The organism is Bacillus sp. FJAT-47783 (assembly GCF_022808615.1).
Classification (GTDB): domain Bacteria; phylum Bacillota; class Bacilli; order Bacillales; family Aeribacillaceae; genus Bacillus_BZ.
The window spans coordinates 1-57,671 of the sequence record NZ_JAKZKS010000018.1 but is presented as its reverse complement, the minus strand read 5'-3'; the positions used below and the strand labels follow the sequence as shown (position 1 = coordinate 57,671).

55 protein-coding genes and 2 riboswitches (1 of these 57 running past the window's edge) are annotated in these 57,671 nt (G+C 37.4%); of the genes, 45 read left to right on the top strand and 10 right to left on the bottom strand.

Annotation, left to right across the window (positions count from 1 at the left end; translation table 11 throughout):
• The 3 genes in view from MLD65_RS12850 to MLD65_RS12840 are tightly spaced (at most 6 nt apart) and all read left to right on the top strand, a layout consistent with a single transcriptional unit that may run on beyond the window.
• Positions 1-661: the 3' portion of a hypothetical protein gene (locus MLD65_RS12850; protein WP_243292270.1), read on the top strand. Its footprint begins 86 nt before the window's first position; the window shows 661 of its 747 coding nt (coding positions 87-747); its start codon lies beyond the left edge, outside the window; the stop codon is at positions 659-661.
• On the top strand, positions 661-822 hold the full coding sequence (locus MLD65_RS12845; protein WP_243292269.1) for a hypothetical protein: 162 nt from the start codon (positions 661-663) through the stop codon (positions 820-822). Before MLD65_RS12850 ends, MLD65_RS12845 begins: the two co-directional genes overlap by 1 nt.
• Positions 823-828: 6 nt before the next feature.
• The gene (locus MLD65_RS12840) at positions 829-1,365 is read left to right on the top strand and encodes a hypothetical protein (protein ID WP_243292268.1); all 537 of its coding nucleotides are present in this window, start codon (positions 829-831) and stop codon (positions 1,363-1,365) included.
• Positions 1,366-1,394: 29 nt separating this feature from the next.
• Here MLD65_RS12840 and MLD65_RS12835 read toward each other — a convergent pair whose 3' ends face one another.
• Positions 1,395-1,700 (bottom strand): DUF3892 domain-containing protein, encoded by a 306-nt coding sequence (locus MLD65_RS12835; protein ID WP_243292267.1) that lies wholly within the window; start codon positions 1,698-1,700, stop codon positions 1,395-1,397.
• 130 nt (positions 1,701-1,830) lie between these two features.
• Here MLD65_RS12835 and MLD65_RS12830 point away from each other — a divergent pair, with 130 nt between their 5' ends.
• Positions 1,831-1,989 (top strand): DUF1540 domain-containing protein, encoded by a 159-nt coding sequence (locus tag MLD65_RS12830; RefSeq protein ID WP_243292266.1) that lies wholly within the window; start codon positions 1,831-1,833, stop codon positions 1,987-1,989.
• A 250-nt stretch (positions 1,990-2,239) separates the two neighbouring features.
• Here the strand turns inward: MLD65_RS12830 and MLD65_RS12825 are convergent, their stop codons facing one another.
• Positions 2,240-3,106, bottom strand: a complete 867-nt coding sequence (locus MLD65_RS12825; protein ID WP_243292285.1) for a YitT family protein — start codon at positions 3,104-3,106, stop codon at positions 2,240-2,242.
• A 296-nt stretch (positions 3,107-3,402) separates the two neighbouring features.
• Here MLD65_RS12825 and MLD65_RS12820 point away from each other — a divergent pair, with 296 nt between their 5' ends.
• From MLD65_RS12820 to MLD65_RS12780, 9 genes are all read left to right on the top strand, one after another.
• Entirely contained in the window at positions 3,403-4,434 is a 1,032-nt protein-coding gene (locus MLD65_RS12820) for a transposase (protein WP_243292265.1), read from the top strand.
• Entirely contained in the window at positions 4,400-5,614 is a 1,215-nt protein-coding gene (locus MLD65_RS12815) for a WD40 repeat domain-containing protein (RefSeq protein ID WP_243292264.1), read from the top strand. The genes MLD65_RS12820 and MLD65_RS12815 overlap by 35 nt, the downstream gene beginning before the upstream one ends.
• 47 nt (positions 5,615-5,661) lie before the next feature.
• On the top strand, positions 5,662-6,420 hold the full coding sequence (locus MLD65_RS12810) for a class I SAM-dependent methyltransferase (protein WP_243292263.1): 759 nt from the start codon (positions 5,662-5,664) through the stop codon (positions 6,418-6,420).
• A 58-nt stretch (positions 6,421-6,478) separates the two neighbouring features.
• A complete protein-coding gene (locus tag MLD65_RS12805; RefSeq protein WP_243292262.1) occupies positions 6,479-7,738 on the top strand; it encodes an MFS transporter in 1,260 nt (419 codons plus the stop codon).
• Positions 7,739-7,762: 24 nt separating this feature from the next.
• Positions 7,763-8,305 (top strand): NADPH-dependent FMN reductase, encoded by a 543-nt coding sequence (locus tag MLD65_RS12800; protein ID WP_243292261.1) that lies wholly within the window; start codon positions 7,763-7,765, stop codon positions 8,303-8,305.
• 135 nt (positions 8,306-8,440) lie between these two features.
• Complete coding sequence (locus MLD65_RS12795) at positions 8,441-8,842, top strand: sporulation delaying protein family toxin (protein WP_243292260.1); 402 nt, start codon at positions 8,441-8,443, stop codon at positions 8,840-8,842.
• 826 nt (positions 8,843-9,668) lie between these two features.
• Complete coding sequence (locus tag MLD65_RS12790) at positions 9,669-10,103, top strand: ASCH domain-containing protein (RefSeq protein WP_243292259.1); 435 nt, start codon at positions 9,669-9,671, stop codon at positions 10,101-10,103.
• A complete protein-coding gene (locus MLD65_RS12785) occupies positions 10,100-11,008 on the top strand; it encodes an AEC family transporter (RefSeq protein WP_243292258.1) in 909 nt (302 codons plus the stop codon). Before MLD65_RS12790 ends, MLD65_RS12785 begins: the two co-directional genes overlap by 4 nt.
• A gap of 103 nt (positions 11,009-11,111) precedes the next feature.
• Positions 11,112-12,200 (top strand): nitric oxide synthase oxygenase, encoded by a 1,089-nt coding sequence (locus MLD65_RS12780; protein WP_243292257.1) that lies wholly within the window; start codon positions 11,112-11,114, stop codon positions 12,198-12,200.
• Positions 12,201-12,373: 173 nt separating this feature from the next.
• On the opposite strand, the gene MLD65_RS12775 is transcribed toward MLD65_RS12780, so the two are convergent.
• Together MLD65_RS12775 and MLD65_RS12770 are read right to left on the bottom strand one after the other, a co-directional pair.
• Positions 12,374-13,765 carry an N-acetylmuramoyl-L-alanine amidase gene (locus MLD65_RS12775; protein ID WP_243292256.1) on the bottom strand — a complete coding sequence of 464 codons (1,392 nt, stop codon included), beginning with the start codon at positions 13,763-13,765 and terminating at the stop codon, positions 12,374-12,376.
• Between the two features lie 100 nt (positions 13,766-13,865).
• Complete coding sequence (locus MLD65_RS12770; protein WP_243292255.1) at positions 13,866-14,855, bottom strand: S8 family peptidase; 990 nt, start codon at positions 14,853-14,855, stop codon at positions 13,866-13,868.
• Between the two features lie 183 nt (positions 14,856-15,038).
• Between MLD65_RS12770 and fdhD the strand changes: the two genes are divergently transcribed.
• From fdhD to MLD65_RS12705, 13 genes are all read left to right on the top strand, one after another.
• Positions 15,039-15,875 carry a formate dehydrogenase accessory sulfurtransferase FdhD gene (gene fdhD, locus MLD65_RS12765; protein ID WP_243292254.1) on the top strand — a complete coding sequence of 279 codons (837 nt, stop codon included), beginning with the start codon at positions 15,039-15,041 and terminating at the stop codon, positions 15,873-15,875.
• Positions 15,841-18,792 (top strand): formate dehydrogenase subunit alpha, encoded by a 2,952-nt coding sequence (gene fdhF / locus MLD65_RS12760; protein ID WP_243292253.1) that lies wholly within the window; start codon positions 15,841-15,843, stop codon positions 18,790-18,792. Before fdhD ends, fdhF begins: the two co-directional genes overlap by 35 nt.
• The gene (locus tag MLD65_RS12755) at positions 18,785-19,261 is read left to right on the top strand and encodes a helical membrane plugin domain-containing protein (protein WP_243292252.1); all 477 of its coding nucleotides are present in this window, start codon (positions 18,785-18,787) and stop codon (positions 19,259-19,261) included. Before fdhF ends, MLD65_RS12755 begins: the two co-directional genes overlap by 8 nt.
• 193 nt (positions 19,262-19,454) lie before the next feature.
• Positions 19,455-19,643: riboswitch (cobalamin riboswitch) on the top strand.
• Between the two features lie 210 nt (positions 19,644-19,853).
• A complete protein-coding gene (locus MLD65_RS12750) occupies positions 19,854-20,813 on the top strand; it encodes an ABC transporter substrate-binding protein (RefSeq protein ID WP_243292251.1) in 960 nt (319 codons plus the stop codon).
• Positions 20,776-21,837: a FecCD family ABC transporter permease gene (locus tag MLD65_RS12745; RefSeq protein ID WP_243292250.1), complete on the top strand. Its 1,062-nt coding sequence runs from the start codon at positions 20,776-20,778 to the stop codon at positions 21,835-21,837. The genes MLD65_RS12750 and MLD65_RS12745 overlap by 38 nt, the downstream gene beginning before the upstream one ends.
• 1 nt (position 21,838) lies before the next feature.
• The gene (locus tag MLD65_RS12740) at positions 21,839-23,308 is read left to right on the top strand and encodes an adenosylcobinamide amidohydrolase (protein ID WP_243292249.1); all 1,470 of its coding nucleotides are present in this window, start codon (positions 21,839-21,841) and stop codon (positions 23,306-23,308) included.
• Entirely contained in the window at positions 23,301-24,278 is a 978-nt protein-coding gene (gene cbiB, locus MLD65_RS12735; protein WP_243292248.1) for an adenosylcobinamide-phosphate synthase CbiB, read from the top strand. Before MLD65_RS12740 ends, cbiB begins: the two co-directional genes overlap by 8 nt.
• Positions 24,235-25,320: a threonine-phosphate decarboxylase CobD gene (cobD, locus tag MLD65_RS12730; RefSeq protein WP_243292247.1), complete on the top strand. Its 1,086-nt coding sequence runs from the start codon at positions 24,235-24,237 to the stop codon at positions 25,318-25,320. Before cbiB ends, cobD begins: the two co-directional genes overlap by 44 nt.
• On the top strand, positions 25,314-25,883 hold the full coding sequence (locus tag MLD65_RS12725) for a bifunctional adenosylcobinamide kinase/adenosylcobinamide-phosphate guanylyltransferase (protein WP_243292246.1): 570 nt from the start codon (positions 25,314-25,316) through the stop codon (positions 25,881-25,883). Before cobD ends, MLD65_RS12725 begins: the two co-directional genes overlap by 7 nt.
• On the top strand, positions 25,880-27,394 hold the full coding sequence (locus MLD65_RS12720; protein WP_243292245.1) for a cobyric acid synthase: 1,515 nt from the start codon (positions 25,880-25,882) through the stop codon (positions 27,392-27,394). Before MLD65_RS12725 ends, MLD65_RS12720 begins: the two co-directional genes overlap by 4 nt.
• Positions 27,384-28,181, top strand: coding sequence for an adenosylcobinamide-GDP ribazoletransferase (gene cobS, locus MLD65_RS12715; protein WP_243292244.1), 798 nt, complete (start codon positions 27,384-27,386; stop codon positions 28,179-28,181). The genes MLD65_RS12720 and cobS overlap by 11 nt, the downstream gene beginning before the upstream one ends.
• Positions 28,139-28,762 (top strand): histidine phosphatase family protein, encoded by a 624-nt coding sequence (locus MLD65_RS12710; RefSeq protein WP_243292243.1) that lies wholly within the window; start codon positions 28,139-28,141, stop codon positions 28,760-28,762. The genes cobS and MLD65_RS12710 overlap by 43 nt, the downstream gene beginning before the upstream one ends.
• Positions 28,714-29,145 carry a bifunctional adenosylcobinamide kinase/adenosylcobinamide-phosphate guanylyltransferase gene (locus MLD65_RS12705; protein ID WP_243292242.1) on the top strand — a complete coding sequence of 144 codons (432 nt, stop codon included), beginning with the start codon at positions 28,714-28,716 and terminating at the stop codon, positions 29,143-29,145. Before MLD65_RS12710 ends, MLD65_RS12705 begins: the two co-directional genes overlap by 49 nt.
• A gap of 254 nt (positions 29,146-29,399) precedes the next feature.
• Here the strand turns inward: MLD65_RS12705 and MLD65_RS12700 are convergent, their stop codons facing one another.
• The 3 genes from MLD65_RS12700 to MLD65_RS12690 form a co-directional block, all read right to left on the bottom strand.
• On the bottom strand, positions 29,400-30,137 hold the full coding sequence (locus tag MLD65_RS12700; RefSeq protein ID WP_243292241.1) for a hypothetical protein: 738 nt from the start codon (positions 30,135-30,137) through the stop codon (positions 29,400-29,402).
• 142 nt (positions 30,138-30,279) lie between these two features.
• Complete coding sequence (locus MLD65_RS12695) at positions 30,280-30,609, bottom strand: ArsR/SmtB family transcription factor (RefSeq protein ID WP_243292240.1); 330 nt, start codon at positions 30,607-30,609, stop codon at positions 30,280-30,282.
• Positions 30,610-30,644: 35 nt separating this feature from the next.
• Complete coding sequence (locus MLD65_RS12690) at positions 30,645-31,424, bottom strand: SDR family NAD(P)-dependent oxidoreductase (RefSeq protein WP_243292239.1); 780 nt, start codon at positions 31,422-31,424, stop codon at positions 30,645-30,647.
• Positions 31,425-31,639: 215 nt separating this feature from the next.
• Positions 31,640-31,741, top strand: a riboswitch (purine riboswitch).
• A 136-nt stretch (positions 31,742-31,877) separates the two neighbouring features.
• Here MLD65_RS12690 and MLD65_RS12685 point away from each other — a divergent pair.
• From MLD65_RS12685 to bioD, 3 genes are all read left to right on the top strand, one after another.
• The gene (locus MLD65_RS12685; protein ID WP_243292238.1) at positions 31,878-32,477 is read left to right on the top strand and encodes a xanthine phosphoribosyltransferase; all 600 of its coding nucleotides are present in this window, start codon (positions 31,878-31,880) and stop codon (positions 32,475-32,477) included.
• Positions 32,474-33,781, top strand: coding sequence for a nucleobase:cation symporter-2 family protein (locus tag MLD65_RS12680; protein WP_243292237.1), 1,308 nt, complete (start codon positions 32,474-32,476; stop codon positions 33,779-33,781). The genes MLD65_RS12685 and MLD65_RS12680 overlap by 4 nt, the downstream gene beginning before the upstream one ends.
• Positions 33,782-33,993: 212 nt before the next feature.
• Complete coding sequence (gene bioD / locus MLD65_RS12675) at positions 33,994-34,677, top strand: dethiobiotin synthase (protein ID WP_243292236.1); 684 nt, start codon at positions 33,994-33,996, stop codon at positions 34,675-34,677.
• Positions 34,678-34,729: 52 nt separating this feature from the next.
• Here bioD and MLD65_RS12670 read toward each other — a convergent pair whose 3' ends face one another.
• Positions 34,730-35,296: a beta-class carbonic anhydrase gene (locus MLD65_RS12670; protein WP_243292235.1), complete on the bottom strand. Its 567-nt coding sequence runs from the start codon at positions 35,294-35,296 to the stop codon at positions 34,730-34,732.
• A gap of 209 nt (positions 35,297-35,505) precedes the next feature.
• On the opposite strand from MLD65_RS12670, the gene MLD65_RS12665 reads away from it, so the two are divergent.
• Positions 35,506-36,678 carry a chromate transporter gene (locus MLD65_RS12665; RefSeq protein ID WP_243292234.1) on the top strand — a complete coding sequence of 391 codons (1,173 nt, stop codon included), beginning with the start codon at positions 35,506-35,508 and terminating at the stop codon, positions 36,676-36,678.
• Here the strand turns inward: MLD65_RS12665 and MLD65_RS12660 are convergent.
• Positions 36,656-36,988, bottom strand: a complete 333-nt coding sequence (locus MLD65_RS12660) for a hypothetical protein (protein ID WP_243292233.1) — start codon at positions 36,986-36,988, stop codon at positions 36,656-36,658. The two genes, MLD65_RS12665 and MLD65_RS12660, sit on opposite strands and share 23 nt — an antisense overlap.
• A gap of 238 nt (positions 36,989-37,226) precedes the next feature.
• Here MLD65_RS12660 and MLD65_RS12655 point away from each other — a divergent pair, with 238 nt between their 5' ends.
• From MLD65_RS12655 to MLD65_RS12630, 6 genes are all read left to right on the top strand, one after another.
• The gene (locus MLD65_RS12655; RefSeq protein ID WP_243292232.1) at positions 37,227-37,409 is read left to right on the top strand and encodes a stress protein; all 183 of its coding nucleotides are present in this window, start codon (positions 37,227-37,229) and stop codon (positions 37,407-37,409) included.
• A 44-nt stretch (positions 37,410-37,453) separates the two neighbouring features.
• Complete coding sequence (gene mobA / locus MLD65_RS12650; RefSeq protein WP_243292231.1) at positions 37,454-38,056, top strand: molybdenum cofactor guanylyltransferase; 603 nt, start codon at positions 37,454-37,456, stop codon at positions 38,054-38,056.
• Positions 38,057-38,342: 286 nt separating this feature from the next.
• Positions 38,343-38,804 (top strand): MarR family winged helix-turn-helix transcriptional regulator, encoded by a 462-nt coding sequence (locus MLD65_RS12645; RefSeq protein ID WP_243292230.1) that lies wholly within the window; start codon positions 38,343-38,345, stop codon positions 38,802-38,804.
• A gap of 308 nt (positions 38,805-39,112) precedes the next feature.
• Positions 39,113-42,379, top strand: a complete 3,267-nt coding sequence (locus tag MLD65_RS12640; protein ID WP_243292229.1) for an efflux RND transporter permease subunit — start codon at positions 39,113-39,115, stop codon at positions 42,377-42,379.
• Positions 42,380-42,442: 63 nt separating this feature from the next.
• Positions 42,443-43,321 (top strand): TetR/AcrR family transcriptional regulator, encoded by an 879-nt coding sequence (locus MLD65_RS12635; RefSeq protein WP_243292228.1) that lies wholly within the window; start codon positions 42,443-42,445, stop codon positions 43,319-43,321.
• Between the two features lie 138 nt (positions 43,322-43,459).
• The gene (locus MLD65_RS12630) at positions 43,460-44,029 is read left to right on the top strand and encodes a hypothetical protein (protein ID WP_243292227.1); all 570 of its coding nucleotides are present in this window, start codon (positions 43,460-43,462) and stop codon (positions 44,027-44,029) included.
• A gap of 202 nt (positions 44,030-44,231) precedes the next feature.
• Here the strand turns inward: MLD65_RS12630 and MLD65_RS12625 are convergent, their stop codons facing one another.
• Entirely contained in the window at positions 44,232-45,149 is a 918-nt protein-coding gene (locus tag MLD65_RS12625) for a LysR family transcriptional regulator (protein WP_243292226.1), read from the bottom strand.
• A 306-nt stretch (positions 45,150-45,455) separates the two neighbouring features.
• Between MLD65_RS12625 and MLD65_RS12620 the strand changes: the two genes are divergently transcribed.
• The 9 genes from MLD65_RS12620 to MLD65_RS12580 all read left to right on the top strand — a co-directional run bounded on the left by MLD65_RS12620 (position 45,456) and on the right by MLD65_RS12580 (position 57,502).
• A complete protein-coding gene (locus tag MLD65_RS12620; RefSeq protein WP_243292225.1) occupies positions 45,456-47,252 on the top strand; it encodes a S9 family peptidase in 1,797 nt (598 codons plus the stop codon).
• Positions 47,253-47,282: 30 nt separating this feature from the next.
• Complete coding sequence (locus MLD65_RS12615; RefSeq protein ID WP_243292224.1) at positions 47,283-48,269, top strand: ABC transporter ATP-binding protein; 987 nt, start codon at positions 47,283-47,285, stop codon at positions 48,267-48,269.
• On the top strand, positions 48,266-49,294 hold the full coding sequence (locus tag MLD65_RS12610) for an ABC transporter ATP-binding protein (RefSeq protein WP_243292223.1): 1,029 nt from the start codon (positions 48,266-48,268) through the stop codon (positions 49,292-49,294). Before MLD65_RS12615 ends, MLD65_RS12610 begins: the two co-directional genes overlap by 4 nt.
• Before the next feature lie 144 nt (positions 49,295-49,438).
• Positions 49,439-50,404 carry an ABC transporter permease gene (locus MLD65_RS12605; protein WP_243292222.1) on the top strand — a complete coding sequence of 322 codons (966 nt, stop codon included), beginning with the start codon at positions 49,439-49,441 and terminating at the stop codon, positions 50,402-50,404.
• Between the two features lie 18 nt (positions 50,405-50,422).
• Positions 50,423-51,307, top strand: a complete 885-nt coding sequence (gene opp4C, locus MLD65_RS12600; protein WP_243292284.1) for an oligopeptide ABC transporter permease — start codon at positions 50,423-50,425, stop codon at positions 51,305-51,307.
• A 110-nt stretch (positions 51,308-51,417) separates the two neighbouring features.
• A complete protein-coding gene (locus tag MLD65_RS12595) occupies positions 51,418-53,058 on the top strand; it encodes a peptide-binding protein (protein WP_243292221.1) in 1,641 nt (546 codons plus the stop codon).
• Positions 53,059-53,165: 107 nt separating this feature from the next.
• Positions 53,166-54,569, top strand: coding sequence for a serine hydrolase domain-containing protein (locus MLD65_RS12590; RefSeq protein WP_243292220.1), 1,404 nt, complete (start codon positions 53,166-53,168; stop codon positions 54,567-54,569).
• Positions 54,570-54,715: 146 nt separating this feature from the next.
• Positions 54,716-56,194: a M81 family metallopeptidase gene (locus MLD65_RS12585; protein ID WP_243292219.1), complete on the top strand. Its 1,479-nt coding sequence runs from the start codon at positions 54,716-54,718 to the stop codon at positions 56,192-56,194.
• A gap of 108 nt (positions 56,195-56,302) precedes the next feature.
• The gene (locus tag MLD65_RS12580) at positions 56,303-57,502 is read left to right on the top strand and encodes a M20 metallopeptidase family protein (protein WP_243292218.1); all 1,200 of its coding nucleotides are present in this window, start codon (positions 56,303-56,305) and stop codon (positions 57,500-57,502) included.
• The last annotated feature ends 169 nt before the right edge of the window (positions 57,503-57,671 follow it).

The following is a 57,671-nucleotide window of genomic DNA, read 5'->3' as shown; positions in this document are numbered from 1 at the left end:
TTTAATATTTATTCAAATTATTGCAATCGTCTTTTCTCTTTTAGGATCCCAAATGATGGGGGCAGGGAATATGTTTACTAACATAAACGTTTATTATTACTCTGCAAATTTGAGTATCATTTTTACGATTATTTGGGGCATCATCACATCGTATACGATCACAACGAAGCCGTATGCAAACCCTGATTTTTTATTTGTCACAAACCGGTTTGCAAGCAATTTGTCGAATGTCTTCTTTTTAGTAACGGCGAGTATTGTAGGCGGAGTTACGGCAATGCTTTCAGGTTTTTTATTAAAAGTCATCATTTTTTTAACAAAGGGTACGGACAATTTATTGATACAACCGAGTACTCATACAACACTGACGGAATTTGCTATGGGAGTATTCGCAACCATCTTGTACGTATTACTTGCTTCTTCTGTCGGCTATTTCGCTGGGATGCTTAAAGAAATATCGAAACTATTATTCATGTTGATTGTAACAACACTCATTGGCGGTTTGCTTATTGGACTTAATATAGGTGGGGGGATAGCCATATTGTTTCAATCTTTGTTTATGGAGTCATCATTTCCTTTATTCGTTACGAAAATGATTATTGTCATTATTACGATTTTTATAGCCACCTTTTTACTTACAAATAAAATGGAGGTGAAGTCTTAATGTCGAATGTTGCCATCATTCCGATTATTCTCATTATTCTCGTTGGAGCTTGGGTATTTATCTCGAAAAAAGGTGGAATGATAAAAATTTGGAAGCGTATGAATACGTATTGGTTATTAGCAGGCTACATCGGATTGTTAATCATTTCTCTCGGTCTTTAATTATGGATGCCAATAAGTGGAGAATTACATACGTTAAGTCAAGAGGAACGATCACAGGAAATAAATATACGAGATCATTTCCGTGATGTGATGATCAATCAAAAAAGAATGGATTTACACAAACGATATTTAAAGGAAAAGATAGACGTTCCGTACAATGAAGATAAACTGTCTATCGTTGTTCAAAATGTGGATGGAACTATTCCTATTTTCGTGGAAAGAAAAGAGTCAGATGAACGAACGATTTCTGCCTATGTATATGAAACGAAAACGCTTATTGACAATATTGATATTTCCAAGCAAATGAAACCGATTCATGTGTCCCTTTTGGAAGACGAGTTAACGATACAATTTCCGAATCAATCAACATATAATTTTGCTCAATTTAGAAATGAATTTACGATTACTCAATTTACAAACAACCTATATTTTCATCGTGATATCGAATTTGCAGCGCAATTGGTTTATTTGCAAATACCAAGAGATATTGAAATTTTGAGTGATGATAATATGACGGAATTAATTTTCGTAAATGAACGATAGGATAAGGCTTTCGGACAAATCCGAAAGCCTTAAAATTCCGGTAATTCATCTAAATTATTTTCTTTTATCCCATCCGGTTCACTGCGCAAAATGTCCCGTCCGTATTTATGGAAAACATCGACATGGGCAAGGGAACCATTTTTCGCTTCTTCAAGTGCTGTCACATAATCTAATTCTCGGCCGCGGTTCGTTTTAAAGGCGATGAGATCACCATCATCATTTTTTCTTACGGCAACAATATGTTCTTGTGAGGAGTCTTTAGTTTGTTCGGAAAGTTTTCCTTGCGTTTGTTCAACATATTCGTTGTACACATCTTCAAAACGATTGCTTGTCATAGCCATCCCTCCATTTCACTACTATTGTACCCTTTAACAATTAAAAGTATTGAGCATCCATCAAAATCATTGATTCGTATCATTTTCAGAAGGAGTGGAAACAATAAACGCATAAGGGAGGTGAAATATCATGGCACAGGATGTCTTATGTGAAGTGAATAACTGTAAGTATTGGGGTCAAGGGAATAAGTGTAATGCGGATTCGATTTATGTCGTCAGTCATTCAGGAAAACAAGCGACAGATAGCAAGGAAACGGACTGCAAAACATTTGATCCAGAAGGGCTGTAGAAATTAAATTAGCATGCATGATTGTATGGGGCAATCTTGCATGCTTATTATTTGGTAATGAGAATCATTTTTATTCATCCTTGGCAAAGTTCTTGCCAATTATTTTCTGCATACGCTTTTTTTCCAAACAAAATGACTTTTGCTATCACCTTAATGGCAATCCAAAATTTTTTCATCTTCGTCATCTCCTTACTGTTAAGGTATGAAAGATGAGAAAAAAGGTGATAGCATGTACATGTTTCATTTGCAGTTATTGCTCTGAAAATCCTTCTCCTAATACTTCCGTTGAGTCCATGACGACAACAAATGCTTTCGGATCAATCTTTTTGACAATATTTTTTAGTTTTGCAAATTCCGATTGGTCGACAACACACATAATCATGGGCCGAATGGAATTTGTATAACCACCTTGTGCGGATAATTTCGTCACACCTCGATCAATTTGGTGGAAAATGGCGTCCTGTACTTCCTTTTCCTTATCGGTAATAATGAGGGATGTTTTCGTCCGATTAAATCCTGATTGGATTAAATCAATAGCTTTACTCGTCATATACACACCAATTAAAGCATAGAGCCCTTGTTGAACGTCAAAGACGACGATTGCTACTAAAACGATGCATCCATCTATTAGGCTTAAGCTTTTTCCAAGGGAAATGTTTGTATATTTATGAATGATTTTAGCTGCTAAAGCCGTTCCGCCAGTCGAACCGTTACCCATATAAACGATACCAATTCCGATTCCGACACCAATTCCACCAAATATAGCACCGAGTAATGAATCATTTGTAGCTGGCGGAAAGTCGCTTGTCATATAGACGATAAAAGGAAGAAATAAAGATCCGATAATAGAATTAATAATTTCCTTTCTTCCTAATAACACATAACCCGCTAGTAATAATGGAATATTAATCCCCCAAATAACATAGGCAGGCTCTAAATGAAAAAGGGCATCTGTAATCGTACTAATTCCGCTAACACCGCCAGAAGCGATGTAATTCGGTAGTAAAAATAAATTGTAGCAGATCGCCACAATCGCAGAACCTACTAATATATATAACAACTCTAGAAGTTTCATAGAACTGTAGGTATGTCTTTGTTTAAGTGCGGCTACACGCATCATTTCTTCTTCCTTTCAACGTGTGTTATTTGTTATGTACCGGAAAAAATTTTATCCTTAATTTTGTTTTTTGTAAATAACAACAAAGCACAGCTTTAACGTACTGATAGACTGATCGAACAACGAAAACGATTACAAACGTACAAGTAATAGTTCATGATACCTGTCATAATTAATTATAGAGCGTGTTCAAAAAGTGCCTAATTCGCTTAAAAAACAAAAATGCACCTTCGCGAAAAAATGGTAAAATGGAAGTGCCAAACAACCCAAAATACCAATTTGCGAGGTGCATTTTCATGGAATTACAATTAGAACTAATCCCATACCATTACTATAACACACTCGGCTTTGATGTGGAACTCATTGATTACATCGACAATGTGTATGATGGAGTTGTAGTAAACAAAATAACCCCCCTTTATAAGAATGGTGGGCGTCCACCCGTGGATCCAAGGACATATTTTCGGATGCATTATCTGTACTTTACACGTCCCGAAATCACGTCCTTTCGAGAGCTATGCAGACAACTCATGGAACCGAAAAATCAGGCTTGGCGTAACTTCATTGGGACTCCTAACATAGAAGATGTACCTGCTCACAGTAGTTTAAGTCACTTTCGTAAGATCGTTACGCCAGAATTATTTTATGAGATCTTATTTGATCTTATAGGCCAAGCATTAAAGTTGGACAACTTTTTACAATCAAACCTTGCAGGTATTGATTCTCGACCTGTCTACGCTCATGTAAATGGATACAAAAAGAAACGTTGTTCCTGCGAGAATAAAGATACTTGTGCATGTGAAAAGACGTACTTGGATCCTGATGCGAAAGTGGGGGTACAACGAAACAAAGCCAATCAAAACAAGTTCTTTATTGGCTATCGAAAACATTCGATCGTCTGTCCTACACCTTCAGGGCCTGTCGTTCTGTTGTCGATCATTCTTCCACCCGATACCGCCGACATCGATGTGCTGCTCCCATTGATTGAAAAGCTCAATCAAATAGGTGATCTGAAAGTGGAATATCTTGTTGCTGATCTAGGCTATTTTAGTGCCGAAGATCAGACTACATCCTTGGTTGAACACGATGTGGCTGTCGTCACAGACTTTAAAAAGAATACCCTCATCCCCGAATCATGTTCCCCAGAGGGGAAGCCGGAATGTAAAGCTGGACATGAGTTAGTCTGGGATGGATTTGACAAGGAAACTTATACGTCCTGGTTTAACGGGGATGAAAATAAATGTATGTCCTGTCCCTTTCAAGGAACGTGTGATCAACAATTTGGTTTTTCCTTTGAAGAAAACGATAAAAGTCTGGGATGCATTTAGTGGACGGTTGATAAAAGAAAAGAAAGCTCATGATGGTTCGATTAAAAGAATGGATGTATCCTTTTCAAGGAATTTAATTGCTACAGGGTCCTATGATCGTTCCATTAGTATTTGGGATTTAGATACGTTAGAACTGGTTAATGTATTCAAAGGGTTCCATAAATGGGAAAATGGAATTTCCTTTTCTCCTGAAGGGGATAAGATAATATCTGGATCATTTGATGGCCATTTTAGAATATTTGATGTTATCTCAAAAACCGAAATAGTAACGCCGGAAGCCAAAACTCATGGTATTAATAATATCGATGTCTTGTACAGCGGAAAAATTGCTACCGGCTCGGATGATAATTTAGTTAGGATATGGGACATGAAAACTGGGGAACAAATAGAAGAGTACCAGGGACATGACAGCTTAGTGCAGTCTGTAAAATGGGCACCTAACGGAGAATATCTTGCTTCCACTTCTTATGATGAAACGATTATATTATGGGATGTCAAAAATAAGAAGGCTAAAAACAAATATTTAGGTCACGAGGGAATTGTAAACACAGTTTCTTGGTGTTTTGATAGTAGTAAATTTGCTACAGGAGGATATGATAAAAAGTTACGTATATGGGGATTGGAAGACGGGTTATTATTCGAATCCCAACCACATGCTGGAGCAATTAAAGCAGTCGACTGGCATAAATCAACAAACCTAATAGCAGTTGGTTCAAATGATGGTATGGTCCATGTTTGGAACCCAGAAACAAACTTATTAATAAAATCTATTAAAGCCCATGATCAATTAATTAATCAGATATCATGGTCTCCAGATGGAAAATTTATTGTATCGGTATCTAGAGATAAGAGTGTAAGAATAAGCGATATTGAGAAAGAAAGCTGCTCTGTTTTAGTAAGTGATGCCCATCGAAAATCAATTAAATCTGTAGCATGGAGTACTGATGGTTCTATGATTGCTACCGGCTCCTATGATAATGAATCTAAAATTTGGTCCGTTAAGACTGGGGAGCTTATTACGACAATTAAAGAGCATCATGGTGGTGTAAGCAGCTTGTCATTTATCCCTGGATGCCAAAAATTTGTTACAGCATCTTGGGACGGAACAGCTAGAATTTGGGAATTAGAGGGGGATTTAATTAGCATTCTAGATAATAATAAGGAAAAAGTGTCTCTGTAAACAGTAAAATTATTAGTTTTAAACATGCTTAATATGGAGGTATAGAATTGAATTATTATAATGGTGCTCAATTCTATGACGATAATGAAATTTTTAATCGTTATTGGGAAAGAAGAAAAAATGAAGATCATGCAAATAACGTTATAGAAACTCCAATCATCCAACATTTAGTTGGAAATGTAGAAGGCCTAGAAATTTTAGAACTTGGATGTGGAGATGGGAGTTATGGCTTAGAACATTTAATGAATAATTGTAAACACTATATTGGTGTCGATGGTTCAAGAAACATGTATGAATTGGCCACTAAAAATTTAAAGGATTTTAAGAATAGTGAAATTATATTATCCAGGCTGGAAGAATGCGACTTTCAAGAGCAACATTTCGACTTGGTAATTAGCAGGTTAACTTTGCACTATGTAGAAAATTTGAAAGATTTGATAGCAAATATAAATACTTCATTAAAGGATCAAGGAAGACTTATTATCTCTGTTGAGCATCCAATAATGACCAGCAATAAAGAAGTAGTACCAATACCAAGCGCCCAGAATGAAATTAATGTAAAAAACTATTTCCATACCGGAGAGCGCCGTGTTAACTGGTTAGGTGGTAATGTTATTAAATATCATAGAACTATAGAACAATATTATGAAATACTAAGAAAATGCGGCTTTGAAATAGAGAGTATAAAGGAAGCTACACCTGAGAAAATTAATTTTTCTTCAGTTTCTAATTATGAGCAAAAGAGAAGTTTTCCTTTGTTTTTAATATTAGCTGCTACAAAAAGAAAAACTTTAGAAAAAAGATAGTTCCTAAAAAAGTGTGATGACTATTATTGCAAAATAGACAATATATCAGGGGATTAATATGAAATCTATCTTTCGAGAGTCAAAGAATAAAATCATTCCAATTTTATTATCTGATCTATTTACTTCAGTTGGTAGTGGTATAACAATGATTGCTATACCATGGTATCTAGTTAATCAACCTGGGGGAGAAAAAGTCTTTGGTTTATTAACAATTATATCAACAACTGCATTGTTTCTTTTATCCCCGTATTTTGGAGCGGTTATCGATAAGTTTTCACAAAAGCGATTATTAATGTTAACAGAGGGGTTCGGAGCTATTATCACCTTGCTCTTGGGGATTTTATGCTTTTTAACCAATTACGATCAAATCGCCATGGTAACTTTGTCTGTAATTGGTACAATGATTACTACTTTTTATTATCAAGTGAGATTCGCTCTAAACCAAAGTTTATTTAAAAAAGAACAATATAATAGTTTAAACAGTACATTAGAAATTCAAACTCAAGGAGCTTCTCTTTTGGTAGGAGCATTGGCAACGGTAGCAGTAGAGACTATAGATATATCCTATATATTAATCTTAAATAGTGTGGCATATCTAGTTAGTTTAACAGCATTAACTATATTACCCAATATTCATCGTAAAAAAGCCGTTGCTGATGTCAAGAATTCGAGATGGAAAGATATACAGGAAGGGTTCAATTACGTCAAATATGAGAAAAAGTTAATGCTATTCTTGTTATGTGCTTTTATGCCATTTATTGCTGTGATGGTTGGTAACTATTTGTTCCCCGTATTTATAGCTCAATATTTAAAAGCTAATGCTAGTACTATGGGGCTCCTTAACTTATTTTATTCCTCAGGCGCTATCATCGGGAGTATCATTGTTACATATGTTGTGAGGAAAATTGGTTCTTTAAATACTACAGTTATAACAATGCTAACATACACCTTAGCGTTAGTTTGTACAGTAATATTTAATTCTGTATTCTTGTTTCTAGTCTTTATGTTATTTTGCGGGGCTGGAAACTCTGGAACAAGAATAAGTAGGAACACTCTAATGATGGAAATTATTCCTCAAGATATTATTGGTAGAGTAAATGGTTTTTTGCAAGCAGCAGGCTTACTAATGAGGGTGACTCTTGTATTTATCTTTACATTAATAAACAGCATGGTAAATGTAAGGGTATCACTATTGGTTTTAAGTGTTATTCTTGTCCTATCATTTATTATTGTATTCACAACGAGAAAAGGTATAACAAACCACTCATTAACAATAACTGAAAAAGGCATTGATAACTCAAATGTAATCCAAAAATAATACAAAAATTTAGGAGGAAACAAGATGAACTTACTAATTATAAATGGAAACCCTAGGAAATCTGGTAGAACTACAAAAGTGGCAAAGTATATCAGCAAGAATCATGATTTGAACTTATTAGATTTAAGCGAATTAATTCTACCTATCTTTAATGGTGAGGAAGAAGTTCGTACTAGAAAAGAAGTACAAACAGTTCTTAATGCAATTGAAGAAGCTGATGCCATTATACTTTCTACCCCAGAATATCATGGATCTATGAGTGGAGCTTTAAAGAATGCCTTAGATTTTATTGATAAGAGTTACATTATTAATAAACCTGTCGCTCTAATTTCTGTATGTGGAGGGGGAAAAGGTGGCGTTAATGCGTTGAACAGTTTAAGATTTGTAGCACGCGCGCTTTATGCAAATGTATTATCAAAGCAACTAGTAATAAATCCGGATGATATTACAGAACAAGGTGAGCTATTAGAATCAGCTAGAATAGACGTGGATCAATTAGTAAATGAACTCAGACTTTATACTTCCTTATCTAAACAGCTATTCTTAGAAGAATCCATTGAGGTGTAATACTGTACTTAAAAAATCAGATGACTCATCTGATTTTTTTTAAAAACTAATTACTCGCAAGTTTTTTATTACAAATGTATCTTAGAGGAGGTTGGTTATATCTCATAAGCCCCGGAATGAACTTGGACAAAAGATATGTTAAAAGCAGTTAATAATAAAGAGGCCAAAGATTTTGTAGATAAAGTCACAACTCAAATTTCAGTTGAGGATTCAACATACTACGACCGCCTAAAAGAAGCTATTGATAGTAATAACCCTGTAGCTATTGATGAAACCTTCTCCGAAGGTGCCGTTTTATTAGAAAATGCTATGGAGAGCCTTGGAGTTAACGTTGAAAACGACCCAATAACTGGTCAATGGGTAGCTGCAGCAGTAGTAATTGTTGTAGTAGCTGCTGGTATGTATGTTTATGCAGGTCATACTGCTGTTCAGGCAGTTACTGTGTATAATAAAGTCGGATATTGGGGATCTTCAAAATCGGAAGTAAGTGATCTTGAAAAAGAGATTTTCATCGACAATGTAACCGAGAGACTATAAGGAAAAGGAAAAAATGTCCGTGAACAAAATGTTTTCTTTTAAAACAATTAACGCAATACTGATAGTATTGCGTTAATTGTTTTTTTAAGATAAATAATTTAATAGAAGTACTACTCACATTTCGGAAATTTTGGCGGTATGCTGTTAATTTTTTTGTTTTCATTTTGTGAAATATAACCAATCAATTTGCGGGTGGTATCAGCTACGCTGGTACTACCACCCCTTAACGTTGTAAATCCGCATTTTCCTGAATGAACGTCCTGAACAGTACTCCATGTTGTAAAAATGGTATTCGTTGCGCCCCCTTATTCAATAACAATAATAGCTGAGAGTTTCCTTAGCGTAGGAAATACCGGCTTTCTTTATGTCGAATTTTGCTTAGCGTATGTTTTCCGCGTTTTGTTGGTAGTACCCCACGAATGATCAAACACGTTCGGGATACAGTTTTGCCCAAGAATCATGTTAAAAAAATAAAGGAGCTTCAAAACATCCAAGTTGAACAAGTATCATTACCTTTAGTTGGATAATTTAGGTGATTGAACAAACAATTTTTAAAAAAGTTGTTGATTTCCTAGGGATTCGTCTGCCCTTTTTTAGAGTAAAAATAGATAAAAATTATTTAAGAAATCTCATTCCAAGTTATTTTACTTTAATTCCCACATTTGGAAGTTAGGATAGCTAATGTGCAACTTGAGATTAAGTTAAGAGGGTACTTTTTGAACATACTCTTATAGTAATAAAATAATAATTAATCAAAAATTCCGAACCTTCTTTATTTCCTCATCTTCTTTGGGTACAATATGGTATAGAAAAGGAGAGAGGTAGGATGGAGAATAGAAGAAAAGAAGTAACCTATAAAAGTATTTTTGGCTGGGAAGGTGATAACGGCTTAGGTGAACAATTAATTCAGCAAATTCTTCGTGGTGAAAAGACAGCTACTTGTGCACCGAAGGAGTCGTATTCAGATGAGGAGTTACAAGAAACGTATGAATCCGTTGGCTATATTGTACCCGTATATGATAAGCATGGAAATGAGCGGTGTTACATTAAAATGATTGACGTATTTGAAACGACGTTTGGAAACCCAGATTTACGTCTTGTTCAAGGTGAAGGCAATGGGACAAATGTAGAAGAATTTCAACGTGAGCATAAAGAAGCGTGGAAAGAAGATGTTCAAAACGGCCTGCAATTAAATGACTCGACGATTTTAATCGTTGAATTATTTGAATATGTACAACCGTCATCTGCCACAAACAAATGAACGTATTTCATTTATTTGTAGAAGTCGTAGTCCCGGTCTTTTTTATTTTTTTCATCGGTTTTATTATTCAAAGGTGGAAACGACTAGATTTAAAAGCGGTTTCGACCGTTTCTATTTATGTGTTAAGTCCAGCATTAGTGTTTTCAACCTTTTATCGAGCTCATTTTAATATTGAATATGTGCAAATGGTTGTATTTTCAATGTTGTTTTTAGTTACGTTTATTTTTTTATCAAAAATATATTGTTTATGGAGAGGCCACACTCGTACCATGGAAAGCGGGTTAATCCTTGCGACCGCTTTTATGAACGCAGGAAACTATGGTGCGCCTATTATATTATTCGCGTTTGGGGAAGAGGGCTTTTATTATGCGGTTTCCTTTATGGTCATTCAATCTGTTGTCATGAATGTGTTCGGTGTTTATTATGCCTTTAGAGGACAAGCTGGTGCAAGACAAGCGTTTCAAAAAGTGTTGCAAATGCCTGCTACGTATGCTGTCATAACGGCTATCTTATGTCAGTTTCTCCCGTGGGAGCTCCCAAACAATGTGATGATGCCGGTTGATTTAATAGCAGATGCGGCGATACCTGTTGCGATGCTCTTGTTAGGGATGCAATTAGCGGAATTAAAGCTTGGAAAAGTAGATAAGCTAGATGTCACGTTTGCTTCTATGAGCAGACTTTTTCTGTCACCGATTATTGCCTATGTCTTTCTTTCATTCTTAAAAACAAACGAATTGCTAGAAGCGGTGTTAATAATTTTAGTATCCATGCCTACAGCGGTAACGACAACGATGTATGCCGTGCAATTTAACGCAAAGCCGATACTTGTATCGAGCATTACCTTTGTCACGACATTGATGAGTATTGGAAGTATTACGATATTACTAGCTCTTTTAAGCGGATAACATGATTGTCACAACACAGTCAAAATTGACGAAAAACAATCGTGACCTTCTCATGATATAATTTGGACAGCATATGTTTTCGAAATTGAAGGAGCTGGACATCTTGGTTGAACAAGAAGAACTGTATCAAAAAGCTGAACAATTTATTCGAGCGTGTTACACAGAATTACATAAAACTGAGGAAATTGAAGAGCGGCTTTGTCAAATAAAAAATGAAATCAACAATACGAATGAATATGTTCATACATTTGAAGAACTAGAGCATGGGGCTAAAATGGCATGGCGAAACAGCAACCGTTGTATTGGTCGGTTATTTTGGTCTTCATTACATGTTTTTGACGAAAGACAATTAAAGCGAGAAGAAGATATATTTAAAGCTTTATGTCGTCATATAGAATTTGCGACAAACGATGGGAAAATTCGACCAACTATTACAATATTTCAGCCGAAAAAGCAAGGGCGAGAGTGTGTAAGGATTTGGAACCATCAGTTGTTGCGCTATGCTGGGTATGAAACGGAACATGGAATAATCGGAGACCCCGCTTCCACTCCGCTGACAAAAATACTGGAGAAGATGGGGTGGAAAGGAAAAGGGACACCTTTTGATATTCTTCCTCTAGTCATTCAAGTGAATGGAAATACACCGAGGTGGTTTCCGATTCCGAATGACATTGTATTAGAAGTTGACATCACTCATCCGGACATTCCGCGTTTTGAAGAGCTTCAGCTAAAATGGTATGCCGTTCCGATTATTTCGGATATGAAGCTTGAAATCGGTGGGATTGAATATATAGCAGCACCGTTTAATGGCTGGTATATGGAAACGGAAATTGGAGCGCGAAATTTTTCCGATGAACAGCGGTATCACATGCTTCCGAAAGTTGCAGAGTTACTTGGTCTTGATATGAGTAAACATGCAACTCTTTGGAAAGATAAAGCGTTAATTGAACTAAACATTGCGGTGCTTCATTCCTTTAAACAAAAAGGTGTAAGCATTGTCGATCACCACACTGCTGCTACGCAATTTAAACATTTTGAAGAACAAGAAGTAAAATGTGGAAGAGACGTAACGGGTGACTGGATTTGGTTAATACCGCCTGTATCACCAGCAACAACGCATATTTTTCATAAGCCATATAAAAACAAAGTCATATCGCCGAATTATTATTATCAAGAGTGTCCTTATGAATAAAAAACAGCCGATAGAAGGCTGTTTTTTTTATAGGTTGAATCTACGAAACCTCAATTGATGAAAATTAGACCCAATAAATGAAAGAAATCCCCAATAAGAAGGGGATTTGGCTCAAATGATGAAAGAAAACCCCAAATGGTGAAAATAAAGCCCAATATACGCTAGCAAAGTTATTACGGCGCTTCATCTTTTTGTAAAGCAGCTTTTTCATCTTCAAGTTTTTTGGCTGAAAAATCTAGGATTTTTTTATAAATATTCAAAATGGATTGTCCGTAATGGTCTCCAGGGACTGCCCACCTCCCATTCAATTCCTTCCATGTTTTTGCACTTCCTCTTTTTACGAGTTGAAAGCGCGGGTCTACGAGTGGGTAGTCGTCTGGAAGCGGATTGGTTGAGGCATAGGCATATAAATGTTGCAAATGGGCTAATACACCTTCTTTTTCGGTTTGAAAGCTGGCTCCTCTTTCATCCCCTCCTGTTGCACCAATTCCAGCAAAATTGTGTTGCTTTCGATGAACAACACCGGTAAAGCGGAAGTAGTCGGTTTCGTGAATGGCTTGGGCGAAAGCGATGTCTCCTCGAATTTGGTAAGTGTTTGATAAACGTACATATAAGTCGCCAATTTGTGGTGCCGAAGGGTTGACAGTTTGAACATAGGCATCTAATAAAGCACCGCTAACATATGATTTTCCTTGAATGGGCGTGTCTTTCTGTGTAGATGAACGATTCGGGATCTGTGGGTTCGTCTTTGCTTCAGACGGTGACACGATAAAGGCATCGAAAATTCCAACCGCTTTTAAACTTTCTGTGTGTTTTTCTGCATTCTCCCTCTTTTTAAAAGCTCCCGCTTGAACACGATAAAATGTATCTCCATTCATCATCGTTGGAGAGATAAACGAATCAATATTGTTTGCTTTTAGCCATTGAAGTCGCTTTTCGGCATTTTCCCGAACCTTAAAAGATCCTGCAATCACTTTGTATAACGCATCTGGATTTGGTTCAATAGGGTGTGCCTTTTTTGGCAATTGCAATGCTTTTGCTAACCCTTCCGCTAAAGCGTTTGAATAGTCTTTTATGAACGCATCATTTGTTAATAATTTTAAATCCGCCTCGTTATCGATGAATAATGTTTCAACTAAAATTGCTTCCATTTTCGTTTCGCGTAATACATGAAAGTTTGCCCGCTTTTTTCCACGGTCTCGTACATTGTACCTTTGTCCAATGACACTCATTATGTGATCGTGAATAATGGCTTGGTAACGGATGGTTGGCTGTGATACCGGACCGTTATAAATATAGCTTTCAAATCCAGATCCGCCTCCTGCATTAACGTGTATGGAACAAAAATAATCAACATTCTTTTCGTTTGCTAAATTTGTTCGATCTGCAAGGCTTACTGTTTGATCAGATGTTCGAGTTAGGAAAAGTTCAACATCATAATGAGCTACTAAATAATTTCCAACGTTTAATGCAATATTTAAATTAAAATCTTTTTCTTTATATCCATTCGACCCAGCTCCTGGATCACTTCCGCCATGTCCTGGGTCAATCATGACTTTCTTCATTAAGGGCACCACACCACCTTTCTTTTCTCATAATACTAGTCTATTCACTTATCATGTTTAGTTGTGAGATTTGTAGAAATAGGTGGCATTTTTCATTGTCTTATAGTTTTAAAAACCACGGTGTTGTTTGTTGACTTCTCACATATCGTGACAATATGTTTGGTGTTGTTAAATATAATAATCCGTTTCCTTCTAATGTTTTTGCATTACCAAGTGGGACTGTTCGTTTAATGAGCTGTGCATATAGCTCTGGCTCTGATAATGTGCGTTCAAATTGTTCTTTTGTTTCTTGCTTCAGTAAAGCTAAAGCGCCCGATACGTGGGGGGTTGCCATAGATGTTCCGCTTAAGGAAGCATATTTTCCATCTGGAATAGTAGAGCGAATTTTTTCGCCAGGTGCGACTAAGTCGACTTCATTATTGGAATTTGTAAAAAGGGATGCTTCTCTTCTTGCGGAGACGGCTCCGACAGATATGACTTCATTATAAGCACCAGGGTATGTGAATTCATTTGTTTGCTCATTTCCATCGCCTTCATTCCCGGCAGCACAGACGACAAGGATATTTTCGTTAACGGCTTTCTTAATGGCATCGTGAAGTCCTGGGTGATGAGAAGGACCACCTAATGACATTGAAATAATATCAACTTTTTGCTTAATGGCATAATGAATGGCATTGATGATCCACTCGTAACGACCGGTTGCTGATTTTGAATTGTTTGGATCTGTTCCGAGTACTTTTAAAATAAGAAGCTTAGCTTCCGGTGCAACGCCGATTACACCACGATTATTTTCTTTTGCAGCAATCGTTCCAGCAACATGTGTCCCATGTCCATTATAATCGGTCACCCGTTTAGGGTCTCTGTTATCATCTGTTGTGAAGTTTCGACCCCCGATAATTTGTCCTTTTAAATCGGGATGATGGATGTCGCAACCTGTATCAAGAACGGCAATGACAACTCTTTTACCTTTCACTCCTTCATTCCATAACGATGGTGCTTGTACCATTTGAATTCCTTCCGGGACTTCGGTAATGGTATCTAATGTTTCTTCCGTTGTGTACGGGACAAGCTTCACTTTACGTTCAACCATTGAATCACTCCTCAAAAAAGAATAATATTTCTTCTTATACATATGAGCTTCTAATCGACTAGATTCATGATGAATCGATTGTATATATGACGATTCAGAATAATAAGAGGTTTCAAAGATTGAAAAGGATTTTAAAGATTCGTAACGAAACAATAAGGGAAGAAGATGAAAAGGGAGATCAAAATGACAACAAATAGACATCTCATCGGACATTGGGAAATTGTGAAATATACGAATGCACATATTGAAGTAGAACGAGATGAAATTGCGCTCGAGTATCCATTGACCGTTTTTGTGAATGGCGAGGAATTCGCGACGCTCATTTGTTCACCTGCAGATATTAAAGAGCTTGTCATCGGATTTTTAGCATCGGAAGGAATGATACGTTCGATAATGGACGTACAATCGTTTCATCTTGATCGTGAACGAGGATTTAGTTACGTGAATTTACATACATCAATTCAAAATAAAAAAGAATTTGTATCAAAACGTATGATCGGTTCTTGTTGCGGGAAGAGCCGTCAATTTTATTTTTATCAAGACGCGAAAACGGCGAAAACGATTTTAAAAAGTGCATCCATTACACCAGAACAATGCTTTTATTTAATGACGGAATTAAACAAGTATTCCACTTTATTTAAACGAACGGGTGGTCTTCATAATGCGGCACTTTGTACGACAGAAGGTGTTATGCAAACGTTTTGCGATATCGGAAGACATAATGTGTTAGATAAAATATATGGCTATTGTTTATTGCATGATATTTCTATACACGATAAAGTGATTGCCTTTAGTGGCCGCATGTCGTCAGAGGTGATATTAAAAGTAGCAAAAATCGGCTGTGGCATCTTGTTGTCGAAATCGGCCCCAACCGATTTAGCGTTAAAGTTAGCCAATGATCTACGGGTGACGACGGTTGGATTTATCCGAAATGAAAAAATGAACATATACACACATTCAGAGCGAATTTTAATTGACAAAGGGGATGGAGAAAGTGGAGAAAGTATCAATTGTCATTAATGGAAAGACGTATAGAGTTCCTGAGGGTCAATATGTGCTTCAAGCCATAAAGTCGATAGACGAATACGTTCCACATGTTTGTTATCACGAAAGCTTAGGGCCGATTTCTACTTGTGATACATGTATCGTAGATATTGATGGAGAGCTCGTCCGTTCGTGTCACACAACTGTAAAAGATGGAATGACTGTTCGAACAACCGCATCCCATGTGCAAAAAGCACAAAAACGGGCGATGGATCAGCTATTAAAAAATCATGAGCTGTATTGTACGGTTTGTGATAAAAACAATGGTGATTGCACGCTTCATAACACGGTGAAAGAAATGGGAATCGAACACCAAGAAATCCCGTTTTCACCGAAGCCGTATGAAGTGGATTTTTCAGGATCTTTCTATCGGTATGATCCAAACCAATGTATTTTATGTGGACGTTGTGTAGAAGTGTGTCAAGATGTACAAGTAAACGAGACACTTACGATTGATTGGAGCCGAAAAGAGCCGCGTGTTATTTGGGACGAAGATGTACCGATTGATCACTCTTCATGTGTAAACTGTGGTCAATGTGTGACGGTTTGTCCGTGTAATGCCTTAATGGAAAAATCGATGCTCGGACAAGCGGGCTTTTTAACAAATGTTGAACCGGGTACGTTACGTTCGATGATTGATTTAACGAAACAAGTAGAAACAGGTTACGGTTCGTTAATGACGATTTCTGATACTGAAGCTGCATTAAGAAAAGAACGAATTAAGAAAACGAAAACCGTCTGTACATATTGCGGCGTTGGATGTTCCTTTAACGTCTGGACAAAAGGACGGTCGATTTTAAAGATTGAACCAACTAAAGAAGCGCCGGCAAACGGTATTTCTACTTGTGTGAAAGGGAAATTTGGCTGGGATTATGTGAATAGTGAAAAGCGATTAACGAAACCGCTTATTCGTAAAGGAGACCATTTTGAAGAAGTCGATTGGGACGTAGCCATTTCGTATGTCGCGAAACGTTTTCGAGAAATCAAAGAAAAGGATGGATCTGATGCATTAGCATTTATTGCCTCCTCGAAGGCAACGAATGAAGAATCATATTTATTACAAAAGTTTGCAAGACAAGTAATTGGGACAAACAATATTGACAACTGTTCAAGATATTGTCAATCACCGGCAACAGTCGGGCTATTTCGAACGGTTGGATATGGCGGGGATGCAGGCTCCCTTTCAGACATTGCTCAAGCTGAACTTGTGATCATTGTCGGCGCTAACACAGGTGAATCCCACCCTGTACTTGCTTCGAAAATAAAGCGATCTCAAAAATTATACGGTCAAAAACTATTCGTTTTTGATTTGCGGAAACATGAAATGGCAGAAAGGGCGGATCTTTTCGTACGACCGAAACCGGGAACCGACCTTGTCTGGTTATCCGCTGTCACAAAATATATCATCGATCAAAACTGGCATGATCAATCGTTTATTAATGAGAATGTTAACGGCTTTGACCAATATGTCCAAAGCTTAGCACCGTTTACATTACCATATGCCGAAGAAGTGACTGGCATCTCTGTTGCGACATTGAAAGAAATTGCGGAAACAATCCATCAAGTGAAAACAATGGCGATATGCTGGGCAATGGGCGTAACACAGCATCAGCGTGGGAGCGATACGAGCACAGCGATATCGAACTTGCTTCTTATAACTGGGAATTATCGAAAGCCTGGTGCCGGTGCTTACCCACTCCGTGGACATAATAACGTCCAAGGGTGCAGTGATTTTGGAAGCTTGCCCAATATGTTTCCAGGTTATGAACGTGTAACAGATGAAAAGGTGCGAGTGCGTTATGAAAAGAAATGGGGTGTGAAGCTTCCTGCAATACCAGGGAAGGATAATCATCAAATGGTGAAAGCTATTCATGATGGTACGATAAAATCCCTTTATGTTACCGGGGAAGATATGGGAATTGTCGATGCGAATATAAACCATGTCGGTGAGGCGCTCGAAAAACTAGAATTTTTCGTCGTCCAAGATTTATTTTTAACAAAAACAGCTCAATTTGCCGATGTTGTATTCCCGGCAAGTCCGAGCTTAGAAAAGGACGGAACCTTTACAAATACAGAGCGACGTATTCAACGATTATACAAAGCGTTAGAGCCGTTAGGTGAGGCAAAACCTGATTGGGAGATTTACTCCTTGCTAGCTCGTGCTCTCGGTTTTTCTTGGGACTATAAACATCCGAAAGAAATTATGGACGAAGCCGCCTCATTAGCACCGATGTTTGAAGGTGTATCGTATGACTTACTTGAAGGGTTTAATAGTTTACAATGGCCTGTTAGAGCTGATGGAAAGGACACACCTTTACTTTATACGGACGGATTCCCATTTGAAGATCAAAAAGCAAGGCTTTATCCACTTCAATATGAATCTCTTTATAATGTTGATGAGGAGTATGATCTTCATGTGAATAACGGGCGTCTTCTTGAACATTTTCACGAAGGGAATATGACGTATCAAACTTCAGGTATTGTAAGAAAAACGCCACAAGCGTTTATTGAGGTGTCTAAAGAATTAGCCGCAGAACGTGGAATTGAAGAAGGAGCACTCGTAGAGCTCGTCTCTAAGCACGGTTCGGTGAAAGGACAAGTCCATATCACAGACCGTGTCCAAAAAAATGAACTGTTTATTCCGCTTAATGACAATGGCGAACTAGCCATTAACCGCTTGACCGGAAATGAAACAGATCGAGATACAAACACTCCGGCATACAAACAAGTAGCTGTCAAAATGATTCGTTTAAAGGATCGCGGTGAATCACCGATCAAATCGAATAACCATCGAATGGGAAATCGAAACCCGCAAATCGGTGTGTGCGTCGAGGAAAAGTGGAAACGAACAGACTACTCCTATCCAGGAAGCAAGGTGAAACAAAATGGCTAAACCGATTACGACGATCAAAAAGCAAGAACTAACGCAAGAAGAAATGAAACAACAGAGTCTACATGAAATAGAAGCTGCCATCTCAGACAATAAAGACGCCATCTTACAAAGTATTGAACTAATGAGCCACATGCATAAAACAGGTGCTCTAGAAATGATGAACGCCCTATTTGCAAGAAAAGACGAAGTATTAAAAAACATCGTCTCAGAAGCAAACCGAGAGCCGAATGCAAACATTTTAAAAAACGCCTCTCAGTTACTCATGCTTTTAGGGACGATCGATATTGAAAACCTTCAAAAAATGTCGTCAAAAATGAATGACGGATTAAGAGAAGCAGCAAGCTCAATCGATTCGAACGAAAAAACGTCACTGTTTCAACTACTTTCAGCCTTAAAAGACCCGGAAATCAACCGAGCGATTACGATGCTGCTTCATTTTTTGAAAGGGTTGGGGAGAATTGAAGAATAATCGTACAAAAAACCTCTTGCCATTTTAGGTAAGAGGTTTTTTAGGGAAGTGAAAAATCAGCTCCTAACTCCTTCCACTAAAGTGTTAAAAGTAGCGTGACTAATTATTCGTATAGATTGATGATCGATAAACTTTTCCAATCTCAACTACCCGATTGCAACCATTTATAGTATAATGTAGTCAATGTGACAAGTTTATACACGGTTAAACAGGTGCTGACAAGCAAAGTGTCAGTTAAAAGGGAAGTTGGTGAAAGTCCAACGCGGTCCCGCCACTGTATATGCGAGTGACTCGAAAATTGACCACTGTAATCTTTATTACGGGAAGGGTTTGAGGAACGATGAGCATAAGCCAGGAAACCTGCCTGTTTCAAAACACCGAAAACCCTACGAGGATAGGGAGGTGGAGAAGTCGGGCCCTTCGTATGCTTTTACAGCAAAAAAGGTGAATGTACGGTTTCAACATCTCCTCATTTTAAAGGAGATGTTTTTTATTTTGGCTAAACTTCGTAAAAATGATGGATATAACATAGAATAACGATCATTTTACGGAAAAAGCCTTCATTTTAATACATAATAGGGGGAACAAACAGATGAAAAAGCTACACGTATTATTCTTCGCTATGCTTCTTTCTCTTCTCGTTTTAGCTGGTTGTAACGCTTCAAACGGCAATGAAACGAAAGAAGAAGCGAATCAAACCGAGCAAACAGAAGGTGCGTTTCCAGTCACCGTAACAGATGCCTCTGGCAATGATGTGACCATTGAAAAAGAGCCTGAAAAAATCGTTTCATTAATTCCAAGTAACACCGAAATCGCTTTTGCCCTTGGTCTCGGAGAAAAAATGGTTGGTGTTTCAGACAATGATAACTACCCAGAAGAAGTAGCCGACATTGAAAAAATCGGTGGCATGGATTTTAATGTAGAAAAAATTATTTCATTAAAGCCAGATATAGTGTTAGCCCATGAATCAGGTGCTCATAATTCTGAAGAAGGATTAGACCAACTGCGAAATGCCGGGATTACCGTTTTCGTTGTGAAAAGTGCGACATCATTTGAACAAGTATACGAAACAATGAATACAATTGGAAAGATTACCGGTACATCTGATAAAGCGAATACAGTTGTGAAAGAAATGAAAGCACAAGTAGAAGAAATTTCAGCAAAAGCGGCTGATATTCCTGAAGAAGACCGAAAAAATGTATACATCGAAATAGATTCTACGCCGTTTGCAGCTGGTAAAAATAATTTTATGGATGAAATGTTAGGAATTATTCAAGCCAATAACGTGATTACAGAAGAAGGATGGCCGCAAGTGTCAGCGGAAGCAGTTATAAAAGCAAATCCTGATGTGATCATTACGACTTATGGAAGTTATACACCTGATGTCGTTGATCAAGTGTTAAAACGAGATGGATGGCAAAGTGTTACAGCAATTAAAGAAAAGCGTGTTCACGATGTAAACCCTGATTTAGTAAACCGCCCAGGTCCGAGATTAGTTGAAGGAGTAGAAGAGCTTGCAAAAGTTATCTATCCGGAAGTCTTCAAAAAATAATAAATTAATTGCCTATATCATCGTCATTATGTTTTTGGTTGTTTCGACGCTCCTTGCGATTTCGATTGGAACGATTCGGATTCCAGTTACAACGATTCTTGATGTTTTTTCACATGCCCTTTTGCAAACAGAGTTACGTCAAACAACGGATCCGATGATGCAAAATATTATCCTTGATATTCGGTTACCGAGAGTCATTTTGGCGGGTCTTGTCGGAGCTTCTTTAGCTCTGGCTGGAGCCGCCTTTCAAGGATTACTGCAAAATCCACTTGCAGATCCATATACGTTAGGGATTTCATCAGGGGCTTCAGTTGGAGCTGTATTTGTCCTCTTTTTCGGGATCCAGATTCCGATTATCGGGAGTATGACATTACCTGTTGTCAGCATATTAGCCGGCTTTTTAACCATTGTCGCCGTCATTATTTTTTCTCGGTTTGTCGAAAAAACGATGAAGATGGAAACGATTATTTTAACAGGTATTATTATGAGTTCGTTTCTCGGTGCTTTTCTTTCCTTAATGATTGCATTAGCCGGAGAAGAATTACGTCAGGTGATTCATTGGTTATTAGGCAGTGTATCGATGAGAGGATGGGATTACGTTCTAATCATGATTCCATTTTTTATTATCGGTGTGCTTCTGTTAATGTTCCAAGGCACTGAACTAAACGCGATGTCCTTTGGGGAAGAAAAGGCACAATATTTAGGTGTCGACGTAAGAAAAAAGAAATTCTTTATTTTAACATCTGCTTCTATATTAACAGGTGCGGCCGTTGCCGTTTCGGGTACAATCGGATTTGTCGGTTTAGTTGTTCCTCATTTAAACCGCTTATTATGGGGGCCAGACCACCGTCATTTATTGCCTTTATCACTCCTATTCGGTGCCGGCTTTTTAATTTTAACAGATCTTGTGGCCAGAACGATAATGTCACCGACGGAGCTGCCAATTGGCGTTATTACGGCCATTATTGGTGCACCAATGTTTGCCTTTATTTTAATAAGACAACGGATAGAAAGAAGAGGATAACATGCTTAACGTTAGGAATGTATCCGGAGGGTATCAACATCATCAAGTGGTGAAAGATGTTTCCTTTACTGTTCAAAAGGGTGAATTTTTTGGTATTTTAGGCCCGAATGGAAGTGGGAAAACAACCTTGTTAAAAATGATTAGCGGTATTTTACCTTCCTTAGGCGGAACGATTGAAATAGATGGAAAACCGCTTACCTCCTATTCAGCGAAACGTCTTGCACAAAAAGTAGCCGTCTTACCGCAGTTGTTTAGTAATGCGTTTGACTATACGGTGAAAGAAACAGTGTCACTCGGCCGCTACCCCTTTCAAAAAGGGTTATTTAAGCAATGGTCAAAAGAAGATGAAGAGATTGTACAAGAAGTGATGAATGTAACAGATATCGCTCATTATGCCGAAAAATCAATGAGTGATATTAGCGGTGGGGAAAGGCAGCGTGTCTTTTTAGCTCAAGCGCTTGCCCAACAGCCGAGCATTTTATTATTAGATGAACCGACAAATCATTTAGATATCTCTCATCAAAAAAATTTACTCGACCGTTTAAAAGGTTGGTCGAAACAAAATGGTTTAACGGTTATTTCTATTTTCCATGATTTAAATTTAGCAAGCCTTTATTGTGATCACCTTTTACTACTAAGAAATGGAGAGGTTATCGCGTTAGATGAGCCAAACCATGTGTTAGAAGAGCATATAATTCAATTAGTGTATGAAGCGGAATGTAAAAAGCGACCACATCCAGAATTGCCGAGACCGCAACTCATGCTATCACCTAGCCAGGAAGATGAAAAACAATGGACGATTCGAAAGTCAAATATTATAAAAACGAGTGAAATGATTACACTTTCATCGCCTATTCCGTTAAAAACGTTGTCTTCAGCCGTTATTGGAGCAGGACTTGGCTGGTATTCTCATTTTGTTAACCGTCACGTTTCAAAAGATTATATGTGTGATGATGTAAAAGCAGAAATGGCGGACTTCTTAAGACGACATAATTTTCATCCGAAAGAAACGGTTGGTATGATGACAGCAGCGAAATTAGAGGATGTGGCAATTGACGAATGGCAAGAGGAGGAGCTCTCCATCATCGTTTGTGTTACAGCGGGTGTGAGGAATGCCGTTGATGTGTCGCAATGCCACAAGCATTTGTTCGAACCGTACGCAGGGACGATTAATACATGGGTTTTTCTAAATGGCTCTTTAACAGATGAAGCATTTATTCAAGCAATAATGACGGCAACAGAGGCGAAAACAAAGGCGATGATAGATGAACAAATCATCGATAAAGAAACGAATACTATTGCGACAGGAACGTCAACGGATAGTATTTTAGTGGCGGCCACACAACAAGGGGAGCCGATACCGTACGCAGGGACGATTACGAAAGTTGGGAAACTCATTGGACGTGGTGTATATGAATGTACAATCAACGCATTAAAGAAGTATAAAAAGCGATGTGAATACAATGGTTAATCATCTTATCTGTATTGGTTTAGCGTACATACTTGATAAAGTGATCGGTGATCCGAAAAGCATCCCTCATCCTGTCCGATTTTTCGGGGCGTTTATTTCGTACTTTGACAAGAAGTGGAATAAAGGGTCTAGCAAAAAGTGGAAAGGGATTTGGATGATTCTAATTGTAACGATATTTTTTACACTCATTGCGGGCGGTTTCGTTTTCGTTTCTTATCGTCTTCACGTTCTCTTTGGTCTATTCATTGAAACGGTCATCATCACCTTTATGATTGCTGAAAAAAGCTTGAAAGAAGCAGCTGTGGAAGTGTACGAGCCGTTAGCACGAAACGACATGGCTCAAGCGCGTATCAAACTTTCATGGATCGTTGGCCGAGATACCGATACGCTAGGTGAGGAGGAAATCGTTCGTGGAACGGTCGAGACCGTTGCCGAAAATACAAGCGATGCGGTGACGGCTCCGCTTTTTTGGACTCTTATCGGCGGTGCTCCTCTTGCTGTTTTTTACCGCGTAGCGAATACGGCTGATGCGATGGTCGGTTATCGAAATGAGAAATATGAACAGTTCGGCTATGCTTCTGCGAAATTAGATGATCTGTTAAACTACATTCCGAGTCGGTTAACGGCATTTGTCATGATTTTCGTCAATCGGACTTCAAGAGCTAAAAAAGAATGCTTTCGTTTGATCCGAAGGGATGCGAAAAAACATCCGAGCCCCAATAGCGGCTTTCCAGAAACAGCAATGGCCGCATTACTCGGTGTGCAGCTAGGCGGAAGAAATACATACAAAGGGATTGTATCAACGCGGGCGAAATTAGGGGATGCCATTCATGCACTTAAAGCAAATCATATTCAACGATCTGTACAAATAATGGAGCGTACAAATGCGTGTTTTGTCTTGCTTTTAATTTTAGGGGGTGGACTCATTGCAATGGCCGTCACATGGATCAAATCCAGCCTATTTATTTGAGGCATTACAACTTCCGTTTTCGAAAGATTGTGTAAAAATTGATTTTAGTGTCAATTTAAATCCGCTTGGACCGCCGATATCGCTACAAGAAAAATGGTCTGAACTACTTTTTTATGTAAAGGACTACCCAGACCCAAATTGTAGCGAGTTAAGAAAACTTATTGCAAAAAAAGAAAACGTCTCACCAGAAAACATATTAATCGGAAATGGCGCAGCAGAAATGATTTTTCTATTAGCAAGCGGGTTATTAGCAAAAAAGAACGTTTTCATTGTAGAACCGACCTTTTCAGAATACCGAAAAGCTTGTCACATCAATCATTGTCAAGTTTCTTCCTATTTTTTAAAGGAAGATGATGGATGGGATTTAAAAGCAGATGAATTGATTCCATATTTAAAGGAGAATGATGCGCTCATCCTTTGTCACCCGAACAATCCGACAGGGGTCGTATACAAGGAAGATGAGCTGTTGAAACTGTTTAAAGCGGCTGAACAAGGAGGTATTTATGTCATCATTGATGAAGCATTTTTTGACTTTGCGAAAAGGTCTATTTCGATGGTGAAGTATTTACAAACATTTTCAAATGTTATCATTTTACGGTCATTAACGAAAATGTATGCGATTGCTGGGCTTCGTCTCGGGTACGTACTAGCAAATGAACAAACGATTCAAACGATGAAAAAGTTGCAAGTCGAATGGAGCGTTAATGCGATCGCGCAAAAAGCAGGCTTCATTTGCCTTCAAGATGAGAAATTTGTGATTGATACACAGCAATATATAAAACGAGAACGAAACCGAGTTTTACATGAATTAAGCAAGATGGGATTCTCCTTATCTCAAAGTCAAGTGAATTTCTATTTATTAAAACATCAAGATATCGAATCTCAACATCTATTAACTTATTTAATCGAAAAGGGAATGGTCGCTAGGCATACGTTTAACTTTCCGAGCCTTAATGGAGCTTATTTACGATTTGCTGTTAAGAAAGAAGAAGAAAATGATCAATTACTAGAAGTGCTATGGAAATGGAGTCGAACATGCTAGTTTTTGTGACAGGCGGTGTCAGAAGTGGAAAGAGCTCATGGGCGGAAGCGTATTGTCTGAAAAAAAGCGAACGGAGTAAACCGATTCATTACATAGCGACATCTATTGTGTACGATGATGAAATGAAAGAACGCATTTTCGATCACCAAAAGCGGCGAGATGAATCAACCGTAAATTGGATTACATGGGAAAAACCGCGCCAAATTGGCTCACTGCAAGAAAAGCTAAAGGGAAATGAAATCGTGTTACTCGATTGTTTAACAAATCTTGTGAACAATGAATTGTTTCTTCATGTTGAACATGGGGATGAACGGTGGAAGTCACTAACCTATCAAAAACAAGTGTTCCAAACGATTACGCGAGACATTTTCCGTATCCAGAGAAAGACCTCCTTATTTGTCATTGTATCGAATGAAGTCGTTTATGAACCGTTCAACACGGATGTAGTAATGCCGTATATGAGATTATTAGGAAACATTCACCAGTGGATTGTTCAACAATCATCGGTTGCACTCAGAATGGAATGGGGGATACCATTATTTATGAAGGGGGAGCGAAAATGAAAGGAGTCATGTTTCAAGGAACGTCATCGGATGCCGGAAAAAGCTTAATTGCGACTGCTTTTTGTACGATATTTAGAGATTTAGGGTATAAAGTAGCTCCGTTTAAGTCGCAAAATATGTCGAATAATTCATATGTAACGAAAGATGGAAAGGAAATTGGCCGGGCGCAAGGGATACAAGCTGAAGCGGCGGGAGTTGACGCAACGGTCTATATGAATCCCATTTTATTAAAGCCGAGAAATGATCGCCGCGCAGAAGTCGTGTTGTTCGGAAAAAGCTTTCAAAGTTTTGAAGGAAGAGAATACCGGGAGAAATTTTACGAAAAAGGGATAGAAACGATTGAAACGGCTCTTACTACACTCGAAAACGAATATGACGTCATCGTGGTGGAAGGTGCTGGAAGCCCTGTTGAAATTAATTTAAATGATCGTGAGCTTGTGAATATGAAGGTTGCTGAAATGGCCGATGTACCGGTATTTTTAATCGCGGACATTGAACGCGGTGGTGTGTTCGCAAGTATTGTCGGAACGTTGCAATTACTAAAGGAAGAAGAGCGAAAGCGAGTAAAAGGAATCATTATTAATAAATTTCGCGGTGATTTGTCCTTATTTGAAGACGGAATCACATGGATTGAAGAAAAGACAGGTGTGAAAGTCGTAGGCGTCATTCCGTATTTACATAACCACCGAATCGATAGTGAAGATTCATTGTCGATCGGCTCTCGTTTTTCACAATCGGATCAAAAAGAAATAGATATTGCCGTTATTCGGTTGCCGTACATTTCAAACTATACAGATGTTGAGCCATTTTTATTTGAAGAAGATGTTTCTATCCGTTTTGTCGATCATGCGAACGAATTCGGCAACCCGGATGCTGTGATTATTCCGGGAACGAGAAGCACGATTGCTGACTTCAAACAATTACAAAACGTTGGCTTTGATTTGAAAATAAAGGACTATGTAAAAAACGGCGGCACGATCGTTGGAATTTGCGGCGGATATCAAATGATGTGTTCCTACCTTTACGATCAAGCCGGTTCAGATACAGGACAAGTTGGCTATCAATTAGCGGGGCTTGATATTATTCCAGCTATGACAACCTTTATGGGTACGAAGAAAACGATTCAAAATAGCGGAGTTCTTCATGCAAATAGTGGTTTTCCACCTCATGAAGTTGATGGCTACGAAATCCATCTAGGGGTAACGGATGTCCGCTATTTAGAAAACGTAAATCCGCTTATCACACTTCAAAATTCATTTGATGGGGTGTCGATGGACAATGGAAGGATTATTGGAACGTATTTTCACCATTTCTTTGAAAACGATGCGTTTCGAGGTGAATGGCTAAATCATATTCGGAAGAAGAAAAACCTCCCGGAAAAAGAATTTGTTTATTTGCGAAAAGAAAAAGCGGCTCAATATTCCCGATTAGCTGAACATGTAAAAAAACATATTGACTTAGATTATGTTGTCTCTGTTGTCGAGACTTGGGGGATTGAATGTGAAGGATAGGCGAGATGGATTCATTTTGGCCCTTCAGTTTTTTTCTGTTATTCCCATTTCAAAAGAAATTCCATTAGACCGATTTCGGTTAAAGTACGGGATTTTATCTCTCCCTATTTTAGGGGCAATCATCGGTGTGATCGGAAGCGTGCTGTTATGGGGACTCCATCAATGGACCCCGTTTTCTGATTTAGCGCTCACACTCTTCTTTCTTTTTTACTTCATTTTTATTACAGGGGGCATTCATATTGATGGCTGGGTCGATACGAGCGATGCCTTCTTTTCGTATCGTGATCCAAAACGAAGGCTGGAGATTATGAAAGACCCGCGCGTTGGAACGTTCGGTGTTTTATCATTACTGTTTTTATTACTGTTTCGATTTTTGTTTGCTTACGAAATCATTCAGTCCATTTCATTTGAGGATTTAATCTTATTTGCAACTATTCCGATACTATCAAGAATCAGTATGGGTGTTTTATTCATCGCAGGTCCTGGTCTTGCTAAGCGAGAAGGGTTAGCATATTTATTCGTTGAAGCATTACGTAAGCGAGATCTTCTCACGTTTTTATTATATCTCGTGCTTTTATTAGTAGTGTATGGTGTCTTTTTTCCACACCTATTGTTAACGTTGCTTATATTGATGTTTTCGACATGCATGGTGTTTTTCGGGTTTAAACTTGGATTTAAACGCGCTTTCGGAGGCATTACGGGTGATACACTCGGTACGTCGATTGAAGGGACTGAAACGATTTTATGGATGATCGTGTGGTTATTACACTTATACGCCACGGTTTAACAAAGGAAAACGAAGAAAAGCGATACATCGGTTGGACGAATTCCCCTCTTAGTGAAGAGGGGAAAAATCGCTTGCAAACAGCACGAACAAATTTTTCACCGCAGCTTGTTTTCAGTAGTGACTTACTCCGTTGTATCGAAACCGCTGCTTATTTTTATCCAGAAAACGAGCGAATCGAACTATCTGAGCTAAGGGAGATTCATTTCGGTGACTGGGAAGGAAAAACATATGAACAATTGAAGAATAATACGTATTATCAAGGATGGTTGAATGATCCGTTTACGTCACCGATTCCGTCAGGTGAAACGTATGATACATTTTCGAACAGAGTACAGAAGGCGTGGATGAATATTGTAAACGAATTTCACGATCAGTCGGTTTCTCATATTGCCATTGTCACCCATGGTGGTGTCATCCGTGAAATTTTAAGCAAGGTATCACCAGAATGCAAATCTTATTGGGCCTACACGATTAAACCTGGTGGTTGCATGACGTTAATCGGCAATCGTTCGAAAGTAAGGAGGGGAGAGCCGTGCATTTTGTTACAGGAGGGGCCTTTAACGGAAAACGAAAGTGGGTAAAACAACATGTGTTAAAGGATAATGAAACGTACAGTTGGATTTCAGGATATGAGAAGAAGTGTGCTTATGATTGGATAAAGATTGAATCATTTCAAACGATTACAGTCATTGAAGGTGTTGAGCAATTTTTATATGATCATTTGGAGAGAGAAGATTGGAAGTCACATTGGCTTCAAGTAATGCATATATGGGAGAAGTGGGAAAGGGAAGATTCAAGTCGCTCCCTCATCTTAATTGGTACGGACATGACAAAAGGAATCGTACCGCTTGAAGCGAAAGAAAGATTATGGCGAGATGTATCAGGCTGGTGCTTTCAAGATATTGTGAAAAGAGCGGAGAGAGTTGATATTATTTGGTACGGAATCAATGAGCGGATCAAGTAAAAAGAAAAAAGTGCACGTTTTTTATTAAAAGGCGCATAACTTGGGAAACGAGACGCAAGGAGCTTGTGAAAATGCGCATAGTACGAGGAAAGTGATACATAAAGTAGCGCAAGTGCCTCAATAGAATGGAACTACAACGGAAAACAAGCAAACGAGCTTGAAAAAACTTTACCTCGACCTCTCCTTATTCAACAAGACTATGATTTTTAAATTGAAAACAAGCAGAAGAATCATCTCCTGCTTGTTTTCAATTCTTATTTTAATAAGCTGACTCGCCCTTTTTTCGCAGCTTTTGTTAACTCGCGGTAACCGATTCGTGTAAGAGCATATTGATCTGTCATCATATGGGCTTTCTTTAGATCCTCAATGACGTTTTGAGGTAATTCCGAGTGAACTTCGTTTAGCTTTTCGTTAATTTCATCAAACGAACGATGAATGATAAAATCTGCACTTAACAATTCAATTACCTTCTCGAGTGATGGATCACGTTTTAAAAGAAAATTTGCACTGTCCTTTACGACCTTTTGAATACGAGTTTTTAAGAGGGCAAGGTCTTGCTGAATCGACTTTGCTTCTAACTCTTTATCAGAGATTTTCTTTCGATAAGCTTGTTTTTCTGCTTCTTTTAAATCCGTTTTTGATAACAATTCTTCGAAAATAATGGTTTTGTCTAATTCAATTTGTGTCAGTTCTTTTTCTTTATATTGCATTGTTTTTTCAACGTCATCATCTGCTACCGGTCGAAAAGTTGTTTCATTCTCTTTTGTTTGTGATGCCTGTTCTTTTATGAATAAGTTTAGTCGCTTATAAAGAAGGAAAACAAAAATCGTTAACCATGAATTAAATAGAAGAATGGTAAATTGAAAGAAAATATTGTTTGTTCCAATTAGTAAGAATAACCCAGTCGCAATCGCGATACCAATAAATAATAAAAACCAATCTTTTACAGAAAGCTTCTTCAATGTATGGAAAGAATTTTTTACTTGTTCCAACGTCTTCTCTACTCCTTTTAGCTTGACTGATGATAGGAAACATTTAACGAACATATTATAGCAAAAATTTTGGGGGAATAGATGTAGGTTTAGAAAGTGAAGAAGAAAAAAATAAGGTTGACAAAATAAATATAATACTTTATCAACCTTTAGTAGACGGTGAGTCAGTTAAATCACATGTCGACTCGACCACTTCAATTAATTCTTTTAATAATTTAAGAGACGTATCAAGTGCTAGCGAATAGTATCGCTGTGTCCCTTTTTGTTCAATGGAAACGAGCTCGTTGTCACGTAATATTTTCAAATGATGTGATATGGCTGGTCTTGAAAGTGTTGAATGATTAGTAATTTCGTTTACTGTTAATGGACCTTTTTCGGCAAGTAGTAAGATGATATCTTGGCGGTACGTGTCGCTAAGTGTTTGAAATAACGGAATACATGCACGAAACGTCTCGATAGCTTTTTGTCCCATAAACGATCCTCTTCTCTATAAAATCTTACAAAACATTATACGCGCTCTTGTATGCTTCGTACAATGGATGTCACGACGTTGCGAGGTGCGAATCGAGTGGAAGATGCTAAAAGCTTATTTTGTAAGCCTGGTATAATGACGGTTTTTCCTTTCATCATTCCACTGTAACCTGCTTCAACAACCGTTTTCACATCCATCACTTTCATTTGTTTAAATAATTTCGATTTTTCTAAGTTCGCTTTTTCCGTGAATCCTGTTTTCGTTGGTCCTGGACAAAGAGCTGTTACCGTAATGTGATGATCCTTTAGCTCGTTTGCTAATGCTTCAGAAAATGATAGGACATATGCTTTTGATGCGTAATAGACAGCCATTAACGGGCCTGGTTGAAAGGCAGCTGTCGAAGCCACGTTTAAAATACGACCGCGCTTTCGTTTCATCATCCCTGGAAGAACTCGCTTTGTTAATGCGGTAAGTGCTGTAATATTCACTTGAATCATATTCAGTTCATTTTCAAGATTTGTATTCGCAAACTCACCAAATCCCCCAAAACCTGCATTGTTTATTAAAATATCAACTTCAATCCCTTTTGCATCTAGTTGTTTCATAATTAGCTGATCAGCACCATCAGTTGCAAGATCTTGTGCAATGACTGTTGCACTTATACCGTATTTACGTTCTAGTTCATGGGCAAGTTCGTTTAATTTTTCCTCACTGCGGGCAACTAATACGAGATTGTATTGTTTATGAGCAAATAAATACGCAAATTCAAGACCTATCCCATTTGATGCACCTGTAATCAAAGCGGTTTGATTCATGACATATAGTACTCCTTTTTAATTGTGTTTAAATGTTTAAAATGTTAAACGTTTAAACATATAGTAATCAATAAGTTCCACACTGTCAAATGATGAGATTTTAAAAAAACGAATGTTATTATATTATTAATCGAAATTGTTCGAAAATTAATGATTGAACGTTCGTTTTTCTTGAAAATATTGATATTATTTGTAGAAATGCTATAATAGTTACAAAATTTTATAGTCAATTCACTCATATAATCGCGGGGATATGGCTCGCAAGTTTCTACCGAATTACCGTAAATAATTCGACTATGGGTGAGCAATGGAACGTTTGTATACGGATACATACGTTTATACCCTTTTTCTATTCAACCTAAAGGTCATTGTCTCACTCATATTATTTGAGTAGAGTGCAATCGCCTTTAGGTTTTTTGTTTTTTTAAAAGTCTAATTGAAGGAGCGTTATACATGAATTTATTAAAAAAGAAAATTGAAGAAGAAGGGGTTGTCCTTTCTGAAACTGTTTTAAAAGTTGATTCCTTTTTAAATCATCAAGTTGATCCACAATTAATGAAAGCGATCGGGGAGGAATTTGTTTATCGTTTCAAACATAAACGAATTTCGAAAATTTTAACGATCGAGTCATCTGGCATTTCACCAGCGTTAATGACAGCATTGAACTTAAATGTTCCATTAATATTTGCACGTAAGCGCAAGTCGTTAACGTTATCTGAAGATCTTATAACGTCAAAAGTCTATTCATTTACAAAACAAGAAGAAAACACTATTTCAATTTCGAATAAATACATTGAAAAAGACGATGAAGTATTAATCATTGATGATTTTTTAGCAAACGGGCAAGCCGCTTTAGGATTAATTGAGCTTGTTGAAAAAGCAGGCGCCAACGTAGCAGGGATCGGAATTGTAATTGAAAAAGCGTTTCAAAATGGCGGCAAACAGCTTCGAAAACTTGGATACGATGTTGTATCTTTAGCTGAGATCGAATCGTTAAAAAATAACCAAGTTTCATTTAAGGAAAACTCTTTAGAAGGGGCCTTCACATCATGAGGAACCAATCATTTAAACTCGTATCATTAGGAATTCAACATGTTTTAGCCATGTATGCTGGTGCTGTCATCGTTCCGCTTATTGTAGGAGGAGCCTTAGGTTTAACGGGTGAACAACTAACCTATTTAGTATCGATTGATATATTAATGTGTGGAATTGCTACGATTTTACAAGTGTGGAAAAATCGCTTTTTTGGAATTGGCCTTCCAGTCGTATTAGGATGTACATTTACTGCGGTTGGTCCAATGATTGCTATCGGTGGCCAATATGGGATTTCTGCCATTTATGGCGCGATTATAGTGACAGGTCTTTTTGTTATTTTGATTAGTAAATACTTTGGGAAGCTTGTCCGCTTTTTCCCTCCAGTCGTTACAGGTTCAGTTGTCACAATAATAGGAATTACGTTAATTCCTGTTGCGATGAATAATATGGCTGGTGGTGTTGGAAGCCCTGACTACGGCTCCCTTTTCAATATTGCATTAGCATTCGGGACGTTAGTCTTTATTTTAGTGCTTTACAAATTTTTCACTGGATTCATTCGTTCAATCTCGATTTTATTAGGTTTATTGGTTGGTACAGTCGTTGCCTATCTTTTTGGAAAAGTAGATTTCAGTGCAGTAGGTGAAGCTTCGTGGTTTCATATGGCCAAACCATTTTATTTTGGAATGCCAACCTTTGAGATAACAGCGATATTAACGATGATGTTAGTTGCGGTTGTAAGCTTAGTTGAGTCAACAGGTGTTTACTTTGCTTTATCTGATATTTGTGATAAAGAGCTAACGGAAGAAGATATAGCAAAAGGCTACCGCGCAGAAGGGTTAGCGATCGTTCTTGGTGGATTATTCAATGCCTTTCCTTATACAACGTATTCTCAAAATGTAGGGCTCGTACAGTTGTCTGGCGTTAAAAAGAATAATGTCATTTATACGGCTGGAGCTTTCCTCGTTATTCTTGGGCTAGTTCCGAAAATTGGTGCACTTACGACTGTGATTCCTGCACCAGTTTTAGGTGGGGCGATGGTCGCAATGTTCGGCATGGTCATGGCTTATGGGATTAAAATGTTAAGTAAAGTGGACTTTTCATCCCAAGAGAACTTATTAATCATTGCTTGTTCCATCGGGATTGGAATGGGCGTAACAGCTGTTCCACAAATATTTGAACAAATGCCATCAAGTATTCGCATTTTAACGGATAACGGGATTGTGGCAGGAAGTATAACAGCCTTTATTCTTAATTTATTCTTTAATGTCCTATTAAAACACAAATCACGTGCTGTTCTACAAGAGAGAAAAGCTGCTTCTTAAAAAATAAAAACTCCGTAAGTCGTCAACACTTCTTAGGATATGAGAATGTGGAGACGACTTTTTTATTTAGATAGAAAATTCTGTGCTTTCAATAATATAGGGTGCTTTTTCATAGGAAGCAGCGATAAATATAAACTTGATGGTCAATTAAGTTTACAAAAAGAGCCTTTTCCCTTAAAATAGTACAAAAATAGATACAGGAGTGAAGGTAGATGGGGAAAGGAATTTTTGTGACAGGAACGGGGACGGAAATAGGAAAGACGTTTGTCACGAAGTATTTAACAAAAGCATTGAAAGAGCAAGGGTTTCATGTTGCACCGTATAAACCGATCCAAACAGGGTGTATCGAGAAAAATGGAGAGCTTATTGCTGAGGATGTAGAACAATATATTGAAACCGCAAAATTATCATTCACCCAAAAGGATTTATGTACATATTTCTTTAAAAAGCCGGCTTCACCTCATTTAGCAGCATCCATTGAAAATGTTCAAATCGATCTGCATCGAATAAAGAATCATTACGAACAGTTATTGAAAGAGCATGATATCGTTTTAGTAGAAGGTGCTGGGGGGCTAGCTGTTCCATTAGTAGAGTCAGATCATTTATTAATGACAAAAGACCTTATTCAATTACTAAATATCCCGCTTATTTTAGTTGTACCGCCACATTTAGGATCGATTAACCATACGTTAGTAACAATTGAATACGCAAAGGCCCATCATTTAACGGTACTAGGGATTGTATTTAATCAAGTGTCAAACGAACCAGATTTAATTGAAAAAGATAATATGCGCATGATCGAAAAACTAACGAAGCTCCCGATTTTAGGAAGAGTTCCATTTACGGAAGAAGACGAGGGGAATATAAGTGAATGGTTTTCTGTACAAAATATATAAGCCGGCAAGGTAGCCGGCTTATTATTATTATAAACTGTCTTTTTGTGAATTTTTAAAGTCCTTCATATCCATCAATGACTAAATCGAGTTTTCCTGTTTCTGGATCGATAACAAGTCCATGAACAGGAACTGTCTTTGGCATTAATGGATGTTCTTTAATCATATTAACGCTGTTTTTCACATTTTCCTCTACTTTGTCAAAACCTTCTAACCATTTATGTAAATCGATACCCGAATTTTCTAGTGTCGAAATCGTTTCCTGTTTAATTCCACGCTCGATGCATTTTTCTAATAGGGCCTCTGGGTTTACACCTGCCATTCCACAACGGTGATGACCAATGACCATTACTTCATCAGCTTGAAGCTCATATACAGCAACAAGAATCGATCTCATCGTTGAATCGAGTGGGTGTGTAAGAATAGCTCCAGCATTTTTTACCATTTTTACATCACCATTCTTAATATTTAACGCCTTTGGTAACAGCTCGACTAATCGCGTATCCATACAGCTAAAAATGACTAACCGTTTATTTGGGAATTTAGATGTTTCATACGGCTGATATTCGGCATTTTCAACAAATTTTTCATTGAATTGAAGCATGTCGTTAAGTAGTGACAAAATAATCCCTCCCTAAAATCTCAATTAAGTACTTTAAAATAAATTTTACCACATTAAATCCTTCAGTAAAAAGAGGGCATTGATACATTTCTCATTAGTCATATAAACTTAGGAGAGAATAGTTATTTAGGAAAGGATTGTTTCCTTATTTTTTCTCATGTAAAATGACGTTGGATAGTTTAAACAATTAAAGGAGCAGAAGCAAATCGATGTTAAAGAAATGGTTAGAAATTTTATTCGTTTCGACACGTCTAGGTTTAACCTCTTTCGGCGGACCTGTTGCCCATTTAGCCTATTTTAAAGAAGAGTATATTAATAGAAGAAAATGGTTAAATGAGAAAAGTTATGCGGATTTAATTGCGTTATGTCAGTTTCTCCCAGGACCTGCGAGCAGTCAGGTAGGAATTGCAATAGGGATGATGCGTGGTGGAATTGTCGGAGGAATTCTTTCATGGTTCGGTTTTACGATGCCATCTGTGATTGTGCTCGTTCTATTTGCAAACTTTTTACAAGGAGAAGTGATTGATGCCTCTAGCTGGATTCACGGTTTGAAGCTTGTCGCGGTAGCCGTTGTCGCACATGCTGTTTATGGCATGGGGAAAAAACTAGCCCCCGATCGTCCGAGGCAAACGATTGCCATCGTGGCAACAATTGCCGTATTTTTGTTTCCAACTGCAATCGGTCAAATTGCTGTAATCTTACTTGCTGGCTTAACAGGTTATGTTTTATTTCGAAAAAAAGAAGTCCCGGATGTGCCCGATTTACCGATTCGAATTTCCAAATCGGTTGGAATCGTATCTTGGTGCCTGTTTTTTGCTTTACTTATCGTGCTTCCTTTGTTAAGGAATTCGACTGACTCTTTCTTTATTGCGATGTTTGATACATTTTATCGGGTTGGCTCGATTGTGTTCGGTGGTGGACATGTCGTCTTACCGATGATGGAACGCGAAGTTGTTCCTGTTGGCTGGATTTCAGAAGAAGACTTTCTCGCTGGCTACGGTGCTGCCCAAGCTGTACCAGGCCCACTTTTTACGTTATCGAGCTATTTAGGGGCCTTTATTGCAGGATATAAAGGAGCGATTGTTGCAACGATTGCGATGTTTTTACCATCTTTTCTTTTATTATTGGGGGCTCTTCCATTTTGGAATATCATTCGAAGAAGAGCTTCTGTTCAAGCAGCATTAATGGGCGTTAATGCGGCGGTTGTTGGAATATTAATCGCTGCTTTTTACCACCCGGTATGGACAAGTGCCGTACAGTCTTCAGCTGACTTTTCCATCGCCCTTGGTGCCTTTGCGTTATTGCAGTTTTGGAAAAAACCGGCATGGCTTGTCGTTATTATAACGGCCATTGGAACGGTTATTGTCCAGTATATCTTTTAATAGTAGAAACGTTGTCACTCAATTCGGGTGATTTTTTCCGCAAAATTGATTTTCCTTTGCGAGCTGATGAGACATAAGCGAACAATTCATTTTTCATATTTTGTAAATATTCCTCCGTAAATAACATTGTAATATCTTCAAAGCGTTCGTTGTTTTTTTCATAAACAGCTAGCGCTTTCATTTTTTGCTGTTCAATATGTGCTAAACATAACCTTGAATGAGGAGGTTCATTCATATTTAAAAAGTAAATGAACTGACTCGTCTTCGTTCGTTTCATGGCAATGGGCTTTAAAATAGATATGTGAATCACTCCCTTTCATCCGTCTAGTATTGGCACATTTCGTTTGGAATAAACTTCATTTGTTGTTGTAAGCGTTGTAAGAAACTCGAGAATACCCATTGTTTTTTCTTATCAAACAACAATTGTTACGAAAAAGGCACTGCTTTTTAATATTCCTTAAGCAATTATTTACATTGATTTCATGATTGGATAACAATCATTCGATATGCTTATAAAAGAGTATAAGGATGAAAGTGGAGTGAAAGACATGAGTAAAATGCTGAAACAAGCATTACAAGAGCAGAGAAAATATTATGCTGAAAAGCTATTAGCAATTGGTGTGTATAATGAAGAGATTGTCAATAACATGACGATTACGGAGCTTGAAAAAGAGTATCAATATTTCTTTTTGCAAAGACCGAGCATTAAGAAAAAGTCGAAACTCCCCTAACGAAAAAATAAGCTATAATAGAGGGAAAAAAAGAGGGATTATTCGTGAATAAAAAAGTTGTTGGGATTATTCTTGCTGGTGGAAAGTCAAAGCGCTTCGGTACAAATAAAGCGTTCGCTCAATATAAAGGAAAGACTTTTTTTCAACGTGCCTACGAGGTGTTAATGGATACGACTGACGATGTGATCATTGTCGGAAATCGTTCAATGAAGACCGAGCTTTCGCATCAGATCCAATCACAAATAGTCACAGATTTTGAGGAAGTGAAAGGGTTAGGTCCGATGGCGGGCTTATACACGGCTATGTCTTATATGAACAGCTCGTGGTATTTCGTTTTACCTTGTGATATGCCCCTTATTTCAAAGTCTGTTGTTCATACTTTACTCTCACATTGTCATCCTGGAAATGACGTAATCATTCCTATGATTCAAGGGAAAGTCCAACCTTTAGTTGGCTTATATCATAACCGAACAAAGCCTTTAATGCTCAAACATCTCCAAGCGAAATCGCTTAAGATGAACGATTTCTTGAATGAAGTAAACGTGAAGTATGTGGATGAACATCATTTTGAACATATAGATCATTTCATAAATGTGAACGATTTGAGCACGTATCAATATTTGCAGAATACAACGGATAAAAAGTAGGAGAGGACAATCTTCTCCTACTTTTGGCATTCTATTATAGTTAAATTTTAACTATATTGAAATGATAAATGAAAAAATATAACAATATAGTTATAAAAAAATGTTAACGTTTACATTTTTCCTTTTCATATTGTTAGAAAGATAGTAAAATAATATTAGTTCACATATTTAGAATTTTAAGAAATTATTGTAAAGAGCAAGCCACAGCTTAGAATTCCATGGGGAATACCCTCACTGAAAGAAGTTTCACTTTTTAATAGATTATGAAAGTAAAGAGGCGATGAATATGATGACTTCTTTTACGCAAGAAGAGATAGAAAGAGCAATGTCGCTTTTTCACATTTTTGCAAAATCATTTAAAAGCATCTCAGAACATTCTATTCGTGATAGTAAAGAACATGGGTTTAATCCAACAGAATTTGCCGTATTAGAGCTATTGTATACGAGGGGACCGCAAAAATTACAACAAATTGGTTCCCGCCTACTCCTCGTTAGCGGGAATGTTACCTATGTTATTGATAAATTAGAACGAAATGGATACATTTATCGTGAGCAAGATCTGAAAGATAAACGTTCTGTATATGCGAAGTTGACAGAAAAAGGACAGGAATACTTAGACGAAATTTATCCGATCCATGCGATGAGGATGGCACGTGCATTCTCTGGCTTAACGGGAGAAGAACAAGAGCAGCTTATGTCCTTATTAAAAAAAGCAGGTGTACATAGTCAACATTTAATTTTTCGATAAGAAGCCGAACAATTTTTTGTTTGGTTTCTTTTTTTTCGATAAAAAAGCACATTATAAAAATAACGACTAGTTTCAATGATTGAGACTTTTAATGCGATTTCGAATGAGCTATTGTTTTTATCCATATTTGACCTATTCAAACATTCGTCATAAGTCTAAATTTACATATACAATTTCCTTGAAATTTTCCTTGTTTTTTTATATAGTGAACATGGGATTGACCGGAAGTCAACTTATAGATAAATAACTTGAAGGATTATTGTCTGTATCATTCGACCAATTAGTCAAAAGTAAAGAGAGGCGAAAGTATGAGGTTAAGTCGATTTTCTATTCGAAGACCTGTGTTCACATTCGTTACGATGATGTTAGTGCTAATTTTAGGCGTCGTATCGTTTATGAACATACCATTAAAACTAATACCTGAAATTAATCCTCCAATCGGAGTAGTTGTCACGAATTATAGTGGAGCAAGTCCTACAGAAGTCGTTGAAAAAGTATCAAAGCCAATTGAGGAATCCCTTTCAACGATAGAAGGGCTTGATACCATTTCTTCAACATCTCAAGAAGGGGCAAGTTTAGTCCTATTACAATTTTCTTGGGCGACGAAAATCGATGAAGTGCAAGATGAAATTTTAAGCAATATTAAAAGTGTCCCACTCCCAGATGAAGTGAATGAGCCACGTTTTTTAAAATTCGATCCTTCACAGTTTCCCATCATTCAGCTTTCTTTAACATCTACGAGTGATGAAAAAGAATTGCAAGCATTAGCGGAAGATTTAAAAGATGAGCTAACAAAAACAGAAGGTGTCGCAAGTGTAAATCTCTCTGGAGTTACGGCGGAGGAAGTAAAAGTTGAGCTCAATCAAGATCAATTAAAGAAATATCAATTGAGCCAGTCTGAGATTGTCGATGTCATTCGAGCAAATGATACATCCTTGCCAGGGAGTCCAATAGAAACAGACGGAAAAGAACTAACGACACGTGTGATTAGTACGATTGATTCTGTTGATACATTGAAAAACTTAAACGTAGGTGTTAATCCTAAAACTGGCGCTAAAATTAAATTAAGCGATGTTGCAGATGTAGGGATTAAGGAAAAACACGCTGATACGATTACGAGAGCGAATCAAAAACCGTCAGTTTTATTAAGTGTACTCCAACAATCGGATGCCAATACAGCACAAGTTTCGAAAGCTTTTCAAGAAAAATTGAATGAGCTTCTCGATGAAAATGAAAAATATGAAGCTGTTAAAGCCGATATTTTATTTGACCAAGGCGAGTATGTGCAAAAAGCAATTGGCAATATGCTGAATACTCTTATACTTGGCGGAACGTTTGCGATGATCGTTTTATTTTTGTTCTTACGAAATGTGAAAAGCCCGCTCATTATCGGAATCGCCATCCCGTATTCCGTTATTGTTACTTTTGTATTGATGTATTTTTCAGATTTTACGTTAAACATTATGACATTAGGTGGTCTTGCACTTGGAATTGGGATGCTTGTCGATAACGCGATTGTCGTCATCGAAAATATTTATCGTCATTTATCAATGGGAAAAGAGCCGAAAAAAGCTGCGTATGAAGGTGCAAAGGAAATGGGACCTGCCATTATTGCTTCAACATTTACGACGATTGCGGTTTTTTTACCAGTCGTCTTTATTACAGGCATTATCGGCGATTTATTTACCGAGTTCTCGTTAACGATTGCCTTTAGTTTATTTGCTTCTTTATTTGTCGCTTTAACAGTCGTTCCGATGCTAGCGAGCAGATGGTTGAAGAAGCCGCGAAAAAACATCGAAAAGGAGCGCCAAGAGTCTGTTTTCCAACAAGCATTGGAACGTGCGGTGAAATGGTCGTTACGAAACCGTGCGATTGTCATTATCTTAACGATTTTCGTCTTTGCAGCGAGTATTTTTGGTTTTACACAAGTAGGCGCTGTTTTCTTGCCCAAAACAGATGAAGGCTATTTTACAATTGACATTACATTAGAAAATGGTACGGCCTTATCGGAAACGACGAAAGTGATTGAAAATGTAGAACAAGTGCTAGAGGATGAAGAAGATGTTGAAGTATATGTCAGTTTAATCGGTTCTACACAAGAAGAATCATTTCGTGGAACATCCAATGCTAACATTGCACAAATGTATGTAAAGATGGTCGATTTCACTGAGCGAGAACAATCGACATTTGACTTTGTTGATGATGTGAAAAAAGATATTGAACAAGCGGCTGAACAAGCAAACAAAACAGCAGAAGTATCGTTGAATTTACAATCATCTACTGGTTCTGAACCGAATACTCTTACATTTAATGTGAAAGATCAGGACAGTATGCGACTAGAAGAAAATGTTGATCGAATTCAAAACGCATTATCGGAATTAGATGATGTCAATGAGGTGACAAACGATTTAGCGGAAACCGTTGAAGAGTTACAGGTTAAGGTCGACCGTGAGAAAGCATTATCCAACGGCCTTCAGCCAATCCAAATTGCCATGATTGTAAAAGAGGCAACTCGTGGAACTGATGCCCTGCAAATGACAAATGAAGAAAATGGGCAGATTTATATGATTAATGTTGCCTATCATGAGGAAGTCATAAAAGATGTAAAAGCTTTAGAATCTTTACTGATTAAAAAAGCAGACGGCTCGTTTATTACGCTAAAAGATGTTGCGACAATTGAACGTGGTGAAGGGCCGACCGAAATTCGCCGTATTGACAAACAAAGTGCCGTTCAATTTACGGTGAAGTATGCCAATGATACAAATTTAGGAGCGATCTCGAGGGAAGTCGATGAAAAAATTGCCGATTTAGAACTTCTAGATGAAACGGAAATTACGTTCGGTGGAGATCGAGAGCTTCTTGAATCGTCCATGGATGATATGATTTTGGCATTTGTGTTAGCGATTGTGTTCATTTATTTAGTGATGGCTGCACAGTTTGAGTCACTAAAATATCCATTTGTTATTATGTTTACGGTGCCGTTAATGATTATTGGCGTGGGGCTCACCTTATTTGCAACAAATACGCCAATTAGTATTACGGTCGTCATTGGCTTAATCGTTTTAGCGGGTATTGTCGTTAATAATGCGATTGTCATTGTAGACTATATGAATCAATTGAAAGCAAGCGGAATGAAGACTTACGATGCGATTATCCATGCAGTAAAAGTACGTATTCGTCCCGTCTTAATGACGGCTTTCACAACGATTCTTGGATTGCTACCTCTGGCAATCGGAATGGGCGAGGGTTCAGAAGTGAACCAACCAATGGGATTAACCGTTATCGGCGGGTTAATTTCAAGTACGTTCTTAACCCTATTTATCATTCCAGTTGTTTATAGTTTCTTTGATAAAGAAACACGCAAGTTGAATAAAAAATATGTGACACCTGATGGGCAGCTTATTCCAGCCTATTTACTTGAAGAAAAAGTGGAACGAGATGTTCACGAAGAAGAAGGGAAAGCGCAAGTACCAGCAGAGCCACAAAACACGTATCGGAAAGAAGAAATTGCCGGGATGCTCGAACACTTATTAAAAATGGTGAAAGAGGACGACTCAAAAGATAAAGACAAGTAAGAAAATCTCCACTGTTTGATTTGCAGTGGAGATTTCTTTCAAGAAGTCAAGGGAGGGTAGTTTATGAAAGAGAAAAAAGCGCTCATTTTGGAAGGGGCAATGGATTTATTTTCGAAACAAGGCTTTAATCAAACGTCCATGCAAGAAATTGCTGATTTTCTCGGAATCGCAAAAGGTTCCATCTATCATTATTTTAAGTCGAAAGACCAATTGCTCATTGAAATTATTTGGCACTATTACGATGTCGTTTCAGAAAAATTTTATAAAATTGAAAGAAACCCCATTTTAACCCCGAAGCAAAAATTTTATGAGCAATTGTTATTGTCGATATCCGTTTTTGTCGAAAACCGTGAATTTATCGTGATTCATATGAAAGAGTCGTTTCATTTTAAAGATGATTTAGAAGCGTTTTTTCGGCAAATGCGAAAAGAAATCTATCAATGGTTAGAACAAAAGCTTTTTGAAGTGTATGGAAAAGACATTGAACCGTATGTCCTTGACCTCGCCACATCATTGCAAGGAACGGCTCATGAGTACGTAAGCCATATTATTTTAGATAAAGTGGAAATGGATTTACAAACGTTAACGCATCATTTATTACACCAATGCGATGTGTTAGTAGAAGGTTATAAAAATTATAAAAAGCGATTTTTGAAAAAAGAAATGTTTCAACTTTCTGATAAAGAAGCTGATTTTTTTCAAGAAAAGCTGAAAAACTTATTGATAAGAGCAAAAGATTTACAAGTTCAAAAGATGGTTGACGTAATCGACGCACTTTTGCAAGAGTGGGAAAAAGCGAAAAAGGAACGCTCGAATTATCCTGATATTGTAATAGAAAGCTTAATCCTTCATTTGCAAACGGTCGCTGAACCTTATTGGCAGAAGGAAGAATTACAAGAATTAGTTTCATTGTATCAACAACAAAAGTCTATATTTCATTAATCGGTGAATCGGTTCGGAACTCGCTCCTTCTCTTCCGTCGTTATGTAGCTAACGATGAGCTCAATTAATTGTAGCAAATACCTATATGTTGAATACAATAGGAGGGAAATTGGGTGTAAAGAGGAGGAATTTGTTAAAATGAATCAAAACCATTCACATATGATGTATGGACAAATGATGCCACAAGGCAATGGAATGGACTATCAGGGGCAAATGATGCCGCAGGGCAATGGAATGGACTATCAGGGGCAAATGATGCCGTATGGAAATATGATGGATAATCCGGCTCATATGATGCCATATGGAAATAATATGGGGCCAAATGCTAATATGCCGATGACAGAACCTATGATGAAAGATGGCGAGTCAAAAGATTTAGAAGGCTTTTGCAAAAAATATAAACATTACTACGTCATGATGGAAACGATGGACGGCCAGCAAATTGATGGCATTATTGATCGAGTCGATCGGGAAAACGTACACATGCTCGTACCAGTCGGAGATGAAGATTCAGATATGGATCGTCAATACGGATTTGGGGGAGGATACCCGTATGGCTATGGAGGATTTGGTGGCTATGGAGGGTATCCGTATGGCTATGGTGGTTACGGATATGGATACGGTTTTCCACGTAGATTTAGAAGGTTTCGTCGCTTTTTATTCCCATTTGCAGGAATTTCCCGCTTCTTCTTCCCGTTTTTCTACTAAAAAGAAAGGTGAAATGGCAACTTGTCATTTCACCTTTTTAGATTTTTTCTTAGGGGGAATGAATAAGAAGGATATTTATTCCCAAAGTGTTACTTAATCAATTTTTAGGTGCTTCTGGAGTATTTAAATCGTATTATTAAAAAAATATAATCGTTTACGAAGTATAAGAGGTGACACATGTGTATGAATTAATGGAAGTTGACTATAAAAAATCGTAAAAAAGTGGGTCGTTTTGTAGTATGTATAAAATATGATTTGTCAAAAAAGATGTATTGTTATCTTTGTTCCATAGAACAGAAATGGAGCTAAAGAGTTCTAGATTATTAATAGTTAGTGTTTTAATTTTACTTGTTTCTATTAAACTTGTCATATCGGATGGCATTAATGCAACACCTAAATTATTGGAAACTATATTATAAATTGATAATAAGGCTGATCCAGCGCATAATTTTTTGGGGGAAAATCCCGCATTAAGACATGCCTTTTCTAATAAAAATTGTAAGGAATTTGTTTGTTGATCGCTATAATGAATAAAAAATTCATTCTTTGCTTCATGAAGATAAATTGAGTCTTTATTAGCTAGTGGATGTTTAGTAGAAACAACTAATCGTAAAGGATATTTTTTAAATTCAAAAAGGCTTAACTTATTACTTAAGACGTTTTCTTTATAAGTGGGAGTTCGAATAAAGGAGAGATGATAATTTTTTTGTTTAATAAATTCTATCGCATTTGATGAAGTAGTTTCATGTGTGTAAAATTCTACATCTGGAAAATCGTCTTTTACTTTTTTTAACAGTGTAGGGATGAAAGTACTTGCTGCTGAAGGAACTGCAGCAATTTTTATTTTGGCCTTTGGTATCATTTTCCGTTTAATCATGTAATCTACAGTTTGTTCAATTTCATCAAATGATGATGAAAGTTTTTTATAAATATACGCACCCTCTTCTGTTAAAGTTACCTTTCTAGTTGTTCTATTTAATAGCTTAAACCCTAATCTGTTCTCAAGTTCAGAAATTTGTTGACTTAATGCCGGCTGAGAAATATGAAGTCTTTTTGATGCTTCGCTGAAACTCAGATAATTAGCTATTTCTATGAAATATCGTAGGGATTGTAAACTCATATACTATTCCTCCTTTTAATACTTACGTAGAGTTGTAACAAAATTAAAAGTGAACATAGATAACAGAAAATTTAAATTATAATAAATACTTATAATATTATAAAAATAATATATTTTTATAATTAATTAGTCAATATTATAATAATAAAAAATAGAATAAACGAGTTGTCAAAAAATGCATATTTCTTACAAAAAGGAAGACAAGAATTTTCGTCACTTCAAAATTAGTACTTATAAAAAATGATATTTTCTTGACTTTTTTCTTTAATTAGTGTTGATACCAGTTGTTCGAGAAAGGGTGAAAACATGCAATTTACTGAAGAGGAGTTACTGGCATATTTAACAGTGAAATCTGCTAGTAAATCAGAGGCTATACCAACGAAAAATAAGTTCACTTTTATTTCCAATATCACCGGGCTTCCACAAGTGTGGACTATGAATGAGGAGCAGGAACCCGTGGAATATGTCCATTTTGAAGATCGTATAATGAGTGTCCACCATTCTCCAAAAGGAGATAAGACTGTAGTCGGTATGGACGATAATGGAAATGAAAAGCAACAATTATTTTTGTTCAAACAGTCCAGTGGTGAAATTGAACCGCTCGTCCAAGCACCCGATTGTTTTCATCATTTTGGAGGTTGGTCCCCAAATGGGAAGTTCATCACTTTTTCTAGTAATCGAAGAAATCCTGGATTTTTTGATGTGTACATTCAAGATATAACGAACAAAAAAACAGACGTAGTTTATAGATTTGATGGCAAATGTATTCCTTTAAGGTGGCTTCCAGACGGAGAAAATATATTGATTGAAATACCAGAAACAAATATTGATCAAGCAATTTATATCTTAAATATAGAAACAGGAAAAACGACAAGAGTAGGAAAGAGCGATATGCCCGCACGCTATCAATCCATCGAAATAACTAAAGATGGTAAAGGTGGGTTCATGCTGACCGATTTGGGTGAGGAAACGTTGTATTTAAGTCGATTTTCCCTTGATTGCCCTGGTCATATTGAAAGACTCGTTCATTTTACAGAATGGGACATAGAAGAAATGAAGTTGTCCCCAGATGAGAATCATTTAGTCTATACATTAAATGAAGGTGGTATTTCAAGCTTATATATATTTGATTTGATGACAAACAAGGAGAAAAAAATAGAAAGTCTCCCAGACGGGGTTATTAATTCACTCTCCTGGCTGAACCCAGATCAGTTTATATTTTCTCTAAATACGCCAACATCTCCAGGAGATATTTGGGAAATGTCACTCTCAAAGAAGAAAGTGAAAAGAATCACCTTTATTTCCCAAGCGGAAGCTGTTGAAAGTTTATTGAAAGAACCAAAAATTTGTTCCTTCTCATCATTTGATGGGTTAAGTGTCCCGTATTTCTATTATGAAAAAGAATCTGGAGTGGATAAACCCGCAGTTATATATGTTCACGGCGGCCCTGAAAGTCAAACACGTGCTACTTACAATCCAGTTATTCAATATTTGGTCAATCAGGGCATTGTAGTAATAGTTCCAAACATACGTGGAAGCAAAGGATATGGGAGGGAGTATATAAAATTAGATGATGCCCGCAAACGAATGGATGCAGTAGACGACCTTGCTTGGTTAGTAAAGGATATAGTCAAATCACACGGTGTCAATCCAAAAAAGATAGGGATTATGGGGCGAAGTTATGGGGGATTTATGGTTTTGGCGGCTTTAACCCATTATCCAGATCTGTGGGCTGCAGGCGTGAATATTGTAGGCTTTTCTAACATTAGAACATTTTTGGAAAACACGGGATCATGGCGACGTTACTTAAGGGAATATGAGTATGGATCATTAAAGCATGATGCTGATTTTTTTGAAGAAATTGCCCCTATAAATCACTTTCATAAAATAAAAGCACCATTACTCGTATTTCATGGACGCAACGATTCCCGTGTTCCTATTTCCGAAGCAGAGCAACTTGTATCAAGTATGAAATCACTTGGACAAGATGTTCAGTTTACCATTTTTGAAGATGAAGGGCACCAGACTGAAAAAATAGATAATCAAGTAACCATGAATACACAGATTGCTGAGTTTTTGAAGAAAAATCTGCAAAAAATCTAGGCAACTTCTTATAAAAGGGAGGTAATATGTATGACTTCTTTATTGACTATCGAAGGATTGAAAACATATTTTTATCAAAAAAAATCTGTAGTTCCTGCAGTTGACGGAGTCGATTTTCGAATAAATAAAGGAGAAACAGTAGCTTTAGTTGGTGAATCCGGTTGTGGCAAGAGTATGACCTCTCTATCGATTATGAGGCTGGTTCCAGAACCAGGGGGTAAAATTATCGAAGGAAGTATACGATTGGAAGACAGTGATTTATGTAAGTTATCCGAGGAAGAAATGTGTAAAATCCGCGGAAAAGAAATATCGATGATTTTTCAGGAGCCGATGACTTCTCTTAACCCAGTATTAACGATCGGTGAACAGTTGATAGAGGTTATTACATATCATGAAGGGCTCTCACGTTCTTCCGCAACTAAAGAAGCCATTAAATTACTTAAAATGGTCGGTTTTTCACGTGCGGAAGAAATGATTTACGATTATCCTCACCGATTGTCCGGGGGAATGAGGCAAAGAGTTATGATAGCTATGGCTATGAGCTGTAATCCAAAATTATTGATTGCCGATGAACCTACAACCGCGTTAGATGTCACTACACAAGCGCAAATCATGGAATTACTAAAAGACCTAACGAGGAAGTTCGATACTTCTATTCTACTGATTACCCATGACCTAGGTGTCGTATCTGAACTTGCAGAAAGAGTGATTGTCATGTATGCGGGTGAAATTGTTGAAGAAGCACCAGTTGAGGAATTGTTCGACAATGCTTACCATCCTTATACAGAAGGACTTATTAATTCTGTTCCTTTATTGAATAGAAAGGTTGATAGACTTCATTCGATTGATGGCAGTGTCCCAACTCCGGATGCTTTACCAAGAGGCTGTCGATTTGCCCCTCGCTGTCAAAAAGCATTCGACCGATGTCGAGAAGAAAAACCTCAATTGAAACCGCTTTCTACAATGCGTTCGGTACGCTGTTTTCATTATGAGGGCAATTGGGAGGAGAGAAAATGACGGTAAAACTGTTAATGAAAAACAATAACCAGTCAAAATTTTCAGAGCAGCATACTATTTTAGAAGTGAAAAATCTCAAAAAATATTTTCCTATTAAAGCGGGTGTATTGCAAAAAACTGTTGGGTACGTAAAAGCAGTAGATGGAATAAATTTAAAAGTAAAAAAAGGTGAGACATTAGGGATTGTCGGTGAATCTGGTTGTGGGAAGTCAACGGCTGGCCGGACCATTATTCGCCTAAATCGTCCGACTGAAGGCAAGATTATATATAAAAATCAGGATATTACTAGATTTACAGAAAATCAACTTAGGAAAACAATTCGGAAAGAAATACAAATGATTTTTCAGGATCCTTATGCCTCTTTAAATCCGAGGAAGACTCTTGGGAAAACGTTAATGGAACCATTAACGGCTCATGGATTATACGAAAATAAACAGCAAAGATTAGACAGGGTGAAAGAGCTATTGGAAGTTGTTGGATTAAATGCAGCCTACACAAATCGATATCCACACGAATTCTCAGGTGGACAACGACAAAGGATAGGTATTGCACGTGCACTAGCCCTCAATCCACAAGTAATTATTGCTGATGAAGCGGTTTCAGCTTTGGACGTATCAATTCAAGCTCAGATCATAAATTTAATGAAAGATTTACAAGAGAAATTCCATCTTACTTATGTTTTTATTTCACATGATTTAAGTGTAGTCCGTCACATTTCTGACCGAGTGGCTGTTATGTATCTAGGTAATTTAATGGAAGTAGCAGATAAAGAAAGTCTCTATACTGACCCTTTACATCCTTATACTCAGGCTTTATTGTCCGCTATCCCCGTTCCGAAAAAGAAAGGAGATCCCAAAAAAGAAAGAATCATTTTAAAAGGAGAAATGCCGAGCCCTAGCAACCCACCATCAGGTTGTGTTTTTCATACAAGATGTCCTGTAGCAATGGACATCTGTCGAGAAGTTATTCCTAAATCAAAACAAGTAGGACTACTAGATCATTATGTTGCCTGTCATCAATATTAGGGAGCTAGTAAGGTAAAAAGAGATATTCATATTTTACTTTTGTAGTGGAATTGGTAAAAAAATACTGTTGGATGTGAGATTTAATAAGGGAGTGCATGCTTTTGTTGGTCATATTACGTATATAGAAAAAGGGGGGAATGTACTATGATAGCCTACATTATTCGAAGGATTTTATTAACAATTCCTTTAATGTTTGGTATATCAATTCTATCTTTTGGGATTGTGCATTTGGCACCAGGGGAACCGGGAGCCTTAATGATGAATCCCGATATCAGCTATGAGGACAGACAAGCTTTTATAGAGGACTACGGATTAAATGACCCGATTCATATTCAATATATCCGGTGGATGGGGAATATTTTGCAGGGAGATTTTGGGGATTCCTTAATTCAGCAAGGTGTACCAGTAAGTGAACTCATTATGGATCGTCTACCAAACACCCTATTATTAATGGTTGTTTCTTCTTTATTAGCTATTATGATAGCGATTCCATTTGGGGTTTGGTCAGCTTCAAAACCCTACACACTAACTGACTACTCTGTGACTACGGCTTCCTTTTTAGGAATAGCAACACCGAATTTTTGGTTGGGACTAGTACTCATCATGTTTTTCTCGGTTCAATTAGGTTGGTTTCCCTCTGGTGGAGTAGCGACATTAAATGAACCATTCAGTTTATGGGACAGACTTCACCATTTAATCCTGCCAGCATTTGTTTTAGCTACTGCAGATATGGCTTCCTTAACACGCTACACTCGTTCAAGCATGATGGATGTACTCGACCAAGATTATATACGGACCGCTCGTGCAAAAGGATTTAAACAAAGAAAGGTCGTTTATAAGCATGGACTTCGGAATGGTTTAATTCCTGTTATTACCATCCTTGGTCTAATGTTGCCTTCGTTTATTGGGGGGGCCGTTGTTACGGAAAAAATCTTTAATTGGCCAGGATTGGGATTACTGTTTATTGATGCAACCTTCGAACGAGACTATCCAATTATTATGGCTATTACGATGATTTCAGCAGTGTTAGTGTTGATCGGTAATCTAATTGCCGATATCCTATATGCGGTAACTGATCCGAGAATTGAATATGGAAAGGGGGAGAGATAATTGCCGATACCTCAACATATGACTTCTCCAGATGTACTTGTTGAGAAGAAACATAAACCAGAATCGTTATGGAAAATAGCTTTTAATAAGTTTATGAAAAATAAACTGGCTGTGGCTGGAGCTCTTTTTATTATCCTCATTATCTTTGCGGCATTATTTGCCCCTTTGTTAGCTCCCTATGATCCTGATGAACAGGTATTAAGCAACCAACTTGCTCCTATGGGATGGGATCACCTTTTGGGGACGGATGAGTTGGGCCGAGATACATTTAGTCGTTTACTATATGGGGCAAGGGTGTCGTTGGCGGTAAGCTTTTCAGCTGTAGCGGGAATGGTATTTATCGGGACGATTGTCGGTGCTATTGCCGGTTATTTCGGAGGTATTGTAGATTCGTTTCTGATGAGAGTTGTTGATGTTATCATTGCCTTTCCTCAGATCTTTCTATTAATTACGCTTATCGCAGTTTTAGAGCCTAGTATAAGTACACTAATCATGGTATTTGCATTATTTAGTTGGACGGGAACTGCCAGATTGGTGCGTGGGGAATTCTTATCTTTACGATCAAGGGAATTTGTGTTGGCGTCACGTACGATGGGAATACGAACATGGAAAATTATTTTTTCGCATGTGTTACCTAATGCGATAGGACCAATTATCGTGTCAGCAACCCTACACATAGGTTACGTTATTTTGGCTGAGTCAACGCTAAGTTATTTAGGACTTGGGGTGCAACCACCGACTCCAAGCTGGGGTAATATGCTACAGAGTGCCCAGGATTTTAGTATCATGCTTAATGCTTGGTGGTATCCGTTGTTTCCCGGTTTGATGATTCTTTTGACGATATTAGCTTTTAATTTTATTGGAGACGGACTTCGGGATGCGTTGGACCCAAAACAAAAATAACATGGAAAACATTTCAATAATTTTATAGAAAAGTTTACAAAAGGATTGGCAAAAGACCAAAGTATAAGTTGAAAATTCCGTCTTAAAAATGAAAAAATGGAGGTAATTTAGTGAAAAAGGAACAAAGAATGAGTATGCTACTATCGATTATTTTTATTTTGTTTTTAGGAGCTTGTTCATCGAATAGTGACAGCACTACGGCAGAACCTGAAAAAGTTAATGGAGAAACAAATATGAAGCCGCAACAGGGAGGGGACTTAATCATTGGGGCTACTGCTGGACCAAAAACGTTCAATGATAAGTATGCTACTGATGCAAAAAGTGGTACACTTATTGGTTTTATGTTCAATGGACTAGTCGATATCAATGATAAGGGAGAACCTATTCCTGACTTGGCCGAAAGATGGGAATCCTCTGATGGTGGGAAGAAATGGACATTTAAGCTGAGAGAGGATGTTTTATGGCATGATGGGGAACCTTTTACAGCTGAAGATGTAGAGTTCACATATAATATTCCTTTAAATAAAGGTTACAATGGACCGCGCGGATCATACTTTAGTAATTTCAAGGAAATTAAGGCACTTAACGACTACACCGTTGAAATAAGTTTAAAGGAGCCAAGTACCCAATTTATCTCTAGAACTACACCTTACTATATTCTTCCTAAACATATTTTAGGTGATGTTCCAATTTCTGATTTGGGAGAAGCAGAATTCAATACGAAAAATCCTATTGGGACCGGTCCTTTTAAATTTAAAGAGTGGAAGAAAGGTCAATATGTAAAGTTTGTCGCTAATGAAGACTATTATGAAGGACGTCCATATTTAGATTCCCTCACTTACAAAATCGTTCCAGATACGAATGCATTGTTGTCACAATTCCAGGCTGGTGATATCAATTACATGAGTGTTTCAGCAGATGATGTTCCTGCAGCACAAACTCTGGTTGAGCGAGGGGAGGCGACATTAACCAGTGTACTTAGTGCATCTTGGAACTGGATTGCCTATAACGAAAGGAATCCCTTGTTTCAAGATAAAAAAGTGCGTCAGGCTTTAACTCACGGATTAAATAGAGAAGAAATAATTAAATTTGTATTGGATGGAAATGGAGAACCTGCACACACAGCTGGTATTCCATTCAGCTGGGCTTACAATGAGGATATCCCAAAGTTTAACTATGACCCAGACAAAGCGAAACAACTGCTCTTAGAAGCAGGATGGGAAGATACCAATGGAGACGGTATTTTAGATAAAGATGGAAAAGACTTTAAATTCACTCTTATGGTGAGTAATGGAAATAAAGCGCGGCAACAAGTAGTGGAAATTGCTCAACAGCAGTGGAAAAAAATCGGAATTAAGATAACTCCCAAAGTTTTAGAAACGAGTGCTTTTTTAGAGCAAATCGGGCCTCCTGATTTTGAGTATGATGCGTATGTATCGGCTTTATCTGTTTCGTTAGATCCATCTGTGACGACAATTTTTCACACCAATGAAGCTGAGAATGGTTTAAACCGAATTAAATATAGCAATCCGGAACTCGATCAATTGATGGAAAAAAGTGATCATTCGACCAATCGGGATGAACGGAAAGCGATGGTGGAAAAAATCCAGGAAATGATAGCGGAAGATCAGCCCTACACATTTTTGTATCACCCAATCGATAATATGCTTTATACACCAAAATTACATGGCGTTAAAGAACATCCGGGAAATTCTTATTTTAAAATTCATAAATGGTGGATGGAACAATAACAATTTTTTGTAAAAAAAGTAATGAGGCTGTAAACGAAGTTTATCCATTCGCTTACAGCCCCAATACCTTTTGTTCTTGTTGGATTATTAAAATCAGGAGGGATAATATGACTTGTGAGGAAAAGTCTTTGTCTTCACTTGATGCCATATTAAATGAAAAGTGTAAGTCTGCACACGTTCCTGGTATGGCTATAGCAGTGTCTCAACACGGTGAGATTGTTTTTGAAAAATATTTTGGCTATAGGGATGTTGAACGATTATTACCTGTCACTTCGGATACCATATTTGGGGTCGCTTCTATTACAAAGTCTTTTACTGCTCTTGCTATTATGCAACTGGAAGATGAGCGTAAACTATCCGTAAATGACCCTGTGGTTAAGTGGTTACCCGAACTACGATTAACTAATCAAGCTTTCCCTGAAAACATTAAAATCCACCATCTTTTGACTCATACAAGTGGACTCCCAGGTATGGAAGCCATTAACCGTGCAAAAGCAGAAAGCATTCGGAAGGATCCCGATGGAGCTTATTTAACTGATAGATTATCATTATTAACTAAAGATCATCCCGTAAAAACAGTGGTTGAATTGATAGAAGCTATGTCAGATACTGAATACTCATTACTAGGTCAACCTGGAGAAGTATTTAACTATTCAAATGAAGGTTATGCTCTGTTGCAAGAGGTTATAGAAAGAGCTAGTGGTCAACAGTATATTACCTATATGAGAGAAAACATTTTGGATCCTTTAGGTATGTACAATTCGACTTTTTTAATAAATGATTTGTCCAATTATAATGAAGTGGCAGAATTGTATTCCTATAAAAAAGGGATAGGGTTTAATACATTCCATTCTCCGACATGGTGGCATTCTGGAGAGATATATTCTCATGGAGCTTTAAAGTCCTGTATTTCAGATTTAAGAAAATATTTAGAAGTCTATCGTCTAGAGGGACTAGTAAATGGTGAAAGAATCGTATCGAAAAAAAGCCTTCAAAAAATGACTACCCAACAAGTAATGATGCCAACAGGAAACTGGTACGGGTATGGTTTGCATGTAGATAAACATGACGATATCAAGATATTAGGTCATGGTGGAAGTATTAAAGGTGTCTCCTCTCATATGAAAGTAGCTAAAGAACAAGGTATAACAGTAGTGGTCCTAATGAATATAAGCAAGGTAGGAGTTAAGGACCTGGCTGAAACGGCATTAAACCATACTCTAGGTATTCCAAAATCAAAGAATGACGATTTAATTGAATACAAACTTACATCGCAGCAACTTAATAAATTTGTCGGAATTTATCAGTCTGCGGAAGGGATTAAGTTAAGGTTCGTGGTTAGGAATGGAATACTTCAATTGGTTGATGAAGAAAAATCTATTCCTATGAAACCTTATTCTGAAGATAGTTTTTTTACACCAGGTGGGAATAAAATTAAATTTTTATTTAACATCCATCATGAGATTACAGGAGTATTCAAAGGAGTACGTTTTATACCAAGAAGTTCATAGGATAAATTAAGATAAGCTACTCTTATCTAATACGAGGTTGAATTGTTGACCTCCTACTAAAATTGTTACGGTGTGTATTTTTATACGAATATATCGGGTGAAATGTAGTGTTTTATGATAAACCTCAAATAATGGAGCTGGTCAATATGAAAATTGCAATTGGACAAGTCATGCACGAGAGCAATACATTTTCTAGTGTGAAAACGACGGTGGAATCGTTTAAAGAGTACCAATGGATATATGGAGAGGAGATTCTAGAGAAGAATAGAAATGTAAAGGGCTATTTAGGAGGAATGATTGACAAAGGAAATGAACTTGGCGTTGATCTTATTCCTACTTTTTCTGCTTTTTGCAATCCATCCGGATTAATTACCAAACAAACCTACGAAACACTTAGAGATGAGTTGATAACAGCAATAAAGTATGCAGAACAATTGGACGCTATCTGTCTCGCTCTTCATGGTAGTGGAGTTGCAGAAGACCATTACGATTTGGAAGGCGATTTGTTAAAAGCTTTGAGAAAAGCAGTCGGATATGAAATTCCGATCGTTGTTGCACTAGATTTACATGGAAATATAACGAAGGAAATGGTTAAAGAAGCAGATGCACTTCTTGGTGTAAACTATTACCCTCATACAGATACCTTTGATAGAGGTCAAGAGGCCATGGCTTTAGCTGTTAAAATAGTGCAGGGGGATACACATCCTGTGATGTCTTTTGTTAAATTACCGCTTATAATATTTCCTTCTACGACTTATCGATCACCCGCAAAAGATATAAATGAACGTTGTTGGAGCTGGGAAAAAGAAGAAGATGTTATAGATTGTACCTTCTTTCATGGATTTGCGCGTGCTGACACACCAGACACTGGTGCTGCTGTTGTTACTATCACAAATAACGATATCCATCTAGCACAAAAAATAAGCGCTGACATAGCAAATCGCGTTTGGGGATTAAGGGAAAAGTTTGTCTATAATTATCCTTCTCCTGAGGTTGGAATTGATAAAGCACTTTTAATTGAAGGATATCCCATTATAATCAACGAAACATCAGATAACCCAGGTAGTGGAGCACCGGGGGATGGAACATTTTTACTAAAGTCAATGATTGAGAAAGATGTTCCCAATTCATGTTTTGGATTTATATACGACCCGATTGTTGCCAAAATTGCTCATGAATCTGGCGTGGGATCTACAATCAATGTGGAACTAGGTGGTAAAACAGATTCCTTACACGGAAATCCTCTTTTCATAAAAGCTTATGTTAAAAGCTTAACTGACGGGAAATTTATACGGACGTCCTCTATGTCTAAGGGAGCTTTAATCAACTTAGGTAAATCAGCTCGGTTACAAATAGGAAATGTAGATATTATTGTTTGTTCTGTTAAATCGCAGACATTAGATGAACAGGTTTTTTTGATTCATGGGATAGATGTGACTAAATATAAATTAGTCGCGTTAAAATCCTGTCAACATTTCCGGGAAGTTTTTCAACCTATCTCTAAAGAAATTATTACGGTAGATTCACCTGGGATTAGTACCAGCAACGCATCCTTCTATGAATATGATAAGCTTCCTAGACCTATTTATCCGTTAGATCCTAATTGTCATTTCCAATGTCAGTAACCTGTACTCATTCTAAGAGGAGAAAAGGTTCTTTCTCAAATATTGTATTGGGAATACAAAGTAATTTTTCCTTACATTTAAGTATGGTTCATGAGAGAGGGGAGAAGATTGAATACAATTTTAAAAGGTAAATCAAAAAATATCTTAAAGGAAGTCGTTGATTTTCGAAGAAACTTACATGAAAATCCAGAACTGAGTGGGGAAGAATTTGAAACCTCAAAAAAAATTCAACAAAAGCTAAAGGAGTATGGAATACCCTATCGAACAGGATTTGCGAAAACAGGGATACTTGGAATTATTCAGGGCAGAAAACAAGGAAAAACGGTTGCGTTAAGAGCAGATATAGATGCATTACCGATAGCTGAAAAAGCAGATTTACCGTTTTCTTCAAAAGTACAGGGGAAAATGCATGCATGTGGGCACGATGCGCATACTGCCATGCTGCTAGGGGCTGGGATACTGCTGAATCAAATAAGAGATGAAATCCAAGGAACAATACTATTGGTTTTTCAGCCTGCAGAGGAGAATGCACCTGCTGGGGGAGCGGAAGAGATGATGAAGGATGGTCTTTTTGATACATATAATCCAGATGTCATTATTGCACAACATGTGTGGCCAGATCTCCCGGTAGGAATGATTGGAGTTCGAAGTGGTCCAATGATGGCGAATTCGGATCGATTTAAAATCTCTGTAAAAGGATCTGGTGGACACGCAAGTATGCCTCAGCAAACTATTGATGCAATCATTGTCGCGAACCAAATTATAACTATACTTCAAACAATCGTTAGCCGAAATGTAGATCCGATTGAGTCAGCAGTTATAACTATAGGAAAAGTTAATGGCGGATATCGCTATAATGTGATAGCAGATGAAGTTACATTGGAAGGTACTGTTCGTACGCTTTCAAATGAAACGAAAAATAAGGTGAAAAATCGATTTCATGAGGTTGTAAATAGGATTGTTCAATCAATGGGTGCAGAGGTTGTTATCGAATATTTGGATGGCTATCCTGCGACCATTAACACAGAAAATTGTGTCACTCAATTGAAAAAAACCGTTGAAAATCTTTATGGAATCCAGAGTGTTCCAGAGGTATCACCTTCTATGGGAGGAGAAGACTTTGGTCGATTTTTATTAAAATATCCGGGTGTATATTTTTGGCTGGGTTCATCTAATGGTGATGGGCAAAAACCACTTCATGATCCTTACTTTGAATTTAACGAAGATGCACTTCCCTATGGGATAGAGGTAATGGGCCAAGTAGCAATAAATATGTTAGCCGAATTAAATGAAGAAGTCGAGCATTAATAACAGAAAATTAGATTAATATTTATAAACTTATAATAGTAACTCAAACTTCGCATACTGAAATCGGCAAATAAGCCTTGATATAGTTAGGTAAGGCTGCTACCCATTGCTGTAGTTGACTTTGTATTAGTTTTTTGATTTTTCGATTTGACTTTTTAAGGACATCTTC

Coding starts and splice junctions, on each gene's coding strand:
- MLD65_RS12845 (WP_243292269.1), top strand. CDS start 661: ATGTCGAATGTTGCCATCATTCCGATTATTCTCATTATTCTCGTTGGA.
- MLD65_RS12840 (WP_243292268.1), top strand. CDS start 829: ATGCCAATAAGTGGAGAATTACATACGTTAAGTCAAGAGGAACGATCA.
- MLD65_RS12835 (WP_243292267.1), bottom strand. CDS start 1,700: ATGACAAGCAATCGTTTTGAAGATGTGTACAACGAATATGTTGAACAA.
- MLD65_RS12830 (WP_243292266.1), top strand. CDS start 1,831: ATGGCACAGGATGTCTTATGTGAAGTGAATAACTGTAAGTATTGGGGT.
- MLD65_RS12825 (WP_243292285.1), bottom strand. CDS start 3,106: ATGCGTGTAGCCGCACTTAAACAAAGACATACCTACAGTTCTATGAAA.
- MLD65_RS12820 (WP_243292265.1), top strand. CDS start 3,403: ATGGAATTACAATTAGAACTAATCCCATACCATTACTATAACACACTC.
- MLD65_RS12805 (WP_243292262.1), top strand. CDS start 6,479: ATGAAATCTATCTTTCGAGAGTCAAAGAATAAAATCATTCCAATTTTA.
- MLD65_RS12800 (WP_243292261.1), top strand. CDS start 7,763: ATGAACTTACTAATTATAAATGGAAACCCTAGGAAATCTGGTAGAACT.
- MLD65_RS12795 (WP_243292260.1), top strand. CDS start 8,441: ATGTTAAAAGCAGTTAATAATAAAGAGGCCAAAGATTTTGTAGATAAA.
- MLD65_RS12790 (WP_243292259.1), top strand. CDS start 9,669: ATGGAGAATAGAAGAAAAGAAGTAACCTATAAAAGTATTTTTGGCTGG.
- MLD65_RS12785 (WP_243292258.1), top strand. CDS start 10,100: ATGAACGTATTTCATTTATTTGTAGAAGTCGTAGTCCCGGTCTTTTTT.
- MLD65_RS12775 (WP_243292256.1), bottom strand. CDS start 13,765: ATGAAGAAAGTCATGATTGACCCAGGACATGGCGGAAGTGATCCAGGA.
- MLD65_RS12770 (WP_243292255.1), bottom strand. CDS start 14,855: ATGGTTGAACGTAAAGTGAAGCTTGTCCCGTACACAACGGAAGAAACA.
- fdhD (WP_243292254.1), top strand. CDS start 15,039: ATGACAACAAATAGACATCTCATCGGACATTGGGAAATTGTGAAATAT.
- fdhF (WP_243292253.1), top strand. CDS start 15,841: ATGGAGAAAGTGGAGAAAGTATCAATTGTCATTAATGGAAAGACGTAT.
- MLD65_RS12755 (WP_243292252.1), top strand. CDS start 18,785: ATGGCTAAACCGATTACGACGATCAAAAAGCAAGAACTAACGCAAGAA.
- MLD65_RS12750 (WP_243292251.1), top strand. CDS start 19,854: ATGAAAAAGCTACACGTATTATTCTTCGCTATGCTTCTTTCTCTTCTC.
- MLD65_RS12740 (WP_243292249.1), top strand. CDS start 21,839: ATGCTTAACGTTAGGAATGTATCCGGAGGGTATCAACATCATCAAGTG.
- cbiB (WP_243292248.1), top strand. CDS start 23,301: ATGGTTAATCATCTTATCTGTATTGGTTTAGCGTACATACTTGATAAA.
- MLD65_RS12725 (WP_243292246.1), top strand. CDS start 25,314: ATGCTAGTTTTTGTGACAGGCGGTGTCAGAAGTGGAAAGAGCTCATGG.
- MLD65_RS12720 (WP_243292245.1), top strand. CDS start 25,880: ATGAAAGGAGTCATGTTTCAAGGAACGTCATCGGATGCCGGAAAAAGC.
- MLD65_RS12710 (WP_243292243.1), top strand. CDS start 28,139: ATGGATGATCGTGTGGTTATTACACTTATACGCCACGGTTTAACAAAG.
- MLD65_RS12695 (WP_243292240.1), bottom strand. CDS start 30,609: ATGGGACAAAAAGCTATCGAGACGTTTCGTGCATGTATTCCGTTATTT.
- MLD65_RS12690 (WP_243292239.1), bottom strand. CDS start 31,424: ATGAATCAAACCGCTTTGATTACAGGTGCATCAAATGGGATAGGTCTT.
- MLD65_RS12685 (WP_243292238.1), top strand. CDS start 31,878: ATGAATTTATTAAAAAAGAAAATTGAAGAAGAAGGGGTTGTCCTTTCT.
- MLD65_RS12680 (WP_243292237.1), top strand. CDS start 32,474: ATGAGGAACCAATCATTTAAACTCGTATCATTAGGAATTCAACATGTT.
- bioD (WP_243292236.1), top strand. CDS start 33,994: ATGGGGAAAGGAATTTTTGTGACAGGAACGGGGACGGAAATAGGAAAG.
- MLD65_RS12665 (WP_243292234.1), top strand. CDS start 35,506: ATGTTAAAGAAATGGTTAGAAATTTTATTCGTTTCGACACGTCTAGGT.
- MLD65_RS12655 (WP_243292232.1), top strand. CDS start 37,227: ATGAGTAAAATGCTGAAACAAGCATTACAAGAGCAGAGAAAATATTAT.
- MLD65_RS12645 (WP_243292230.1), top strand. CDS start 38,343: ATGATGACTTCTTTTACGCAAGAAGAGATAGAAAGAGCAATGTCGCTT.
- MLD65_RS12640 (WP_243292229.1), top strand. CDS start 39,113: ATGAGGTTAAGTCGATTTTCTATTCGAAGACCTGTGTTCACATTCGTT.
- MLD65_RS12635 (WP_243292228.1), top strand. CDS start 42,443: ATGAAAGAGAAAAAAGCGCTCATTTTGGAAGGGGCAATGGATTTATTT.
- MLD65_RS12630 (WP_243292227.1), top strand. CDS start 43,460: ATGAATCAAAACCATTCACATATGATGTATGGACAAATGATGCCACAA.
- MLD65_RS12625 (WP_243292226.1), bottom strand. CDS start 45,149: ATGAGTTTACAATCCCTACGATATTTCATAGAAATAGCTAATTATCTG.
- MLD65_RS12620 (WP_243292225.1), top strand. CDS start 45,456: ATGCAATTTACTGAAGAGGAGTTACTGGCATATTTAACAGTGAAATCT.
- MLD65_RS12615 (WP_243292224.1), top strand. CDS start 47,283: ATGACTTCTTTATTGACTATCGAAGGATTGAAAACATATTTTTATCAA.
- MLD65_RS12610 (WP_243292223.1), top strand. CDS start 48,266: ATGACGGTAAAACTGTTAATGAAAAACAATAACCAGTCAAAATTTTCA.
- MLD65_RS12605 (WP_243292222.1), top strand. CDS start 49,439: ATGATAGCCTACATTATTCGAAGGATTTTATTAACAATTCCTTTAATG.
- opp4C (WP_243292284.1), top strand. CDS start 50,423: ATGACTTCTCCAGATGTACTTGTTGAGAAGAAACATAAACCAGAATCG.
- MLD65_RS12590 (WP_243292220.1), top strand. CDS start 53,166: ATGACTTGTGAGGAAAAGTCTTTGTCTTCACTTGATGCCATATTAAAT.
- MLD65_RS12585 (WP_243292219.1), top strand. CDS start 54,716: ATGAAAATTGCAATTGGACAAGTCATGCACGAGAGCAATACATTTTCT.